Source organism: Sciscionella sediminilitoris, assembly GCF_000737195.2.
Taxonomy (GTDB): domain Bacteria; phylum Actinomycetota; class Actinomycetes; order Mycobacteriales; family Pseudonocardiaceae; genus Sciscionella; species Sciscionella sediminilitoris.
Genome location: NZ_JALM01000073.1, coordinates 1 through 55,915, shown reverse-complemented (window position 1 = coordinate 55,915; position 55,915 = coordinate 1). Strand labels below are relative to the sequence as shown.

Here is a 55,915-nt window from a genome sequence, read left to right as displayed (position 1 = left end):
CTGGTTGCCGCTCGCCTCCCCGGAACTGGGCAAGACCAACGTGGTTCCGGTGGACTACGTGGTGGATGCGATGGCCTATCTCATGCACCGCGAGGCACCGTCCGGGGCGACCTATCACCTCGCCTCCCCGCGTTCGCAGAGCCTGAACGAGATCGCGAGCGTGTTCAGCGCCGCGGCGGGCGGACCGCGCATCCGGGCCCGGGTGCCGATCGACATCTCCGGGCGGATGCGCAAGCTCGGCCGCGCGCTCAACGCGAACGAGAAACCCCGGCCCGTCAAGAAATCCCTCACCGGCGCGCTCACCGAGATCGGGATCCCGCCGCAGCTGCTCCCCGCGCTCAACGCCCCCGTGGATTTCGACACGGCGCAGACCGAGCACGCGCTGACCGGCAGCGGACTGGAGTGCCCTGCCTTCGCCGACTACGCCCCGGTCCTCTACCGGCACTGGGCGGCCGAACTCGATCCGGATCGCGCGCGCAGGCAACGGATGAACGCGCGGACCGTGCTCGTCACCGGCGCTTCCTCGGGTATCGGGCGAGCCACCGCGCTGCAACTGGCCGAGCGCGGGGCGAACGTGGTGCTCGTGGCCCGGCGCGCGGAGGAACTGGACGCCGTGCGCGACCAGATCCGTGCCGCGGGCGGGAAAGCGGCCAGCTATCCCTGCGATCTCACCGATGACGAGGCCGTGGACGCGCTCGTCAAACAGGTGCTCGCCGAGCAGGGCACGGTGGACATGCTGGTGAACAACGCGGGCCGGTCCATCCGCCGCCCGGTCGCCGCGTCCACCGAACGGATGCACGACTACGAGCGAACCATGGCGCTGAACTACTTCGCCCCGCTGCGGCTTTCCCTCGCGCTGATCCCGAGCATGGCCGCGCAACGGTTCGGGCACATCGTGAACGTCACCACCCAGGGCATTCAGGTGCACGCGCCGCGATTCTCCGCCTACCTCGCCTCCAAGGCCGCGCTCGACGAGTTCGGCGCGGTGGCCGGACGCGAGCTGCTCGCCGAGGGAGTCACGTTCAGCTCGGTACGGGTGCCGCTGGTGCGCACGCAGATGAGCAAACCAGGGGCCAGCGCGTACCGGATGCTGCCCAGCATGGCCCCCGAGCAGGCCGCCGCGCTGGTCGTACGCGCGCTCACCCACCGGGCGCCCGCGGTGAACACCGCCTTCGGCAGCCTCGCCGGTCTCGCCGACACCCTGATGCCGCGGATGGGCAGGCTCGCCACGCATCTCGCCGAATTCCAGGCCCGCCCGGAGACCGCGCCGGACAGCATGCATCTGCATCCGCGCCGTCATCCGCTCGTCGCCGTGGTCAGCACCGCGACCCGGCTCGCCTGGCGACCGCGCCCCAAGGGTTGACCTCAACTTAGCTTGAGGTTGCATGCTCGGGGTATGACAACGAAAAGCAACTTCGAAGCGGCTTACGAGAACGGCACCGCCGGCTGGGTCATCGACCAGCCCCAGCCCGCCGTGCTGGAACTCGATCGCGCCGGACTCATCCGCGGCGCCGTGCTCGAGCCCGGTGCGGGAACCGGAGAGCACACGATCGCGCTCACCGAACGCGGTCACGACATCCTCGGTATCGACTTCGCCGATTCCGCCATCACCCGCGCCCGGGAAAACGCCGCCGCGCACGGGGTTCCGGCCCGGTTCGAGGTCGCCGACGCGCTCGCGCTCACCGGCCCCGCACGGTACGAGACCGTGCTCGACAGCGCCCTGTTCCATGTCTTCGACGGCGAGAGCGGGCGCGCCTACGCCGAGGCGCTGCATCGCGTCTGCCTGCCGGGCGCGCTCGTGCACATCCTCGCCCTCGCCGAGGCCGAACCCAGGGTGGGGCCGCAGATCAGCCAGGGCACCATCCGGGCGGCATTCGGGGCGGACTGGAAGATCGAGTCCATCGAGCAGAGTTCCTATCGTGTCTCGGTGAGCGAGAAACACTGGGCGGAAACCGGTTTGCCGGTCGGAATCCTGGACCGGCCGGCCTGGCTCGCCTGCATCCGTCACCTGGGCTGATCCACGCGCCCACCCGGAACGGGGGATGCGCTTGGTCCCTTTCTCGCATCCCTGTTCCGTCGCGTGGAACCCGGGCTCGCGTTCCGCGGGGCATTCTCCTTACGGTTGGGCGTCCTCGGTATGGAAAACCGAACGGAATTCATATCGAAACACCATCTCGTTTTTCGCTCGATCCATGCCGTGTTTTTCGCGCGAAGACGCCCATTCTCGGGAGAGGAGACAGGATGCCGGAAACGGGCGAGCCGGACTCGGCGCCGTTGCTGCGCCTGGCACTGGGATTCGGCGGGTTCAAGACGATGGCGGCCGCGCTCGACCTCGGCCTCTTCCAGCTGCTCGCCGAGCGGCCGGACCAGACCCGCGAGGAGATCGCGGTGGAGCTCGAACTCGCGGAACGCCCCGCCGATGTGCTGCTTTCCACCTGTGTCTCGCTCGAACTGCTCCTCAAGAACGGCGAACTGTACCGCTGCTCGGATATCGCCGCGGAATTCCTCACCGCGGGGAAACCACGCTACTCCGGCGGCCTGATCCGGTTTTTCGATCGCCGGAGCTATCCGGAATGGCAGCACGTCGGGACCGCGCTGCGCGAGAACCGTCCGACCACAATGGACACCGAACACCGGAACGGCAGGCGCACGGTCGAGGACGAACAGCGGATCGCCCTGTTCTGGGAGGCGATGCGGGCGATGTCCGGCTCGGTCGGCCGGGTGCTCACCGAACTCGTGGACCTCGCCGAACACCACAAGGTGCTCGACCTCGGTGGCGGTTCCGGATCGTGCGCGATCGAACTGTGCCGCGGCCACCCGCAGCTGAGCGCGACCGTGTTCGAGCTGCCGCACATCTGTCCGGTCGCCGCGAACCAGATCCGCGCGGCCGGGCTCACCGGCACGATCGACACCCTCAGCGGGGACTTCCACGCCGATCCCGGACTGCCCACCGGTTACGACGTCATGCTGCTCAGCAACATCCTGCACGACTGGGACGAGGGCAGGGACCGGGAACTACTGCGCAAATGCCTCGCCGTGCTGCCGAGCGGCGGGCTGGTGATCATCAGCGAGATGCTGCTCAACCCGGAACGCACCGGGCCGCCCGAGGCCATGTTGCTGAGCATGCAGCGACTCATCGAAACCGAGCAGGGGCGCAACTATTCCGAGAGCGAGTACGCGGAATGGCTGGCGGACACCGGATTCACCGATATCGAGGTAATCCGCTTCACCGCCCTGGGGGCCAACGGAGCGGTGCTCGGCCGGGTGCCCTGACGATCCCTTCTTCAGCGGCGCAACCGCTCACTACCAAGCTGGCAGCTCGCACCGCGGCGGGTTCCGCCACCCGCGCCGCTACGCAAGCTGGATAAGGAAACTCCTTACACGAAGGTCATGCCGTCGAGTTTCCAGCTGCCGTCCTGACGGACGAGAGTCACCTGGGTGCGCCAGGGTTGCACGACCGGCTCCTTGTGCTGGGCGTTGGTGACGGTCTGGTTGGAGAGGAACACCAGATCGGCCTTGTCGCCCTGCACCCTGGTCACCCCGGAGGCCACGATGTCCATTGTGGACTTCGCCTTGAGCTCCTGCACCTTGCCGCGCAACTGGTTGACCAGGTTCTTGTACTGCGGCCGGAATCCGTCACTGGCGTCCGCGGTCACCGCCTCGATGTTCTTGTTGATGTCCTGGTAGTCGAAGTCGCCGAGGCTTTTCATGATCCGGTTGCCCGCCTGCAGTGCCTCGGTGCGATCGGATTCGGCGGAGTTGGCCTGGAAGTAGCCGACCGCGAAGAACACCGCGGCGGCGAGCACCACCAGAAAGGCCGCCCCCGGCACGAGAACCTTGGCGCGCAACCAGGACGCGGCGCGCTTCGGTTCCGTACTGGCGGGTTCCGTACTGGCGAGTTCCGTACCGGCGGGTTCCGTCTCGGCGGTCTCGGGCTCGGCGGGCTCGGCTTCAGCGACCCCGGGGGCCGGTGCCTCAGCGGTCCCGGGTTCCGGTGCTTCAGCGGTCCCGGGTTCCGGTGTCTCAGCGGTCCCGGGTTCCGGTGCTTCGGCAGCCTCGGTTTCGGTGTCCTCGATCTCGTCGGGCTCGGTCGCGGAATCCTCGGTCGCCGCGGCCTCGGCGGTGTCGTCCTCGACCCACCTGCGCTCGATCGCATCGGTGTCTTTGTCGTTCACGGTCGTCTCGCTCATCGTCGAATCCCTACTGTGTTCCTTGCATCATGACAGCGCTCCAGGACTGCGGTCCGGTCACCGGTGGCTTGCCGTCACCCAGCTTCAGTTTCGAACCGTCCTGCCTCGTCGCGATCCGCGTCTTCGGATCGTAGGTACCGATCTCGGGATTCGTCGGGGATCGCGGCGCGTTCACCGAGCCACGTTGCTGCAGGTACTGCTTGTCTCCCGGGCAGTTCCAGTTGGCCTCGACCGGCCGGGAACCGGTCTGCTGCGGGGTGCGCCGCTGGGTACCGTAGTAGCACACCGGACCGGGCGCCCCGGTGAGGTCGACCGCGGCATCGGTGACCCCGGGATGCTGCGGGCTCGGGAAGAACACACTGGAGAAGTCGTTGATGCCCTTCGGCCCGTCGGTCAGGGATCCGGCCACGGTCGGCAGGTTCAGCGAGAGCACCTGGGTGACATTGGCCAGGTTGGACACGATCAGCGCGATGGAGCGCTGATTGCGGTTCAGGATCGGCATGATCCGCCTGATCATCGCGTTCCCGTCGGTGAGCAGTGTGCCCGCTTTCGGGGTGAGCCCCAACATATCGTCGGTCATCCCGCGCACTTTCTTGGCGAGCGCGGGCAGCTGGTCGACGAGTCCCTGATTCTTCTGGATGGTCGCGGTTCCCCGGTTGGTCAGGTCGATCAGCTGCGGGGTGATCTGCTCGGTGGTCCCCATCAGTTGTTCGGAGTTCTGCAGCAGGGTGTGCAGCTGTGGTTCCATCCCGGACAGTGCGTCCTGCGCCTCGTCTCCCACCTTCGCCAGGTCCTTGGTGTCGATGGTGGCGAGCAGATCGGTGCCGTTCTTGAGGAATCGGTCGAACGGGACGGGGAGCTTGGTGTCCCTGGCCGGGATCGCGTCCCCATCAGCGAGGTAGGGCCCGGAATCGGTGCGCGGCTGCAGGTCCACGTGTTCGATCGCGATCGGCACATCCATGCTCACCGCGGCCTTGGTGTCCTTGGGGACCCGGTAACCGGACTTGATCGCCAGCTCGAGGGTGATGCCCCTGCCACCGGGATCGATGGTGACCGAGTCGACCGAGCCGATCGGGGTGCCGCGATAGGTCACCTGGGAGTTCTGCACGATTCCCCCGGTTTCCGGCAGGTGCATGCTCACCCGGTAGGTGCCCGAGAGCGCGTCCCGCCCCACGGTCTGGGCGACCACCAGGCCCGCGGCGAGGAAACCGACGACGATGAAGGCGATCAACCGGATGATCGGCATTCGCTGCTTCATTTCCCCACCGCCTTCTGCATCAGCTTGCCCGGGCCGCCGGTCTGCGGTCCCTTGTCCGGACGGTTGAGGCCGTTGGCCACCTGGCCGACGAGCTTGCCGATCAGCGGCGGCAGATCCACCCGCATATTCACGGTCAGGTAATCACCGGGAACCCCGGCGGTGAGGTTCGGGCCGACCTTGGAAATGCCCTTGGTGATGGTGCCGACCTGATCGCTGATCTTGGCCAGGCTGGACAGCGGGGCCTGGAATTTGTCGATGAATTCGACGATGTCGCGCTTGTTCTTCCCGACGACCCCTTCCACGGTCGCGGAAAGGTCGCCCACCTTGCCGATCAGTGAGTTCAGCTGGTCCTTCTGGGCGAGGATCGCCTTGATCCCGGGTTCGGTCTGGGTCAGGGCCCGGTCCAGCACCGCCTTGTTCTCGTTCGCGTAGCCGGTCAGCTGGTTCAGATTGTGCAGGGTCTTGTCGATGTTCCCGCTCTGTGAGTCCAAAGTGGACAACACGGTGTGCACCCTGGACAGCAGTTCGCGGATCTCGCCCTCGCGCCCGCCGACGATGGTGTTGGTCTCCCGCACAAGGGTCTTCACCTGGGCGATACCGCTGCCGCGCAGCAGGGTGCCGAGCGAGGCGAGCAGCTGCTCCGGATCCGGGCCACGGGAGGTGTCGGCGAGCGGGATGACATCCCCGCCGCGCAGTGGTGCCGCGCCGGTTCCCTGTGGGGGCAGCAGTTTCACGTACTCCTCGCCGAGCGGGGAGGGCAACTGCAACCGCGCCCCGGTGCCCTTGGGCAGGACGACACCGTTGTTGATGTTCGCGGTGATCCGCGCGACGTAGTCGTGCACGGTGACCTCGGCGACCCGGCCCACATCCGATTGCCCCACCCTGACCAGGCCGCCGACCGGCAGCTGCGCGGCATCGCTGACCTCGATGGTGATCGGATAGGTTTCCGCTGCGGAACCGGTGCCCATCGGGAAGTTCTGGAAGCTGAGCCCGCAACCGCTCAGCGCGAGGACGAGCAGCGCGCCGAGAACGAGAACGGTGAACCGGCGCATCATTTCGCACCCCGCGCCGGATCGAGGAACGCGAGCGGATCCCATTGCGGTGGCGGCGGACCCGGAATCGGGTTCACGATTCCCGCCCCGCTGCACAGCGGATTGGGCAGCGTCTTGCACAGTTCCTGAGTGGAGGCGAACTGCCGCAGATTTGTCGACACATCGATGCGCAGCCGGGCGCGCTTGTCCTTGATCGTCCGGGACAGGTTCTGCATCGCCAGCGGAAGGTATTTGATCCCGTCCACGATCTGGTAACGCAGATCCGAAAGAGTCTGCGTGGTGTCGGCGAAGCTCTTCACGGTCCCGTCGATACGGTTGCCGTACTTGTTGAGCAGATCCGAGGCCTGCCGCATCAGTCCGGTCAGCTTGCCGATGGTGTCGGTGATGATCTGCTGGTGTGACTGGTATTCCCCGGTGATCGCGTTGACCGTGCCGGAAAGGGAATCGATCGAGGACTGGTTCTCGTCCACCACGCTGACCAGTTGCTGCAGGCTGCTCAGCATGCGCTTGGCGTCCGGAGTGCCGGAGACGACCAGCGAGCTCGCGCTGCCGATGCTCTTGATCGCCTCGTTGACCTTCTTTCCGTTGCCGTCGAAGGCTTTCGCTGTATCCTTGAGCCCGCCGCCGAGCAGCCCCTGCGGATTGTCCTTGCTCGGTCCGAATGCCTTGGCGAGCGTGTCCAGGGTGTCCACGAGTTTGTCCCAGGGAACCGGGGCGTGGGTGCGCTCGACCGGGATGTGCGCCCCGTCGCGCAACAATGGTCCGCCGTGATAGGTCGGGGTGAGTTCGAGGTACTGGTCGCTGATCACGTCCGGATTCATCACATAGGCCTGTGCGTTCGCCGGGATCTTCGTGCTGCTCGGCACGGTGAACGTGACCGTGGCGGTTTTCCCGTGCGGCACGACGGACTCCACCTTGCCGATGGGCAGCCCGAGCTGGGTGACCTTGTTCCCGGCGAACAGGCTCGCGGTGGCGGTGAACTCCGCGCGCACGGTCAGGTGCGCGCTCGGCCGCAGGAAGGCGAACCAGCCGGCGAGCGCGACGAGGACCAGCACCACACCCAGGACGAGGAGTTTGCGCCAACTCTGCATCACTGACACCCCTTGACCAGGCCGAGCACGCAGTCGATGTTGTCCGGAAGCAGGATCCCGGGGACCGCGAAGTCGATCCACGGCCCGTTTCCGGTGGCGTTGGCCAGGTTCTTCGAGCCGTCGTGCAGGTTCTTCAGCGCCTCGCCGAGCAGCGACTGGTGCTTCTTCAGGCCGTCGGCGAGCGTGACCAGGTTGGTGAGCAGTGGATCGACCTTGGCCTCGTTGTCCTTGATGAGCTGGCTGACCTGGCCGATGAGTTTGTTCGTGACGGTGAGCAGGGTGGAGATCGCGTCCCGCTGCTGCACGAGGTACTCGGCGACCACCTTCGCGTTGCCGAGCAGTTCCTTGAGGTTCTTGCGCTGACCGACCAGCACATCGGTCACGGATTTGGCTCCACGCAACAGTTTCTGGAACTGGTCGTTGCGTTCGGCTACCATTTTGCTGACCCCGGTGACGCCGTTCAACGTGTCCCCGATCAGTTTCGGATCGGTCGGCAGATTGCCGCGCAGCGTGGTGATCGCGTCCTGCATCGCCTTGATGTCCAGGTTTCCCGCGGTACTCGATGCGGACCGGGCCAGCGAGCCGACGTCGAAGGGCACCGAGGTCCTGCTGGTAGGAATGGTGTCCCCGGACCGCATCGGAGTGTTCCCGGCCGGGCGCACCGCGATGTAGCGGCGGCCGAGCACGGTCTGGATCTTGATCTCCGCGGTGGTGCGGGTACCCAGCTGCTGATCGCGATCGAGCCGGAAACGCGCCGCGACGTGATCGCCCTCGATCTCCAGATCGGTCACCCGCCCGGAGGGCACCCCGGCCACGTACACCTGGGAACCGTTCTGCAGCCCCGATGCGTTCACGAAATCGGCGGTGTACTCGCGGGTGTTCGCGTTGAACGTCACCTTCGGCACGAACACCGCGGCGAGCAGCGCGGCCGCGATCAGCAGCACCCCGATGGAACCGGCGCGCAACGGATTGATCGAGCTGAGGTTCATCGGCACACCCCGCTGTGGATATTGGGCGGCAGGGCGGTGTCGATCGGGCCGAGCTTGAGGTTCACGCTGCACAGATAGACGTTCGCCCAGCTGCCGTAGGAGGTCAGGTTGCCGAGCTTGGCGAATCCCTTGCTTGCCGAGTCGAAGGCTCGCACCAGTTCCGGTCCGTGCTGGGAGAGCTGACCGGAAACCTGGTTGAGCAGCTTCAGGTTGTTGGTCAGTTTCGCCCCGGACTGTTCGGTGACCCCGGCGAGGGTGTTCGCCATCTGGGTGGTGGAGTCGAGTACATCGCTGATCTGCCCGCGTTCGTCCACGGCGAGCTGCATGAGTTTGTCGAGCGCGGAAACCAGCGAGGTGAACTGCTGCTTTTTGCCCAGCATGGAGCCGATCACCGAGTTCAGGTTGTCTAGCAGCTGCCCGATGAGCGGGTCGTCCTTGGTGATCTTCGAGGTGAGTGAGACCACGGTGTTCAGCACCTGTTCGATCGGTTCCTTCTCGCCCTGGAAAACCCGGACGAGAGAGCGTGCCAACTGGTTGGCCTGTTCGGGTTCGAGCGAGTCGAACAGCGGGCGGAATCCGTTGAGCAGGGTGGTCAGATCGACCGCGGGTGTGGTGCGGGACAACGGAATCACCGAACCGGGGTCCAGGCGCTGACCGAGCGAGACACCCCGCCCGACGGCCAGATACCGGCTGCCGAGCAGATCGGCGTAGCGCACCGCGACCGTGCTGTCCGGGCTGACCTTCTGCTTCGTGGCCACCTCGAAATCCACCTGCGCGACGCCGTCGTGCTGACTGACCCCGGTGACCCTGCCGACCCGGACCCCGGCCATGCGCACATCGCTTCCCGGGGTGACGCCTTCGGCATCGGTGAACCGGGCGCTGTAGTGATAAGTGGGATCGGCCATCGGTTGCACGAGCGTGTTCACCATGAGCACCGTGCTCAGCGAGGTCACCAGGAGGAAGACGCCGAGCTTGATGAGCACGCCGATGTCCTTCATTGGGTCACCACCGTGGATCCGCGCAGCGCGGTGCCGAGGTAGGTCTGCAGGATGCCGTCCATGGATTTCGGTGGCTGCTGAGCCGAACCGGTGATCCGCGGGAGCAGCGAACGCAGTTTCGCGGCCTCATCTTGCGGGGTCTCGGTCTGCGGGGTTTCGGTGCGTTGCTGCCCGCCGCCGAGCTGGTCGTCGCCCGGCGGGCGGCTCTGCTCGCCCTGCAACGGGAGGTCGGGCGGGGCGGGAACCGAGCAGTTCGGCCCGTCCAGCCCTGGATAGCGCGGGCAGTCCTTGGAGGTGTACGGCTTCGAGTTGTACAGATCGACCCGGTTGGCGTGGATGGTGGTCTTGTTGCTCACCCCGTCGGTGGAGTTGCCGAGATTGGCCAGCGCCTTGAACATGTCCGGCAGGCCCTCCGGATAGGTCGCGAAGGTGGAACCGACCGGATTTCCGGTGTGCAGCAACCGGATGATGTTGTCCTTGTTCTGCGCGAGCAGACCGGTGCCCTGGTCCGCCGCGGCGCCGCCACCGGCGAGCAGTGCGGCGATATCGCCCTGCCGGTGCGCCACGAACTGGGACAGGTCCACGGCATTGCGCAGTACCCCGTAGGCGTCGGGGGCGGCCTGCCGGAGTTTGCCGGACATGTTCGCGAAGGCTTCCACCGTCGGTTTGATCTTGCCGGTGAGTGGCATGAGTTTGCCCGAGGCGTTGTAGGCGCGGTCGATCAGTGAGCCGATTTCGTTGCCTTTGCCGTCGAGCAGGGTGGACAGTGCGGTGAGTACTTGGTTGATCTGCGCGGGCCGTAATCCGGTGATGAGGTTGTAGGCCTTTTCGTAGGAGTCGTAGAGGTCCACGGTCTGCTTGGAGCGGTCCGCGGCGATGCGGGCGCCCGCGGTGAGGGTGCTGGCGGCTCGTGGCCCGGCGTCGATGAGGTCGAGGAACTGGTCGCCGAACACGGTGCGGGGCAGGATGCGGACCTGGACCGAGGACGGGATCCGGTGCAGCTGTTCGGGTTGGATGCGCATTTCGATCCGGGATGTGGTGCGCCCGGTGGCCAGGGGCACCACGGTTTTGAGTTTGCCGACGACCACGCCGCGGTATTGCACGGGTGCGTTGACCGCGAGCGGGCTCCCGGAAACCTCCACCACCGAACTGATCACCGGAAGCGTGGTCAGCCCGCCCATACTGGCCAGCACCGCGAACACCCCGCCGACCAGCAGCACCACCCCGACCGCGAGCCCGCGCAGCGCCCGCACCCGCCGGGAGACCTGCCGCTTCGAGACGTCCATCAGCTGCCCACCCCGATTCCGGGCAGTTTGGGTGGGATGCCGTAGAACGCGAAGGCGAGGATCATGTCCAGGATGACGAGGGTGACCAGGCTGGTGCGCAGTGCGCGTCCCGCGGCGCGGCCGACTCCTTCAGGTCCGCCGTGCGCGGTGTAGCCGTAGTAGCAGTGCACCAGGGTCACGATGACCGCGAAGATCAACGCTTTGGCCACCGAGATGACCACGTCTTCCGGGGTGAGCATGAGCTGGAAGAAGTAGTCGTAGGTGCCCGAGGACTGTCCACCCAGGACCACGATGGACAGATACGTGGCCAGATAGGAGGCGAACAGGCCAAGCAGGTACAGCGGCAGCACCGAGATCAGCGCGGCGAGCATCCGGGTGGTGACCAGGAACGGCAGGGAGCGCACCGCCATGCTCTCCAGCGCGTCGACTTCTTCCGAGATCCGCATCGCGCCCAGCTGCGCGGTGAACCCGGTCCCCACCTTCGCGGCGAGCGCGATGCTGGCCACCAGCGGGGCGAGCTCACGGGTGTTGATCACCGAACCGAGCAACCCGGTCAGCGGGGTCAGCCCGATCAGCCCGAGCCCCCGCTGGCCTTCCAAACCCAGCTGCGCACTGGTGATGAAGGCCATCCCGAACACCACGCCGACCGTGCCGCCCGCCGCGATCATGCTCGCGGTACCGAAACTGATCTGCCCGATCAGCACCACGACCTGCTGCCAGTAGGAGCGGATCGCCTTGGGCACCGCGCCGAGGCTGCGCAGATAGAACACGAACTGATCGCCGAGCTCGGCGAGCGCGTCCACGAACCGCCGACCCTGCAACACCACGACCCGGCGCATGGGAAGTGCCATCTAGTACTCCCCCTTCCCCGGGATCAGTACCGGGTACAGCTCGGAGAGCACCACATTGATGACGAAGACCATGGTGAACGCGAGCACCACCGTCTCGTTCACCGCCTCCCCCACCCCACCCGGGCCACCCCGAGCGGTCAACCCCTTGTACGAAGCGATGATCGACGCCGCGACCGCGAACCCCGCCGCCTTGAACGCCGCCACGAAAAAATCCGCGGGCTGACTGAACTGAGTCAGCGTCTGCAGGAACCCGCCCGAAGAATTACCGAGCACGATCGTCTGCACGAACATGCTGGACCCGACCCCGACCACCATCACCAGGCTGTCCAGCAACACGGTCACCACGACCGCCGCGAGCACCCTCGGCACCACCAACCGATCGATACTCGGGATCCCCATCACCTCGAGCGCATCCACCTCCTCCCGGATCTTGCGCGCACCCAGATCCGCACAAATCGCCGAACCCCCCACCCCCGCGATCATCAACGCACAGATCAACGGCGCCACCTGACCGACGATCACGAACCCGACCACCGCACCCGTATAGTTCTGCGCACCCAACTGCCCGGCAAGCGAACCAACCAGGACCGCGATCAACACCCCGAGCGGGATCGTGACCAGCAGGGTGGGCAGCAGCGTCACCGAGGCCAGGAACCAGGTCTGCTGATAGGTCTCGCGCACGTTCAGCCTGCGGCCCGCGAGGACCTTCACCGCCGAGGCGCCGGTCACCACGGCGAACCCGACCATCGAGCCGATCTGCCAGACCGTTCTGGCGAGCGGCCCACGCTCGAGCGGGTGCACATCCAGCATGCGCCGCGACCTCCCGCCTGGTGAGTAGCGTCTCTATGACCGGGACCACAAGGTGTGCGAGAAGATACCTGCACGAGTGCATGAATGTCTAGGAGCTTGGCTGCTGACGTGGTTGTGTCTAAGGTGTCTCGTACCGTCAAACGAGCTGGCCGCGAGGAGGTTACTTCGCCCAGCACAGGGCGCACGAGCGCAGCGAAACTTACCGGCAGTGGTGATGGTAGATTTGCTATACGCCCCGGAGGAGGAGGTGTCGGGCTTGTCGAAACTCGCCCAGCAGCGGCCGCGCCGCACCCAGGCGGAGCGGCGCGCGGAGACCCGCCGCAAGCTGCTCGACGCCACGATCGACTGCCTCGTCGAGTACGGCTACGCGGGGATGACCACCGCGAAGGTCGTCGAACGCGCCGGGGTGACCAGGGGCGCGCAGGCACACTACTTCCAGACCAAGGCCAGCCTGGTCGTCGCCGCGATCCGGCACCTGGCCATGCGCCGCGCCGAGGAGGCCTTCGAGCGGATGGCCACCATCCGCAAGACCAACGATCCGCTGGACGCCGCGCTCGAACTGCTCTGGGAGACGCACAACGGCCCGGTCTTCATCGCCACCACCGAACTCTGGCTCGCCGCGCGCACCGATCCCGAACTGAGCGAGCAGATGAACGTGGTCGAGCCCATGGCGACCAGCGCGATCCTGAGCTTCACCCAGCGCTTCCCGCTCGGCAAACCCTGGCTGCGCGAGCTGCAGAATTTCCTCTACACCGCGATGGACACGGTGCGCGGACTGATGCTCGGCGGCTTCGGGCTCACCGAGGAGGAACAGCTCGCCCGCTGGCGCAGGGCCAAGGCCGATCTACGCGCGCTCGCCGAGGCCAAGATCGCGGCGAACGGGGTCACCCCCAAGGAGCTCAACGCCATCCTGGAGAACGCGGCCAAGTGAACGCCACTCAGGCGTAGAAGGACAGCACCGCCTCGGCGACCGCGGCCGGGTTCTCCAGGGTCGGGAAATGCGTCTGCCCGGGAATGTGCACCGGATCGAACCACGGGTGCTCGCGGGCGAACTCCTCCTGGAAGGCGCGGTATTCGGTGGAAAGCGGCTGCGAGTAGATGTGCCGTACGCGCAGCCGTCCGGACAGTTCGGCCATCCGGCGCAGTGGATCACCCCAGCGGGCGTAGGACTTCTCGATCTCCCGGCAGGCACGCATCCACATCGGTCCGCCGAACCAGGTCATCTCGCGGTTCACGTGATCGAGCACGTCGAGGCAGTCGGTGCCCTCGGTCCACTCGTCGAACAGGCTCTGCCGCGCGGCCACGTGCGTCTCCGGCTCGCAGCCCTCGCGGATCTGCTTGTGGAATCCGGGAAAGGGCTGCATCAGCCAGTCGATCACCACGGTACGGCCCAGGCTCGACGCGCCGAGGCGCTCGTGCACGTCGATGTTCACCCAGCAACCGTGCGAGGTGGAGAGCAGTCGCACATCCTCGAGGCCAAGGCGGTCGATCAGGACCAGGATGTCCGAGGCCAGATCCTCGGCCGTGAAGTCCCCGCGATCGGTCAGCCGCCCGTCGTGCCCGCGGAAATTGACCCGCAGTACCCGGTAGTGCTCGGCGAGCAGCGGTTCGAGGTGCCGGAACAGCCGGTGATCCTGGGCCCAGCCGTGCAGCATGATCAGCGCGGGTGCGGCCGGGTCACCGGATTCCACGTACTCGATCGGCCAGCCGTCGATGGTGACAGTGTTGAGCATGTTCCTGGGGTCCTTTCCGTCCCGAACGGGACCGGGCCGGGAGCACGGCAGGCACTCCCCGGAAATACGGAACAATGTCGTCGGCCGCGGCCACGGTATGTCGCATTGCTGGCGATCGTCAAGAATTCGTTAATCGCGCCCGCCGATCTGGTCCTCGATGATGCGGACGAGTTCGCCGAGCATGGCCACGACCTCGGGCCTGCGTTCCGGGGCGAACCGCTGCAGCGCATCCCGCTGGAATTCACGCAGCAGCGCGTGTTTTTCCTGCCACAGCCGCGCACCCTGCGTGGTGAGTTCGACGAGGACGACCCGGTCATCGCGCGCGCTCGGCACCCGCCGGACGATCTCCCGGTTCTCCAGCGTGTTGAGCATGCGGGTCACGGTCGGCTGCGCGAGCCCCGCCGACTGGGCGATCTCGCCGACCGGCAGCGGACCGGATTTGGCGACCGATTCGAGCATCGCCACCTGGGACTCGGTCAGGTTCACTCCCGCGCCATCGCGCCCGACGGTGCCCCGCCCGCGTTTGAGCACGCGGTAGATGCCGTTGCAGGCCTCGGCCCATTCGACGGCCATGGCGGGATCGATCGGGTCCTGTCCGGTTTGCTCCGCCACCGTCCGCTCCATCCGGTATCGGCATCCTGACCAGGGGAAACCTTAGCAAACCTGGTACATAGCTTGCTATATAACTCGACCGGTCGTATTCTGCTCGGCGTCGTCCCAGGTCACCCGATGCGACCTGGCGGAGGCGGTGCGCGTGGCCGGCAGGGCCGCCGCCCGGTTCCGGGCCGAATCCGTTCCCCCGTCGCGTCCGGGCGGGGCAGCACCTCCATGGACGACACATGCCCGCACACACCGGCCATGCCGAGATCGCCGGCGGCGGTATCGGCGGCCTCACCGCCGCGGCCGCGCTCGCCCGCCGCGGCTGGTCCGTCCGGCTGCACGAACGCGAGGAATCCTTGCGCGCCTTCGGTTCCGGGATCTACCTGTGGAGCAACGGACTCGCCGTGCTCGCCCAGCTCGGGGTCCTGGAACAAACCGTGGACGGCGCCCACCACGGCGGTTTCATCCAGACCCGCGACCACCGCGACCGGGTGCTCAGCCGGATCCCGATCAACCGGCCCGGCGGCGTCGAGGTGCTCACGGTGCTGCGCGAACGGCTCATCAACGCCCTGCTCGGCGCCGCGCGCACGGCCGGGGTGCGGATCGTGACCGGTTCGGCCGCGGTCCGCGCCGATCCCTCCGGGGTGCTCGAACTCGCCGACGGCACCCGGCATCACGCCGATCTCGTGGTGGCCGCGGACGGCGCCGGTTCCCGGTTGCGCGACGGGCTCGGCCTGCTGCGCGGCAGGCGGGCGCTCGGCCAGCGCTGCGCCCGCTTCCTGATCCCGCGCACCCCGGGACTGGTTCCCGAACAAGACGCCGAGGACTACATCGAATTCCTGTCCGGCAACCGCTTCCTGCTCTACACCCCCAGCAGCGCCACCGATCTGTACATCGCGCTGGTCTGCCCGGAAGACGATGCCGCGGCCATCGGGGATCCGGTACCGCAACAGCCGTGGATCTCCGCGTTCCCGCAGGCGGAACCGCTGCTGCGAGAACTGGGCGCCGCACCACGATGGGACGAGTTCGAATGCCTCGACCTGCGTTCCTGGTCCGCGGGCAGGGTGGCGATCCTCGGCGACGCCGCGCATGCCCAGCCGCCGTATCTGGGGCAGGGCGGTGGCTGCGCGATGCTGGCCGCGGCCGGGCTCGCCCATTCGGTCACCCACGGTGCGGGAACCCTGGAGAACCGGCTCCGCCAGTGGGAAACGCGGGAGCGCCCGCTCATTGCCCGCACCCAGCGGTTCTCCTATCGGGTCGGCCGGCTCAACGACCTCGCCGACCGGCCACGCGCCGCCCTGCTACGGGTACTCGGCCGATCGAGGAGGTTCGCCGATGCGCGGCTGCGTGCCGCACGCGCGATCCCGGCGGGCACCGATCAGATCAGGTAGAGCACCGCGAACACCGCGGCGGTGAGCACCGCGAGCCAGGCGACGGCCCGCGCGGCCTTCGCGCCCCGTTCCCCGAGCACATGGTGCGCGAGCCCGTTCAGCAGCACCGCGACCCCGCACAGCGCGACCACACCCGAGGACCAGACCGGATTCGCGATCACCAGGACGATGCCCATGATCAGCACGATCGCGCCGATCACCACATCCCTTCGCGCCGCGCGTAGGCAGCGGCCCCGGATCGTCGGCGCGACGGCTCGTTCCATGCCGCTCATTAGAACACGATCAAGCCGTCGCCGCGGCAACAAACCGGTTGCCATCCCGTGTCACGATCTCCGCATGGACGAGAACGGATTCCTGGAACGAATCGCCGGGCAACTGGCCGGGCTGCCCCTCGTGGAAGCGGTCACCCTCGGTGGTTCCCGGGCGCAGGGCACCCATCGCCCGGACAGCGACTGGGATCTGGCGATCTACTACCGGGGCGAGTTCGATCCGGAACACCTGCGCGCGCTCGGCTGGCCCGGCGAGGTCTCCGAACTCGGCGGCTGGGGCGGCGGCGTGTTCAACGGCGGCGCCTGGGTGCAACCCGAGGGACGCCAGGTGGATGTGCACTACCGCGATCTCGACGTGGTGGAGCGCGAACTGGGGAAAGCGGAAGCCGGACGGTTCCACATCGAACCGCTGCTGTTCCACCTCGCCGGGATCCCGTCCTATCTGGTCGTCGGCGAGCTCGCGATCAACAAGGTGCTGCGCGGTGAACTTCCGCGACCGGTCTACCCCGAACCGCTGCGGGAGAACGCGCCGAAGGTGTGGTGGGGCAGCGCGGATCTGCTGTTCACCTACGCCCGTTCCAACCACGCACCGTACGGCAGGCTCGCCCAGTGCCTCGGGCTGCTGGCACAGGCGGCGAGCCAGTCCGCGCACGCGGTGCTCGCCGCGCGCGGGGAATGGGTCACCAACGAGAAAACCCTGCTCACCAGGGCCGGACTGAGCGGGATCGACGAGCTGTGCGGCGCCGCGGTTCCGGGAAACCTGACCGAAACCGTGGACGCCGCGCGCGCACTCTGCGCGAAAGCGGCCGGGATCTAGCGCCGGTTGTATTTCGCGAGCGTGTCCAGGAGTTTGTCGTCCGGCAGCTCGTACGCGGTGGCACCACGGAATCCGGTCATCGTGCGCGCGGCGAGCATCGCGTTCAGGATGGCTTCCTCGGTGGCTTCCACGACCGCGTAGAACAGCGGATCGACCGCGGAGTTCGGCAACTGTTCCACGGTGTACGCGCTCGGGGGCCCGTCCAGCGAAGCCGGGATCCGGCCCGCCGCGGCGGTGGAGAACGCGAGCGTGCCGTCCCCGCTGCCGTTCTCCCCGGCGCCGCCGGTGCGCCCGATCCCGAGCGCGGTGCGTTGCGCGAGCCGATCGCACTGCTGCGCGGAAAGCGGCGCATTCGTCGCGACGAGGGTGATGATCGATCCCGCGCCCTGCTGCGCTTCTCCGGGCAGTGGAACGACATCCGCGCCGATGTGCTCGCCGACCGGAACCCCTTGCACGGTCAGCCGCGGGCGTTTGCCGTGATTGGCCTGCACGAGCACCCCGACCGTCCAGCCACCGTCCGCGCCGTCCAGCACCCGCGAGGAGGTGCCGATGCCGCCCTTGAAACCGTGACAGATCATCCCGGTCCCACCACCGACATTGCCCTCGGCGACCGGTCCCGATCGCGCGGAACGGTACGCGGCCCGCGCGTGCGCGGTCGTGACGTGCTGGCCGTCAGTGTCGTTGAGTTTGCCGTCCCAGGTTTCCGCGACCACGGGCAGCGACCAGCTCTGCTTTCCTTCCTCGGCCTGCAGCGCGTAGAGCGCATCGCGCACCACCCTGACGCTGCCGGTGTTGGTGATCCCGACCGGCGAGGACAGCAGCCCCGACTCCCGCAGCCACGCGGTTCCGGTCATCTCCCCGTTGCCGTTGAGCCAGTGGAACCCGGCCGGGATCACGTCCTCGAACGGATTTCCGTTGTGCGGCACCAGCATGGTGACCCCGGTGCGCACCGCCTCGTCCCCCTGTCCGGAGATCAGCGTGGTGTGCCCGACCCGGACCCCGTCCACATCGGTGATCGCGTTGTGCTTCCCGGTTTCCCGTGATCCGACCCGGATCCCCAGTTCCCGCGCCCGTGGGCGGGCCTTCGGCGGCGGTACCTCCTGGGCCGCGTTCGCGGTGGAGCTCACGGCGGCACCGGCCAGACCGGCCGCGGCCCCGGTGAGCATCGTCCTGCGGGTCAGATCCCTGCGCGTCACGTCACTGTGGCGTTGAGTCATGCCGGGAAACCATCCTCGCCCCGGTCACCCCACTCAACGGGCAATGTGCACAGAACACCCGCACAACACGAACATTCTGCCTATACTCAGGCGTCGATCTCCAGGTCGGAGAGCGGAATCGCCTGGCAGCTCAGGCAACTCCCCGGTTCGTTGTCCACAGTGGACAGATGGGCGAACTCGCCGCCACGCACCGTGATCCGGCAGGATTCACAGGCCCCGGTGCGGCATCCGCTCGGCAGCGCGATGCCGGCCGCCTCCGCGGCGTCCAGCAGGGTGCCGGATTCCTTGGTCCAGCGCAGTTCCCGGCCACTGCGGGTGAACCGGACCGTGGCGGGGACGAGCGTTTCCGGGATCTCCACCTCGGTGAAGAACTCCTCGCTGAAGATGTCGAACCGGTCCAGCCCGGCCGCGTGGAACTGCTCGGTGAGCTCGTTCATCATCGCCGCGGGCCCGCACAGGTAGACCACGGGCTTGCGCGCCAGGAACTCCGGTTCGAGCTCGGTGACACCGAACCGGGGATTCCCCGCGCCGGTGTGGTATTCGAGCACCCGCGCCTGTGGCACCCGGGCGGCGAGCTCGCGCAGGCGTTCGGCGATCGGCGCCGCGCCCTCCTCGTTCCTGCGGGTGTAGACCACGCGCACATCCGGTGGCGCGGCGGCCCCGGAGGCCAGCGATTCCAGGTAACCCAGGAACGGTGTCACCCCGATCCCGCCGCCGATGCACAGCACCGGCCGGTCCCCGCCGAACGGCAGGGTGAAGGTGCCCGAAGGTGCCTTGAGTTCGAGGATCTCCGGCGCGGATTCGTGCAGGTGCGCCGACATCCGGCCGCCGATGTGCTTGACCAGGATGCGCAGCGAGCCGGAGTCGTAGGCGTTGGTGAGCGAGTACGCCCGCTGCGTCCCGAGTTCCGGAGCGTGCACCTGGATGTGCTGGCCTGGGCGGAACTGCGGCACGGCACCGCCGTCGACCGGTTGCAGGGTCAGCGAAAGCGCACCCACCTCGGTGCGGACCCGCGCGGTGACCCGGAATTCGCGCCAGCCGGACCAGTTCCCCGCCGAGGTCTGGTCGTCGCGGCGGATATCGCAGGCGGCCGCGCGCAACGGGACCGATCCGCTGACCGGATCCCGGCGACGGTCCGAGAGCGCGGCGTTGATGTTGCTCGTCCGGTCCCCGAGCGCGGCCAGTCCCGGGCTCGCCGCCACCGGCCGATCGTCCCACCAGCCGTGTTCGGCGATGGCCACTCGCTCGTGCAAGTTCTCGTCGAACCGGACCCGCAGCCGCGCCTGTCCGTCCGGGGTGCGCACGATCGCCCAGTCCCCTTCGGCGAGCCCGCGCGCCGCGGCGAGTTCCGGGTGGATCTCCAGCGCGGGATCGGGCGAGCGCCGCCGCAGCGAGGCGAGCCTGCGCAACGAGGAATGCGTGTAGTGACCGTTCTTCGCGGTGGTGAGCACGAACGGGAATTCCGCATCCCCGGGAGCCACCTCGTCCGGCTCGGTGAAAGTGGGCAGCGCGGGCTGGCCGTGTTCACGCAGGATCGTGGCGTACAGCTCCACGCGGCGGGTGCGGGTGGCGAATCCGGTCACCGTCCCGTCCGCGGCCTCGGTGGCGTACTTGCGCTCGTGCTGCTCGATAGGGATCCGCACCCCCTCGGGTTGCGCGCGCAGCTGGTCGACGGTGAGCCCGAGCGGGGCGAGCTGGTGGTTCCAGCCCGCGTCCAGGTCCCCGTCGAAGAACTCCGCGCGCAACCCGAGCCGGTCCGCGAGGCCGAGCACGATCTCGTAGTCCGAACGCGATTCCCCGGCCGGTGGCACCATTCTGGGCCTCAGCTGCACGTGTTCCTCACCCGCGGCACTGTTGTCGAAACCGATCAGCAGGCCCTCGCGTTCCGGGGGCGCGCACACCGGCAACAGGATGTCCGCCGTCGCCGCGGTCGGGTTCACGAACATATCGCACTGCACCTGGAATTCCAGTGCCCGCAAGGCTTCCCGGTTCTCGTCCGCGTCACCCTGGGAGACCACCATGTTCGCGCCGAAACCGATCAGCGCGCGCACCGGGTACGGCTGCCCGGAAAGCGCGGCACGGCGGAAATCCCGCGCGGTCACATTGCCCTGCGCCGGCGGGCCGAGCGGCATCTCGGCCTTGCCGAGGGTTTTCTCCCGCTGCTCCGGCCCGAGGATGGAGAACGGCCCGAGCGGATTCTGCGCGAGTTTGTCGAACCACCGGATACCGCCGCTGCGGTCGTAGTTGCCGAGCAGCGCGTACAGCACGCCCATGGCGCGTTCGGTCTGGGTCGCGTTGGTGTGCTGGCCGACCCCGGTCCAGGTGTAGTAGGTGACCCGTTGATGTTTGGTCAGCAATGCGTAGAAATCCGCGATCTCGGCCGGTTCCAGCCAGGTGATCTCGGCGACCCGGTCCAGGTTCCATTCGCCCGCCTGCTCGGCGAGCAGCTCGAAGACCGGGCGCGCGGTCCGGCCGTCCGGCAGCCGGTACGTGCCGCGCAGGGCCACGTTCCGCGGTTCGGCGAGCGGATAGGCGGTGTCATAGCCGCGCGGGGAATCGGTCGTGGTGTCCCACACCAGGAATTCCCCGTCCGCGCCGAGGAGCTCGCCGTCCTCGTCCACCAGCATCGGCGCGTTGGTCCAGCCGCGCACGAATTCCTCGTCGTAGCCCTCGTGCTGGATCAGCTGGTTGATCACGCCGAGCGCGAGCGCCCCGTCGGTGCCCGGCCGGATCCGCATCCAGGTGTCCGCCTGCTGCCCGCTTCCGGCTCGTTTCGGGTCGATGACCACGACGGTGGCCCCGTCCTTGCGGGCCTCGGCGATCGCGCTCGCCTGCGCCAGCCAGGTGCGCGCCGGATTGTGCCCCCACAGCACGATCAGCTCGGCCTGCCGGTAGTCCGGGGTGCCGATTCCCTTGCCGAAGGTGAAGGCGTGCGCGAAATTCTTGTGCCAGCCGCAGATCTCCGTGGCATAGATGATGTTCGGGCTGCCGTAATAGCGCACCAGGCGGTTGACCCACTCGTGCCCGTCCACCATCGGGGTTCCGCTCGGGGTGGTCACCGCGAACGCGACCGACTCCGGTCCGGATTCCGCGGCGAACGCGGTGAGCCGCCCGGCGATCTCGTCCAGTGCCTCGTCCCAGCCGATCCGCACCCAGCCGGGATCCTCGGCGTCCTTGGGATTGGTGCGCCGCATCGGATGCAGCAGCCGCTCCGGGCTGGCCACCAGCTCCGGCATCGCCCTTCCCTTGGCGCACAGCGCGCCGCCGGTCGGGTGCCCGGAAAGCGGTTCCACGGCGAGCAGCCGATCCCCGTCCACCACGGAAACCGAACCACAGTGCGATTTACAGAGCGTACAGAACCCGGGAACCCGCTGAGCACTCATGTCATCCGAGCATACCGGCTCAATCGCTGATACGGAGCCCTGTTTCCGGGTCGAACACGTGCGCCTGATCCGCCGCATTCACTCCGATCCGCACCTTTTCCCCGAGCCGCGGCGGGGTGCGCCCGTCCACCCGCACCACGAGGCGCTGGTTGCTGTCCCCGGCCACGGTGCCATGCAGGTAGGCGTCCGCGCCCAGCTCTTCCACCAGTTCCACGGACAGTTCCGCGCCCGGCTCGTCCGCACCGACCAGGCGCAGCGATTCGGGCCGCAGGCCGAGGGTGACCTGAGCGCGCGCTCCGGTCTCCACTCCGCGCAGCAGCGGGATGTCGAGGCCGCCGAGGTGCGCACCGTCCGCGGAAACGCTTGCGGTGACCAGGTTCATACTCGGTGACCCGATGAAGCCGGCGACGAAGGCGTTCTCCGGGCGCTCGTAGAGCTCGCGGGGCGAGGCGCACTGTTGCAGCAGTCCGTCCTTGAGCACCGCGACCCGGTGCCCCATGGTCATCGCCTCGACCTGGTCGTGGGTGACGTAGATGGTCGTGGTGCCGAGCCGCTGCTGCAGCGCGGCGATGTTGGCCCGGGTCTCCACCCGCAGTTTGGCGTCCAAATTGGACAGTGGCTCGTCCATCAGGAAGACGCTCGGTTCGCGCACGATCGCGCGCCCCATCGCGACCCGCTGCCGCTGCCCGCCGGAGAGCGCCTTCGGTTTGCGGTCCAGGTAGGCGGTCAGGTCGAGCATCTCGGCGGCCTCGCGAACCTTCTCCGCGACCGTCGCCTTGGCCACCCGCTTGAGCCGCAGCGCGAAACCCATGTTCTCCGCGACGGTCATGTGCGGATAGAGCGCGTAGGACTGGAACACCATGGCGATGTCCCGGTCCTTGGGCTGCACCTTGGTGACATCCCGGCCACCGATGGTGATGCTGCCCTCGTTGACCTCCTCGAGCCCGGCGAGCATGCGCAGCGCGGTCGACTTCCCCGATCCGGAGGGGCCGACGAGCACGAGGAATTCGCCGTCGTTGATCTGCAGGCTCAGTTTGTCCACCGCGCGAACGGGCGGATTGCCGGGGTACACCCTGGACGCTTCGACGTATGCCACCTCTGCCATGCGCGCTTTCCTACCCGTGACCCACCGGATGCGCCAGGTTTTGTTCGTTCACCGAATGAACTAATCTGGCGCACATGGATTCCGGACGCGGCGCCGGCGGCTCGGCGTTACGCAGCCACAACATGGCGTTACTGCTCCGGTTGATCACCGATGAGCCCGGATGTTCGCGGGCCGCGCTCGCCGGGCGCACCGGGCTGACCAAGGCCACGGTCTCCACACTGACCGCCGAACTCATCGAGTCCGGGCTGGTGCACGAAACCGTGCGGAGCGGCACCGACCGCCCGGGGCGCCCCGCGACGAGTCTCGCCCCGGATCCGCTCGGCCCGGTGGGGATCGGGCTGAGCCTGCGCGCGGGCAAGGCCGTCGGTTACCTCGCCGATCTCGGCGGCCGGGTGCTGGCCAGGGAGACCAGGGGAATCGAGGGCAGCGAACCGCGACTGGCGCGCCCGGTGCTGCGCAAACTGTTCGACACGGCCACATCCGCGGGGCGTTCGGTGGCCGGGGTGACGCTGGCGGCTCCGCCCGGACGGCACGGTCCGGAACTCGACGCCCGGTTGCGCGCCGAACTCGCCGAACTCGGTGCCCCGGGCATCGAGGCGGCAAGCGGTGACGAACTCCGGTACGCCGCGCACGCGCAGGCGCGGGCGCACGGCAGCGAACGGTTGCTCTACCTCGGCGGCGAGACCGTGCTCGGCGCGGCCCTGCTCCCGGAGGGCAGCTCCGGGGACCTCACCCATGTCCCGGTGCGCCCGCGCGGGGAAACCTGCCCGTGCGGCGCCCGCGGCTGTCTCGGCCGTTATGTGGACCCGGCGAGCGTGCGCGAACGCGCCGGGCACGCGGTCGAGGCGCTGAGCATCGCCCTCGCCCCGATGCTCGCGCTCACCGGAGGCCCCCCGGTACTGCTCGGCGGCTGGCTGCGCGCGGTGCCCGCGAGCACCCTCGGCTGGCGACTCGGCGCACAGGTGCACACCGCCCGGCTCGGTACCGAGGCGAGCCTGCTCGGCGCCTGCACGGCAGCGCTGGCGCACATCCGCGCGGACCCGGCGAGCTGGCTGGCGCAGTGGAGCTAGCCGTACCACGGGAACGGGGCGCAGGGCGACGGCTTGACACCGATCACATCGGTTAGGCTCGCCCGCCTACCCGCCATCTCGAGCACGGAGGACCGATGAATCCAGCAGCCACCGATGCCGCGCGCACCGCGGTCGATGGGTCGGGGATCGACGGCTCCTGGTACGTGGACCTGACCAACTTCGCAAAGCAGACACCGTGGCTGCACGGTATCGCGAACGGGTTCACCGACTACGGTTTCGTCCTGTTCGCCGCGCTGATGGTGCTCGCCTGGTGGACCGCGCGGGTCCGTTCACCGAAGATCATGGCCGCCTCGCTGTGGTCCCCGATCGCGGTGCTGCTGGCCTACGCGATCAGCAAGTACCTCGTCAAACCCGCGGTGAGCGAACTGCGCCCGTGCCGCTCCATCCCGCACGTGTTCACCGTCGCGGTCTGTGATCCGCCGAGCGACTTCGCCTTCCCCAGTGATCACTCCGTGCTCGCGGCGGCCTTCGCGGTCTCGATCCTGCTGGTGCACCGCGGCATCGGCTCGGCGATGATCGTGCTCGGCCTGGTCATGGGCTTCTCCCGGGTGTACGTCGGCGCGCACTACCCGCACGACGTGCTCGGCGGCTACCTGCTCGGCGCGATCGTCGCGTGCAGCGGTTTCCTGGCGATCCGGCTGCTTTCCGGTCCCGTCGAACGACTACGCGAGAGCGGGCGGGGCACCTGGCTGCTCGGCGCTGCCCGGCGCAAACCGGCGCACGCCGCCGTGTAGTCACCGGGCCCGACACGAGCGGAGTCGAAACCCGCTCAGTGCGAGGACTGGGGCGCGGTGTCGCCGGGAACCTCGCCCGCGCCCTCGGCCTCGTCACCCTGCGGCGCGTGACTCGCGGTGATGTGGTCCGCGCGCCGGGAGAGCAGGCTGATCCCGCCGATGACCGCGGCGCCCGCGATGATCTCGCCGATCAGCGTCCCCGGGGTGACCGTGACCTTCTCGTCGAACCACTGCATCCCGAGCAGTACGCCGATGATCGGGTCCACCACGGTGATCACGGCGAGCGCGGGCGAGAGCAGTTTGCCGACCTGGAAGGTGTTCTGCGCGAGCAGGAAACCGACCGGGCCGAGCGCGCAGGCCAAGTAGAGCACCGGGTGGGCGAAGATCGCGCCGATCCCGTCCTGCAGCTGCGAGGTGATGACCTTCATCAGCGCCGCGGTCATCCCGTAGGCGAGCCCGGTGCACAGTGCGAGCAGCAGCACCTTGAACCGGCGGCCGACGTGGTTCGCGGTGAGCACCCCGGCACCGAGAACGAGCACCAGAACGATGGCCAACGGAACCGGGCCCCACACGTCCTTGGGAGCGGAGGTACCCGGTGTGGGCCGCGCGAGCAGCATGAACGCCGCGAGCCCACCGCAACATAACAAGGCTCCGACCATAATGATGCCGTCGATGCGCGTGTGCCCGAACCATGCGTAGAACACGGTGGCGAACAGCAGCGAGGTAATGATGATGGGCTGGACCAGGATCAACGGTCCGAAGTTCAGCGCGAGCAGCTGCAGCACCAGCCCGGCGATGGTGCAACCGACCCCGAGCAGCCACAGCGGCTTCTGCACGAGCCGCTTGAACAGGCGCGGGTCGAGTGTCCCTGTCGCCTCCACCTGTTTGGCCGCGCCCGCCTGGGCCGCGCTCGCGAGCCCGATGCACGCCGCGGCGAGCACGGCGAGTGGCGCGGCGACCACCAGTTCGGTATTCACCACGCGCTATTTTCCTCTCGATCCGACCGGTCCGCCACCGCAATTTCACGCGTCCGGTTACACTTCCTACGGCCAGCCCTACTCTGAACCCGGTAGTCGACCCGATTGGCAAGGTGGCTGAGCGCGTGCAGACCACTCATACGACGGTGCACCTCCCTCCGGTCGCCGCGCTGCTGCGGAAAGCGGCGGTGCCGCTCCTCGAGTCAACGCTCATCCCGCTCGGTTTGTTCTACCTGCTCTTCCGCCTCGTGGGACTGGACGGTGGCCTGTTCGCCGCACTCGGCTGGTCCCTGCTCGCGCTCGGGCGCCGGATCGTGCTCCGCAAGAAGGTTCCCGCCGTCCTGTGGTTGACGACCACGTTACTCGTCGTCCGAACGGTGATCGGGTTCTGTACCGGAAGCGTGTTCCTCTACTTCCTGCAGCCGACCGCGCAGAACTTCCTGATCACCTTCGCCCTGCTCGCGACGCTACCGCTGAAGCGCCCGCTGCTCTCCAAGCTCGCCGACGACTTCGGGGTGATCCCGGACACCCTCTCCGGGCACCCGCACCTGCAGCGCGTGCTCAAGCAGATCTCGCTGCTGTGGGCGCTGGTGTTCCTGGTCAACGGGGTCAGCACGCTGTTCGTGCTCGCCACCCAGACGGTCGGCAACTTCCTGATGGTCTCCACCGCGGGGTCATACAGCGTGGTCGGCGCGGCCATCCTGGTCTCGGTGCTGTGGATCCGCCGGTCGATGCGCAATCAGGGCATCGCACTGCGGCTGAAACTGCGCTGGACGGGCGCGCAAGCCGCGGCCTGACCCTCCTGCGGTACCCCTGCGGAGGGGTCTTCGCCGCTCCCGGTTCACAGTTCGTAGGCGAGCGGGGCACCTTCGAAGAGCTGGCCGAGCGAGGTGTTCAGCCTGCTGAGCAGTTCGGCGAGCTGTTCGCACTCGTCGTCGGTCCAGCTGCCGGTGATCGCGCGCAGCACCCCGCGGCGGCGCTTGCGCTCGGCCACGAACAGTTCCTTGCCGTGCGACTCCATGGTGATGACCCGGGCTCGCCGGTCGTTGGGATGGGCCGCACTGGACACCAGCCCGGCCGCGCACATCGTGGCGACCTGGCGGGTCACGGTGGACGCGGCGAGGCACAGCTCGGCGGCCAGCGTGGAGATGGTCGAGGGCCCCTTCTTGTCCAGGGTGCACAGCAACAGGTAGCTCGAGCGATCGAGCGGGGCCTCGCGGGTGTTCTCCTGGGCGAGCATCGCGGTGGTGCGGACGAGCAGGGTCAGCTGTCGCTCGGCCAGTTCGAGGCTGTCGGTTCCGGTCGCGTTCGGCCCGAGAAATGACGGAATGGGCTGTTGTTTCTTCGCCGCCTTGTTCGCCTTGTCAGCCCGGTTCGCCGCTTTCGCCCGCCGCCGCGCGACCTTGTTGTCGGCGCGCGCTTGTTTGCGCGCGAGCTTCCCGGGCGTCGTGTCCGCTCGGACCCGCTTGCGCGCCGGCGCCGCCTGTTGCTTGTGCGCGCGGGGCTTTCGTGGCTGTTTCCTCACCTATGCAGTCCCTGTCGGGTTGTAGCCGCCCGAGTGATGTCCCACAACTACCGTAAGCCGAGGGTGAAGAGTACGGTAGCAGCAAAAGTAGCTGTATGACACAACTAATCGCGAAATGTCCCGGACGACCTCGAACTCGGCGGTGGTCGGCAAGGCAGCCACAAGCGGCCGCGGCGACCGACGACGGCAGTAAAGGATGACCCGATTGGCCCTCCAGCGTCAGCGACCGGGCGCCGCGCAGGCGCACAGAGCACCGCATCCGGCGGTGTCCACCACCGAGCTCCGCAAGGTCGCGGGCACCGAGAATTTTCCGGTCGCACTGTGGTTTCTCCCGAAGAAGCACCGGCGCCATCTGATGGCGATCTACGTGTATGCCCGGTTCGTCGACTACATCGGCGATGAGGCGCCCGGAGATCGCGCCACCCTGTTGCGCAAGGTTTCCCGCGATCTCGACGAGTTGTTCGCCGGAAGCGAGCCGCGCGACGAAGTGATGCGGGTACTCGGGGAAACCGTGCGCGAGGTCGGTATCCCCCGCGAACCACTCGACGATCTGATCACCGCGAACCTCACCGATCAGCAGGTGCGCGAGTACCGGACCTACGAGCAGTTGCTCGACTACTGCTCCTATTCCGCGAACCCGGTCGGGAACCTGGTGCTGTACGTGTTCGGCGATCACACGCCGGCGAACGAGAAGCTCTCCGACAAGATCTGCACGGCACTGCAGATCCTCGAGCACCTGCAGGACATCGCCGAGGACGCCGGGAACGGCCGGATCTACCTGCCCGCCGAGGATCGCGAACGGTTCGGGGTGAGCACCGAGGAACTGACCAGGGCGCCCGCCTCGCGCGGGCTGCGCGCGCTGACCGCCTTCGAGGCCCAGCGCGCGGTACGGCTGCTGGACGAGGGCGAGCCGCTGCTCGGGGAACTGCGCGGGGCCGGGCGGATCGCGGTCTCCGGGTTCCTCGCGGGCGGGCGCGCGACGGCAGCGGCGATCGCGGCGGCGAACTTCGACACGATCGGTTCGCAGGTCAGCCCGAGCAAGGCACGCACCGCGGCGCTGGCGCTGCGCAGCCTCGTTGGAGGACGAGGGTGAATCTCGACGAGGCCTATCAGCGCTGCGAGCAGATCACCACCGAACAGGCTCGCAACTTCTCCTACGGCATCAAGCTGCTGCCCAAGCCCAAGCGTGCCGCGCTTTCCGCGGTGTACGCCTTCGCCAGGCGCATCGACGACATCGGGGACGGCGCGGACGACACCGAGACCAAACTCGCCGGGCTCGCCCTCGCCGAGCAGGCGTGCGCCGATCCCGCCGCCTTTCCAGAGGACCCGGTGCTGGTGGCGATCGCGGACACGCAGGCGCGTACCGGGATCCCGATGCGCGCCTTCGAGGAACTCATCGAGGGCTGCCGCGCGGATGTGCTCGGCACGAACTACCCGGACTTCGAGGGACTGCGGCACTACTGCCGGTGTGTCGCCGGATCGATCGGGCGGCTATCCCTCGCGGTGTTCGGCGCGGACCGGACCCCGGCCAACGACCGGCTCGCCGATTCACTCGGCATCGCACTGCAGCTGACCAACATCCTGCGCGACATCCGCGAGGACCGGATCAACGGGCGGATCTACCTGCCCGCCGAAGACCTCGAACGGTTCGGCTGCACCCTGGACATCGACCCGGACGGCACCCTGCTCGACGAGCAGGACGCGCTGCTCGCCCTCGTCGAGTTCGAGGCGGCGCGCGCCCAGGAGTGGTACGCGGAGGGAATGCGGCTGCTCGGCCGCCTGGACCGCAGGAGCAGGGCCTGTTGCGCGGCGATGGCCGGGATCTATCAGCGGCTGCTGACCAACATCTCGCTGCGTCCCTGGCAGGTGCTCGACCGGCGGGTCTCCCTGCCCGGCGCGGAGAAGGCGGGGGTCGCCGCGCGAGCCTTGGCCGGTGCGTTCTGATGCGCGCGATCGTGGTCGGTGGCGGGCTCGCCGGGCTGACGGCGGCCTGCTCACTGGTGGACCGCGGCTGGTCGGTCACCGTGCTCGAGGAGCGGGCCCGGCTCGGCGGGGCCACCTTCTCGTTCACCAGAGAAGGACTGGTGATCGACAACGGTCAGCACGTGCTGCTGCGCTGCTACACCGAATACCTCGGCTGGCTGCGCAGGCTCGGGGTGGAGCACGAGATCGAGATGCAGCCCCGGTTCCGCATCCCGGTGCAGCGCCCCGGCGGCAACCGGTACGTGCTCGAACGCACCCCGGGACTGCCCGCCCCGCTGCACCTCGGCCCCTCGCTGGCCCGCTACGGGCTGCTCGGCCTCGGTGACCGGCTCCGGGTGCTGCGCGGGGTGGACGAACTGCGCAAGCTCGAACTGGACAACCCGGCCCTGGACGAGCAGCGGTTCGGCACCTGGCTGCGCCGCGCGGGACAGAACGACCGCACCATCGAGGCGCTGTGGAACCTGATCACGGTGGCCGCGCTGAACACCGAGGCGGACAATGCCGCGCTTTCCTTGTGCGCCATGGTGTTCCGCACCGCGCTGCTGGAGAACGCGGACTCGGCCGATATCGGGATCCCCCGCGTTCCGCTGCAGCGGCTGCACGGGGAGGCCGCGGAGAAGTACCTGCGGGACCGGGGCGCGAGCGTGCGCACCGACACCCCGGCGCGCCGGATCGTCCCGGGCGCGGACGGGTTCACGGTGGAACTCGACGGGGAACGGCTCGAGGCGGACCGGGTCGTGCTCGCGGTTCCCGCGCGCAAGGCGGCCGAGCTCGCCCCGAAGGACTCGCTGCGCACGCCGTCCGGCTACCCCGAGGAGCTCGGCACCTCGCCGATCCTGAACCTGCACGTGGTCTACGACCGGGAAGTGCTCGACGAGCAGATGCTCGCCTTCGTCGACTCCCCCGTGCAGTGGGTGTTCGACCGCACCGCGATCGCCGGGCTCACCGAATCGAGCGACGACGCGCGAAAACCGAGTGGCGCCCAGTACCTCGCCGTGTCACTGTCTGCTGCGGAAGAACTCATCGACGAGCCGACCGCGAACCTGCGCAAGACTTTCCTCCCCGAGCTGAGCAGGGTGCTTCCCGCGGCCGCCGAGGCCAACGTCGAGTCGTTCTTCGTCACCCGGGAACGGCACGCGACCTTCCGCCAGGGCCCGGGGACCGCGGCGATGCGCGCGAAACCGGCGACCAAGGTGCCGGGGCTGGTGCTCGCGGGGGCGTGGACCGGTACCGGGTGGCCGGACACGATGGAGGGAGCGGTGCGCAGCGGGCTCGACGCCGCGCGCCTTGTCGGTGGACCGAGACTTCAGGAGGGCACATGACCGCGGTGATGCCGAGCGAACTCACCGAAGCGCGTGAGCTGGTTACCCCCGCGTTGCGTTCGGCCATCGACCGGCTCGACGGCCCGACCGCTCGTGTCTGCCGCTACCACTTCGGCTGGGAGGACACCGAGGGCAAGCCGAGCACGCCAGGGGGCAAGACCCTGCGGCCCGCGCTCGCGCTGCTTTCCGCGCAGGCGGCCGGATCCCGCTCCGAACTCGGGGTCCCCGCCGGTGCCGCCGTCGAACTGGTGCACAACTTCTCGCTGCTGCACGACGATGTGATGGACGGGGATGTCGAGCGCCGCCACCGCGCGACCGCCTGGCGGGTTTTCGGGGTTCCCGCGGCGATCCTTGCCGGGGACGCGATGCTCACCGTCGCCGTGGACACGGTGCGCGAGGCCTATCAGCCGGATCGCGCGGTGGCCGTCGAGGCCTGCCTGACCACCGCGGTGCGCAGGCTGATCGCCGGGCAGAGCGCCGATGTCAGCTTCGAGTCCCGCGCCGATGTGAGCGTCGAGGAATGCGTGCGCATGGAGCGGGACAAGACCTCCGCGCTGCTCGCCTGCGCCAGTTCCATCGGCGCCGTGGCCGCGGGGGCGGACGAGACGACCGTGCACGCGCTCGACGCGTTCGGCGAACACCTCGGGATCGCCTTCCAGATGGTCGACGACCTGCTCGGGATCTGGGGCGCGAGCGAGGTGACCGGCAAACCGGCGCTCTCCGACCTGACCTCGCGGAAGAAATCGGTCCCGGTGCTCGCCGCCATGGACTCCGGCACCAGCGCAGGCGACGAACTGCGCGAGCGGTACGGCAACGAACGGGAGACCGACGTGGCCCTGCTCGCCACGCTGATCGAGAAGGCGGGCGGACGGGAATGGACCAGCGTCCAGGCCGATGAGCACGTCCGGTCCGCGATCGCCTGCCTGGACGAGATCGACCTGTCCGAGAACACCAGGGCGGCCTTCGAACTGACCGCACGATTCGTAACGGAGCGTGACCTGTGAGCATCAGAGAGGGGAACCTGTAACCGTGAGTTATACGGTACTCGACAGCGAGCTGACCACCGATGAAGCCGAGGTGACCGAGGCGCTGTTGCGCGCCCGCGAGCACCTGCTCTCCCTGCAGAACGAGCAGGGCTGGTGGAAAGGCAAGCTGCGGACCAACGTCACGATGGACGCCGAGGATCTGTTCCTGCGTCAGTTCCTCGGGATCCGCACCGAGGAGCAGACCGAGCAGACCGCCCGCTGGATCCGCTCCCAGCAGGCCGAGGACGGCACCTGGGCGACCTTCCCCGGCGGTCCCGCCGAACTGTCCACCACGGTCGAGGCCTACATCGCGCTCCGCCTCGCCGGGGACGACCCGCAGGTACGGCACATGCGGCTGGCGCGGGACTACATCCTCTCCCAGGGCGGTATCCCGAAGACCCGGATCTTCACCCGGTTCTGGCTCGCGATGTTCGGTGAATGGTCCTGGGACGACCTCCCGGTGCTGCCGCCGGAGATGATCTTCCTGCCCTCCTGGTTCCCGCTGAACACCTACGACTGGGCCGCCTGGGCGCGCCAGACGGTCATGGCGCTCACCGTGGTCAGCGCGATGCGCCCGGTGCGCTCACTGGGCATCAGCATCACCGAGCTCTACATCGACAAGCCGAAGCGCTCGATCTTCGCGCTGCCCAAACTGCCCAAGCTCACCGAGCTCAACCCGATGCGGCTGGTGGATGCCCGGGACAAGCTGCGCGACGATTTCTTCAGCACCGCGTTCAACGGGCTGGACTGGCTGCTGCACCGGCACGAGGACTCCCCGGTCAAGCCGCTGCGCGAATCGGCGCTGCGCCAGGTCGGCGAGTGGATCATCGCCCGCCAGGAGGCCGACGGCGGCTGGGGCGGCATCCAGCCCCCGTGGGTGTACTCGATCATCGCGCTGACCCTGCTCGGCTACCAGATGGACCATCCGGTGCTGGACAAGGCGATCAACGGGCTCGACGGGTTCACCGTCTGGGAGGAGACCCCGGACGGCACGATGCGCTGGTTCGAGGCCTGCCAGTCCCCGGTGTGGGACACCGCGCTCGCGCTCAACGCCCTGCTCGACGCGGGCATCCCGGCGGACAACGAGTCCGTGGTCACCGCGACCGACTGGCTGCTCGCCGAGCAGATCACCGTGCCCGGTGACTGGACGGTGCAGCGGCCCGGCGTGGAATGCGGTGGATGGGCCTTCGAGTTTGCCAACGACATCTACCCGGACACCGACGACACCTCGGAGATCGTGCTCGCGCTCAACCGGGTCAAGCACCCGCAGCACCAGGGCGCGGTACGGGCCTCGATCGAGAAGGCGACCACCTGGCTCACCGCGATGCGGTCCAAGGACGGCGGCTGGGGCGCGTTCGACGCGGACAACACCCAGTGGTTGGTCAACTATGTGCCGTTCTGCGATTTCGGTGCGGTGATCGACCCGCCATCGGCCGATGTCACCGCGCACATCGTGGAGATGTACGCCGCGCTGGGCATGACGCACAGCCGGCCGGCCAGCGATGGACTGCGCTGGCTGCTCAACTCCCAGGAGGAGGACGGTTCCTGGTACGGCCGCTGGGGCGCGAACTACATCTACGGCACCGGGGCCGTGGTTCCCGCGCTGATCAAGTCCGGCATCTCCGCGGGGGACAACCGGATCCGGCGCGCGGTCGCCTGGCTGTACGAGAAGCAGAACCCGGACGGCGGCTGGGGTGAGGACCTCCGGTCCTATGTGGACACGACGTGGAGCGGTAAGGGAACCTCCACCCCCTCGCAGACCGCGTGGGCGCTGCTGGCCCTGCTGGCCGCCGGTGAGCGCGGTCCCAAGGTGGACGCCGGGATCCGCTGGCTGATGAGCAACCAGCGCGCCGACGGCGGCTGGGACGAGGAACAGTTCACCGGGACCGGGTTCCCCGGCGACTTCTACATCAGCTACGAGCTCTACCGGCTGGTCTTCCCGATCAACGCGATCGGCCGTTACCTCGGAACGGATCAGCCTGCATGACTGTCACCGTGCTCGCCCCGCTGCGCATCGAAGCCCTTTCGGTGCGCGGCGCGGGCGCGCACGTACTGCGCACCGGAATGGGCAGGGCGCGCTCGCTGCGTGCCGCGCCCGCCACCGCTGAACCGGTCGTCGTTGCCGGATTCGGCGGTGCTCTCGACGGTGCCGTGTCGGCGGGCGACCTCGTCGTCGGCACCTGCGTACGCACCGAGGACGGGGCCGGATTCGCGCTCACCGAACCCGAACGCCTCGCCGCGCTGCTGCGCCAATCAGGACTCACCGTGCACCTCGGACCGGTCGTCACCACGGCCGCGATCGTGCACGGCGCGCGGCGATCCCAACTCGCCGCGACCGGTGCGCTCATCGCCGATATGGAATCCGCGCACCTGATGCACCGGGTGACCGGTCCCCGAGCGGTCATCAGGGCCGTCGTCGACACTCCGCGTTTCCCGCTTTCCCACCCGCGCACCGTGACCGCGGGCATCGCGGCGATTCGTACGCTGCGTAGAGTGGGACCAGGAATGCGCAAATGGGCCGAGGAAACGACGACCCTCAACACTCCCGCGGTAGATTTGGAGGTCTGAAACTCGCATGGCTGTACCAGTGCGACAGGCACTTCGTGTAGGTGCCTACATTTTCAAGAACAAAATCAAGGGCGTGAAGAAATTCCCGCTCGTCGTCGAACTGGAAACCCTGTTCGCGTGCAACCTCTCCTGCGCGGGATGCGGCAAGATCCAGCACCCTGCCGATGTGCTCAAGCGCAGGATGCCGGTCGAACAGGCAGTCGGCGCGATCGAGGAATCCGGTGCGCCCATGGTCGCCATCTCCGGCGGCGAACCACTGATGCACCCGCAGATCGACGTCATCGTCAACGAACTGGTCAAGCGCAAGAAGTTCGTCACCCTGTGCACGAACGCCATGCTGGTGCGCAAGCGGATCGACAAGTTCGATTTCAAGCCTTCGCCGTATTTCCAGTGGGCCATCCACATCGACGGCCTGCGGGACGCGCACGATGCCTCGGTGTGCAAGGAAGGCGTCTTCGACGAGGCGATGGAGGCGATCAAGGAGCTGCAGTCCCGCGGATTCCGCGTCACCAGTAACTCCACCTTCTTCTCCACGGACACCCCGCAGAGCATCATCGACACCTTCGACTACCTCAACGACGTGGTCAAGGTCGACGAGATGGAGTTCTCTCCCGCATACGCCTACGAGAAGGCTCCCGACCAGGACCACTTCCTCGGTGTGCAGGAAACCCGCGAACTGTTCAAGAAGGTGTTCGCGGACGGGCGCCGCAAGAAATGGCGGCTCAACCACTCGCCGCTGTTCCTCGATTTCCTCGAGGGCAAGGTCGATTTCCAGTGCACCGCGTGGGGAATTCCCTCGTATTCCCTTTTCGGGTGGCAGAAACCCTGCTACCTGATGTCCGATGGGTACGCCAAGACCTACAAGGAACTCATCGAGACGACCGACTGGGACAAATACGGCAGGGGCAAGGACCCCCGCTGCGACAACTGCATGGCGCACTGCGGCTACGAACCGACCGCCGTGCTGGCCACCATGGGCTCACTCAAGGAGTCCATCCGCGCGGCCATCGAGAAATAACGCGGAGACAGTGGATCCCCCGGACCGGGCGCGTGCGGCTCGGACCGGGGGATCACTCGTCCCGTGTCGAGCGCGCCGCCGCCTCCGGCATCGTGATCAGCTCGGTCAGCCAGTCACCCGTTTCCCGGGCCACATCGCGCACCGCGCCGGTGACGATCGTGGCGATATTGCCGATGTGCGCCGAGGCCGACTCGGTGAGCTCCTGGACGGTGTCCTTACCCGCCTCGAACCGGTCGATCATGGGCTTCTCCTCGTTCGCTGATTCCGTTCGCTGGTGTCACCGACCCCATCCTACGAGGTTCGGTCAATTGTGAAGCCACGATCGTCGGTACCGATCAAGCTCGGCCGCTGCGATGCTACGTGGCGCTTTTCCAAGAGTGCCTCTTTCGCAGAGCCGAGGAGATCAGATGTCCCGTAAGTCCTTCCTGGCCACCACCCTCGCCGCAGTCACCGGGTGCGCGCTCGCCGTCCCGTTCGCCGCCTCCGCGCAGACCACGGCGAGCGCGACCGCCGCCCCCTATGTCGACATGTCGAATTCCCAGGTGGACATGCTCCACCAGGCGATAACCGGGGCCGGCCTCAAGTCGTTCAGCGCCGCCTTCGTCACCGGGTCCGGATGCGACCAGATCTGGGGTGACACGCTGCCGATCGGCAAGGATCCGAAGGTCGACGGGGAGATCGAGAAGGCGCGGTCCGAGGGCGCGAGCCCGATCATCTCCACCGGTGGCGCCTCGGGCCTGCCACTCGCCTGGACCTGCACCGATCAGCAGGCCATCCAGAAGGGCTACCAGCAGATCATCGACACCTACAAGGTGAACCAGCTGGACTTCGACATCGAGGGCGCCGCGCAGAACGACACCGCGGCCGCCGCGCGGAACATGAAAGCGGTGAAAGCACTCAAATCGAGTAACCCGGACCTCAAGGTCTCGGTCACCCTGCCGGTGCTGCCGGACGGGCTCACCCAGGACGGGCTGAAACCCGTGCAGGCCGCGAAGGACGCCGGGGTGCGCATCGACATCGTCAACATCATGGCGATGGACTACAACCAGGGCAACCAGGACATGGGCAAGGCCGCGACCAGTGCCGCGCAGGCGACACTCAAACAGATCCAGGGCATCGATTCCGGCTACGGCAACGCCAATATCGGCATCACCCCGATGATCGGCACCAACGACGACAATTCCACGTTCACCATGGACAATGCGAAATCGGTCGCCGGATGGGCCAAATCGAATCAGGTGGGCCGGCTCTCCTTCTGGTCGCTGAACCGCGACAAGGCCTGTGATTCCGCCGCCCGCGCCTCCTCCACCTGCAGCGGAGTGGCGCAGAGCCCGCTCGATTTCACCAAGGCGTTCACCGGCTAGCCGACAGCGGCTATTCGAAGCGGCTCCGCAGGGCGCGCACCAGTCCCGGTGCGGCCCCGCCGAGCCGCGCCGGGAACCGCAGCCAGGCGGGCACGAACACCTCGGCCCTGCCGCGTTCGATGGCGGCGATAGTGGCCCGCGCGACCCGTTGCGGCGCAACGGGTCGCGGGCGGGAGCGGTCATAGGCGGCGCCGCGCCGGTCGAAGAACGCGGTGTCCACGACCCCGGGAACCACGGTGCTGACCCGCACTCCCCTCGGCCGCGCGGCCAGCCGCACGCTTTCCGCGAAGGTGGCCATGCCCGCCTTCGCCCCGGAATACGCGGCCTCCTCGGCCACCGCCATGGCACCGGCGATGCTCGTGATGTAGGCGAGCGCGCCGTGCCCCCGGTCCAGCATCCCGGGCAGCAGCGCGCGGGTGAGCAGCATGTTCGCCGTCAGGTTCACGGTGATCAGTTCACCGATCTTTTCCGCTGGCATGGCGGCGAAATCCCCGGCGTACCCGATCCCGGCGTTGCCGATGAACACATCGACCTCGCCGGCCGCGGCGGCCAGTTCCGCGCAGGCACCCGGTTCGGCGAGATCGCCCGCGAAGTTCTCGTGCCCGTGCAGCGCGGATTCGGTGCGCCCGGCGGCGAGAACGTGCGCACCACGGCGGGCGAGCAGCCGGGCGAGTTCGGCGCCGATCCCGGAGGATGCCCCGGTGATCAGCACCCGCGCACCGGCCCAATTCATGCTCACGCGGTCCTCATCCGCAGCGCGGCGTACTCGGCCTCGATGCGCGCGCACAACCGCTCGGCGGTCTCCACTCCGTCCGGATCGGTGGCGATGCACACGGTGACCTCCTTGGCCCACAACATGAATCCCGCGGCGAACGCGGTGCCCTTGGCCAGCGGCAGGATCGGGTACACCGAACCGATCAGCGAACCGCGTACCTTGAGCACCCCGCGTGCGCCGGGCAGGATCGAGGCGATCATGTTGAACCAGTTGCCGGAGTTGAAGTTACCGGCGAGCACCCGGTGCAACGGGGCAGGCAAGCCGCCCATGGCGCGCACCACGAGCCGCGCGGCAGCGGGCGCCCCGGATTCCTCCTCGGCACGCAATGCCTCGGCGGTGCGTTTGATCCGCTCGGGCAGCTCCATCTCGGCGACCGGGAGATCGAGCCGGATCGCCCCGGTGTGGTTCCCCGCCGAACGGAAGGTCCGCACACTGCGGGTGGACTGCGGAACGGTGAGCCGGGCGCCGTTCTGCGTGTCCGGCACCTCGGCGCGCAGGGCCTCGGCGAGCAGGCCGAGCACCACATCCGGGACCGTGACGCCGAGTTCGGTCGCGATCTTGTTCAGTCCCGGCTGGTCCAGCCAGGCCCGCCGATAGCGGCGTTCCCGCGTGGTGACCGTGCGGTTGAGCGAATTCGGTTTCACCGCGCCGCCGCGGGCGAGCGTGTACAGCCCGCGCACCAGCTGCCGCGGGGTGACCTTCTCCGGCTCGTCGAACGGCGCGAGTTCCTGCGGCCACGGGTTTCCGCGCGAGGCGGACACCAGCGATCCGGTGACCGCCATCCCGTCGGCGAAGGAATGGTGTGAGCTCACCAGGAACGCCGCGCGTCCCCCTTCGAGACCGCTGACCAGCCGTGCTCGCCCGGCGTACTGATAGGGATCCAGCCGCGCGGAGAAGAACTCCCCGAGCGCGGCGTCCAGCGCCGCTTCCTCTCCCTGCTCGGCGACCTGCTCGGAAATGTCCACAAGGGACAGCCGGATGTCGCTGTCCCGGATCCGGTCGTCCACCAGCCGCGGATGCCGCAGCCAGCGGCGGCGCATCCGGTTGCGCCCACCGGGAAGCGCGCCGAACAGCACCTCGGCCTCCGCGCGCCCCGGCAGGGTGCCGTCCTCCTTGGGATGCAGGATCAGCACCGCGCCGAGCTGCTGGGGATGATTTTTCCCGTCCGCGTAAAGGAAAATCGAGTCCTGCGCGCGCACCCGGTGCGGGGCGGGCGCGGACCCGGCGAGGTCCACCAGTGCCTCGTCCAGACTGGGATGATCGCGCACGTGTTCGCGGGCCCGGCGCTCGATGGCGGCCAGCCGCGTCGGTTCGGCGAGCAGTTCGCGCACCGTCCTGGTCAGCGAACCACGATCCGGGCACAACAGGGCGAGCCCGGCATCGGCCATCAGACGCGCATTGGCCTTCCCGTGCGCGGCGATGGGCTGATACATCAGCACCGCGCGTTCACAGGCCAGCGCCTCAAGAGAGGTCGCCCCGCCCGCGTTGGTGACCAGCACATCGCAGGCGGCGAGCAGATCGGGAACCTCGTCGGTCCAGCCGTAGGCGATCAGCCGCGGATCCCCGGGACTGACCGCGTTCACCTTGGCGCGCAAGGCATCGTTGCGCCCGCACACCGCGAGTACGGTGACCGAATCGTCGGCGGTGAGCAGTTCGTGCACCGCGGCGGCCACCGAGCCGAAACCGAGCGATCCGCAGGAGACCACGGCCACGAACCCGTCCACCGGAAGACCGAGCCGCTTGCGCGCGGCGAGCCGGTCACCGGGCACGAACCGGCCGGTGACCGGGGGCCTGCTCACCGAGACCGGGGCCTTGGGCACGCACACCCGCGCCGGGCCGGTCGCGACATCGTGCATCACCACATTGCGGTCGATGCGGTCGTAGACCCAGAACGGGTGCGGGGCGAAATCCGAGATCCACGCACCGACCGGGGCGGAGAGCTCTCCCCTGCGGCGCAACCAGTTCAGGCCCGCGGTGCCGAGCGGATAGGTGGGCAGCACCAGATCCGGGCGGAACTCGCGCAGCACCCCGCGCAGCGAGCGGCCAGCCCATTCCGCCACGAACCGTTTCGCGGCGTGCGCGAACCAGGGCCGGTGCCACAACGAGTCGTAGAAGAACTCGTAGAGCCACGGCGTGGACTCCACATTGGTCACGTAGGTCCAGCGGAAGGCGGGCCCGACCGCCTTGCCCATCGCGTCCAGCGTGTCCACCCAGCGGACCTGCGCATCCGGCCACAGTGCGTGCACCCGTTCCTCGAGCGCGCGGCCGGTCGCGTTGTGCCCCTCACCCATGTTCGCGGAAACGATCAGCACTCGTTTCACCGAAGGCGCTTCTAACACGTCAGCACCCCACTCTGCTTTACTTCCAAGCGAAGAAACCTGTTCTGACGTGCACGTTACTGGACGGCCTCGATGACAAGATCGACTACGGTGGGCAAAAAGACTCCCGGGTCACACCGAATCACCCGTATCGGGCTGGGCTCACTCGGTGCGGTGGCCGTACTCGTGGTGTCCAGCGGGCACGTGCTCGGCACCTGGGCGGCCCTGCTCGCCGCGCTGCTGTTCGCCGCGGTCCTCGTGGTCCATCTGAGCCATATGCGCGGAGTCGGCTGGCCGCTCGCGGTGTGGCACGCCGGGCACGTGCTCATGGCCGCGGGCATGGTGCTGATGAACCTGCCGTGGCTGACGATCCCGCCGCTACTGGCCCAGGGGGGGTGTTCCTGGCCTGTGCGCTGGCCGGGCTCGTCCTCGCGGTCAGCGGGCGGATGCGCGGGCACGGGCTGACCGCGCTCACCCCGATGGGCGTCATCGACCTGCTCGGCATGGCCTTCATGTACGTGGTGCCGACTCCCGGCTTCGCCTGGCTGACCGTGGTGTTCGCGGCGTGGTTCCTGGCACAGGCCGCGTGGTGGGCGCGCGGACGGGTTCCCTCGGCGGGGGAACACAGCGCCTCCGTGCGGGTGAGCCTGATCGTGATGGGGCTCGGGATGGCCTCGATGCTGGTGGCCATGCAGTTCCTGATGCCCCCGATGCCCGGGATGTGAGCACTGCCCGGTACCCGCGCCGAGAATTCACCGGCTAATCGACCCACAGTAGGACGCGAGTGGGTATGTTGCTGCATGAGAATGGACGTAGGCGCAGGTTCGTTCCCGACAGGAGTGCTGACCATGACCCATCCGGCGAGCGGTGCCGGTTCCCCGCTGCACCTGAACCGGCCGAGGGGACGCGATGCCTGGCGGTTCGCGCGGCAGTTCTTCCGCTCCCCCATGACCACGGCCTCACTCGTACCCAGCTCCAGTTATCTCGCCGAGCGGATGGTCGCCCCCATTCCCCGTACCGGTGACCCCGCGGTGGTGGAACTCGGCGCGGGCACCGGGGCGTTCACCGCGGCCGCCCAGCGGGTGCTCGGCGGGCGCGGCACCCATGTCGCGATCGAGTGCAACCGGGAATGGGCCCGGCTGCTCGCCTCCCGCTATCCCGGCGTGGACGTGGTCTGCGCCGATGCTCACGACCTGCTCGACGTGCTCGCCGCGCGCGGGCTGCGGGCGGATGTGGTGATCAGCGGGCTGCCCTGGGCGGCGTACTGGCCCAAGGACAAGCAGCCGCTGGTGGAACTGGTCGCGGACTCGCTCGTGGAGCGTGGCTCGTTCACCCAGTTCTCCTACGCCTGGAGCCGCTGGGCCCCTCCCGCGCGCCGTCAGCACCGGGAGCTGCGGGACAACTTCGAGGAAACCGTGGTCTCGCGCACCGTGATGCGCAATTTCCCGCCCGCCTACGTGTACTTCGCCCGCCGTCCGCGGTGCTGAGGGGCCGCTAAGAACCACCGATCCCGACGCGGAAGGCATAGCGCACCGCCTCGGCGCGGGTGCGCACGCCGATCTTCGCGAACAGGTTGTTGATGTGCGTCTTCACCGTCGTCTCCCCGATGACCAGGCGTGCGGCGATGTCCGCGTTCGACAGGCCGTCGGCGATCAGGCCCAGTACCTCGGCCTCCCGCCCGGTCAGCCCCACGGGTTTGCCGGAGTTCTCCGGATTCGGCTGGCTCGCCGTACCGGACCAGGCCGCGAGCAAGCGGTCCGAGACGGCACGGTCGAAGGTGGCGTGTCCGGCTGCCGCCGAGCGCACCGCGGCCGCGATCTCCTCCCGTCCGGCGTCCTTGGTCAGATAGCCGCGCGCCCCGGCGCCGAGCGCCTCGCTGATCGACTCGTCATCGGCGTAGGTGGTCAGCACGAGCACCGCGGTCCCGGACCGGCGCGCCAGGATCTGCCGGGTCGCCTCGGCCCCGCCGAGCACCGGCATGCGCAGGTCCATCAGCACCACATCGGGCCGGTGTTCCGCGACGAACTCGACGGCGGCCTTCCCGTCCGCGGCCTCGCCAACGACCTCGATATCGGCGCACATCCCGAGCAGCGCGACCAGCCCCTCCCGCATGAGGTGCTGGTCGTCCACCACGAGCACGCTGATCACGGCTGCTCTCCCCGCTGATCCGGAACGCTGACCCGCACCGTCCATCCCGTCCCTTCCGCACCGTCCGCCGGACCCGCTTCGAGGCTGCCCCCGGCGAGGGCGAGCCGTTCGGCCATCCCGGTGAGCCCGTGCCCGCCGCCCGCCGCACCGACGGGTCCGCCCGCTCCGCTGTCGTGCACCGTGAGGCCGACCGTGTCCGTATCGAAGGCCAAGCGTACGGCCACCGGGGCGCCCGGAGCGTGCTTGGCGGCGTTGGTCAGCGCCTCCCGGGCGGCGCGCAACAGGGCGACGGTGACCGCGGCATCGAGCGGGCGCGGTGTCCCGGTGCAGGTGAAATCGGTCTCGGTCTGGTGATCCCGCCCGTGCGCCGCGGTGATCTCGGTCAGCGCCTCGGCGAGCGGGGGGACCTCACCGCGCAGCGCGGCCACCGCGGACCGGGCCTCGGTGAGCCCTTCGGCGGCGAGCCTGCGGGCCCGGGACACCCGCGCGGTGATCGCCTGCTGATCCCCGCCCTCGGTCAGCATGGCCTCGGCGACCTCGAGCTGCACGCCGAGCGCACCGAGCGAATGGGCGAGCACATCGTGCAGTTCGCGGGCGATCCGGGTGCGCTCGTCCAGTGCCGCGGCCCGGGCCTGCTCGGCCTGGGTGCGCCTGGTCTGTTCGAGCAGTTCCCTGGTGGCCATGGCCTGGGCGCGGTACTGGCGCAGGCCGAACCCCACGATGCCGAGTATGACCACGGTGAGCACGTGGTCGAACTGCAGCTCGCCGAACACCGCTTCACTGCCCGCGACGAGCGCGCCGGCCAGGAACGGCACGGCGAGGGCCACCGAGAAGCGCAGTGTGGGCAGCGAGGTCATCCTGGCGATGAACACCGCGACGAACAGCATCGCGGTCACATCCACGGCGAACCCGTCCACCACCGCGTTGACCAGGCTGCCGAGCGCGAGCGGGATCCAGGTGCGCGGGGATTCGTGGAAATCGAGCACCAGATAGACCGGCCAGAGCGCGACCGTGCAGCCGTAGACCGCCCACAGCCAGGGCTCGGTCTCCTGGGTCGCGGCGAGGTTAGCGATCACGATCACCGTGCCGAGCGCGTGGATGGCCACCCAGCTGAACACCGAGAGCCGCGGGGGTTCGGTCTGCTGAACCTCGGTCACAGGCCCTCCTCGCTGACGCTCGTCGGACCTGTGAGCGTCACTGTGTCTGATGGTGACCTCGCAAGCTCGGTCACAGGCCCGCCTCCCGTGCCCGGATCGCGGCCTGCACCCGGGAGCTGAGCCCGAGCTTGGTGAGCAGGCTGGACACGTGCGTTTTCACCGTGGCCTGGGCGACGTAGAGCTCGCGGGAGATCTGCGCGTTCGAGTAGCCCTTGCCGAGGCAGGAGAGCACATCCCGCTCCCGTTCGGTGAGCGCGTCCAGCCAGTCCGGGGTCTCCGGTGGCCCGCTCGCGGCGAACGCGCCGAGCAGCCGTTTGGTGATGGCGGGCTCGATGATCGCCTCCCCGGCGGCCACGGTACGCACCGCTTCGGCGAGCCGGGGCCCGTCCACGGATTTGAGCAGGAAGCCGCTCGCCCCGGCCCGCAGCGCCCCGTAGACGTAGGAGTCCAGGTCGAAGGTGGTCAGCATGAGTACCGCGGCATGTCCCTCGGCGAGGATCCGCGCGGTCGCCGCTATCCCGTCCAGCCCGGGCATCCGCACATCCATGAGCACCACATCGGGGCGCAGCCGCCCGGCGAGCTCCACCGCGGCGTTCCCGTCCCCCGCCTCGCCCACGACCTCGATCCCTTCCGCGGCACCGAGCATCAGCGCGAGGCCGGAACGGATCGCGGCGTGGTCGTCGGCCAGCAGCACCCTGATCATCGCGCTCATACTCCCAGTACGGCGCCGGTGAGCGGTAATTCGGCATGCACCAGCCACTGGTCACCGGACATCCCGATCCGCGTCGTGCCGCCCACATCCGAGGCGCGCTCGCGCATATTGGTCACCCCCATGCCGGTGCCCGGACGGCCACCGCTCGCGGTCAGGGCATTGCGCACCTCGAGCTCCAGCCGGTCCCCGTGCGCCCGCACCCGCAGGCGCACCTCGGCACCGGGAGCGTGCCGGGTGACGTTGGCCAGCGCCTCGGACAGGATGCGGTACCCGGCGAGGTCCACGGCCGCGGGAACGGCGGGAATGTCCAGTTCGGCGTGCACGCGGGAACCACTCGCGCGCACCGATTCGAGCAGTGGGGCCAGTTCGGCCAGTCCGCGCGGCGCCTGCCGGGAATCGGTCCCGCCCTCGGTTCCCGCGCGCAGCAGCCCGATCATCGCGCGCATCTCCTCGAGCGCGGTCAGGCTCTCGCCCCGGATCGCGGTCAGCGCCTCGTGCCGCGCCTGTGGTTCGGGCACCAGCAGCGCCGCTTCGGAGCGCACCGCGATCGCCGAGAGGTGCGCGGCGATCACATCGTGCAGATCGCGCGCCATCCTGGCCCGTTCCCCGTCCACCGCCGCCCGCCGGTCCAGTACCGCGCGTTCCCGTTCGGCGATGGCGATCTCGGCCTGGGAGCGCACGTTCAGCGCCCACCACATCGGCACCAGCGCGATCGCGAACACCTGGAGCCCGATCGGGAACAACAGCCGCCAGTTCCCTTGCAGCACCGCGAACAGCACACTCACCGCGATCCCGGCGAGCAGCACGACCGCGATCGCGATCCGGGAGGTCCGCCGCGAGGTGTAGAGCACCACGCTGAAGACCACATCGCCGACCACGAACACCATCGGCAGCGTCGGCCCGAGCAGCCCGTCGGCGAGTACACACGCCAGCGCGACCCCGATCGCGGCGAACGTGGACCACGAGCGCAGCAGCTGGGCCGCGCAGGCGACGCCGAACAACAGCACCCGCGACCAGTACGGCCCCTGGAGCGGGATCCCGGTGGTCGAGGCGACCCCGGCGAGATAGAACCCGATCCCGAGCGCGAAGGTCGTGAGGGCGGCAAGGAGGTCCCGGCGCACGGGAGTCGCGAACACCTCACGGAACCTGGTCAGCACGTCCCTATGACACCACAATGCCCGGGTACACCAGCTCCGTCGAAAGACTGAGGCGGGTCGCGACCGATGGCCGAGGTACCGGCGGGCCAGGACCGGCAGGCTGGTGCCCATGGGGAAGATTCTCGGGTTCTTCGGCGCCAATCCGGTGGCCGCGGTGATGCTCGGCGCGGAGACCGCGTTCTGGGTGCTGATCGCGCTGGGGCTGGTCTTCCGGTACCCGCTGCGGATGCGGCGCACCGGTGCCGGGCTGCTGCTGGGTGTGCCGATCGTGGACCTGGTGCTGCTCGTGGCGATCGGCTTCGACCTCTCCGGCGGGGCCAGCGCGACCGTCTGGCATGCGCTCGGCACCGCGTACCTCGGGTTCAGCATCGCGTTCGGGCATTCCATGGTGCGCTGGGCGGACGGCTGGTTCGCCTACCGGTTCGCCCGCGGACCGCGGCCGGTGAAGCCACCGCGCTACGGCGAGCCGGGGCGTGCGGCGAAGGAATGGCGCGAGTTCGGCAAATACGCGCTCGCCGTGGCGATCACCGCGGCGGCCATGGCGGCGCTGACCTTCGGGGTGAGTTCGCTCGCGGCCACCTCGGCGCTGTGGCAGGGGGTCATGCCGAAGCTGCTCATGGTGGGCCTGATCTGGTTCCTGGTCGGCCCGGTGTGGGCGAGCCTGAGCCGCGCGAAAGTCACCGTCTGAGCGCTTGCGCATCTAACTTACTAACAGTAGGTTCTGCTTCATGCGGAACGTGAATGGCAAGGTCGCCGTGATCACCGGGGCCGGTTCGGGAATCGGTGCCGCCCTCGCCCGTCAGCTCGCCGCCGCGAACGCCCGGCTGGCGATCTCGGATGTCAACGCCGATGGGCTCGCCGAGACCGCCGCGGCCTGCGAGCGCGCGGGCGCCCAGGTGCGCTCCTATGCCCTGGATGTGGCCGACCGGTCCGCGGTGCTCGAGCACGCCGATGCGGTGCGGGCCGATTTCGGCGCGGTGAACCTGGTGGTGAACAACGCGGGGGTGGCACTCGTCGGCGCACTCGAGGAGACCTCCTTCGAGGACCTGGACTGGATCCTGGGCATCAATTTCCACGGGGTCATCAACGGGAGCAAGGCGTTTCTGCCGCACCTCATCGAGTCCGGGGACGGGCACCTGGTCAATATCTCGAGCGTGTTCGGGCTGATCGGGGTTCCGACACAGAGCGCGTACTGTGCCGCCAAATTCGGGGTGCGCGGGTTCACCGAAAGCCTCCGCCAGGAAATGCGCATCGCGAAACATCCGGTCGGGGTCACCTGTGTGCACCCCGGCGGTATCCGCACCAACATCGCCCGCAGTGCCCGCCAGGCGGACGGTTACCGGCCCGCGGTCGGCCAGGACATGGGTGCGGCGTTCGACCGGATCGCGCGCACCACCCCGGACGCGGCGGCACGGCGCATTCTCGGTGCGGTGCGCAAGAATTCGGCGCGAGTGCTGATCGGGTTCGACGCGGTCGCGATCGACGGAATGCCGCGCGCCCTCGGTTCGCGGTATCAGCAGCTGGTCACGAGCGCGGTGCGGCTCGGCCTCCGGCGGCCTGGCCGCTGAGGGTGCGGCCGACGGTCCTCTGCCGTCGCGAGCGGGAGCCGGATCGGCGGTGCCCCTGCGGGACACCCGCGCCCGAGATCAGCAAGGCGGACGACAGCGCAGCGGCGCTGCGACGTCGAAAACCCGGCGAGAGGAAGACAACGCCGCGAGGCGCCGATATGGCATGCGGAGGCACTTCGCCGACGTTGCGGCGCAGCAGGCTATGGGATCGTCAGCCGTGCCCTGGTACTCAGCTGGGTCGCCAGCACCACGACGATGGCCGCGTCCACCGCGACGATCGCCATCAGCAGCGGACTGCCGTGCGCCGACCACAATGCCTCGAACACGGTAAGGAAACCGAAGACGAGCACCGCGGCCAGGTTCGCGAACCTCGCCCGCAGCAACACGAGCAGCGCGAGCACCAGCTTCACCGCCGCGACCGCGAACAGCCCGATGACCAGCCACATGTGCCCATCGGGGCGGACCCGTTCGCTCGCCGTCGCGATGTGGGCGGCGAACCGCCCGCCGGGGTCGCCCACCATGTCCCTGGTGACCAGGGTGTTCGGCGCGCCGGAGAGCACACTGCCCGGGATCAGCACGATCAGCGTGGCGAAGGCGAGCTGCACGAACGCGTCCAGGGCCTTCACCACAGCGGCCGGACCGACCAGGTGCAGGGCGCGCACCCGGGCCCCCAGAAGCGCCGTAACGCTGAGTGCCCGGTTGTGCATGATCCTCACCAAGGTCGACAAGTGCTCGCCTACGTACCGCTCGCCTCGCTGCGCGCTTGTTCGCAGGGTGCCTCACCTGCGAAGAATCCCAAAGTCCCGGCGTCATTACGCTGACCGTTTTGCACCGGACCGGGCGGATAAGCCGGGAAAATCCACCCCATTTGGAGTATACGACTCCAAGCGCGCTACTCACCGTAGTAGTCGATCTCGGCCACACAGTGATCGGTACTCGCCGGAGTAGCACAACAATTTCGGATGTTGCTCATCCGGCGGCCTGTTAAAACATGATCTTGTTTGGCACGCTTATTACGCGGGGGGTGCGGGCGCACACAGGGAGAAATCACGATGACAGCGGGGCACGGGAGTTATCAGAGCGAAATTTACGCGGCGGGGCTCGCCGATCAGGTTCCTCCGTTCACCACGAATGGTGCCGACCTGGAATCCAGTGCACGGGAAATCATGCCGAAAGAGGCCTTCGGCTATGTGGCGGGCGCGGCCGGAGCGGGCAAGACAGCCGAGGCGAATCGGGCGGCATTCGACAACTGGCGCATCGTGCCCCGCATGCTGCGGGACGCGACCGCGCGGCAGACGGCCACCGAGGTGCTCGGCACGATGATGCCCGCCCCGGTACTGCTCGCCCCGATCGGCGTGCAGTCCATCCTGCATCCGGAAGGGGAACTCGCCACCGCGCGTGCGGCGGCGGACCTGGGTGTGCCGATGGTGATGTCCACCGCGTCCTCGTACTCCATCGAGGATGTCGCCGAGGCCAACGGAGACGGATCACGCTGGTTCCAGCTCTACTGGCCGAACGATCCCGACGTGTGCGTGAGCATCCTGCAGCGCGCCGAGAAAGCCGATTTCACCACGCTCGTGGTCACCCTGGACACCTGGCAACTCGGCTGGCGGCCGAGCGACCTCGATTCGGCGTATCTGCCTTTCCTGCGCGGGATCGGCACCGAGGTCTACTTCTCCGATCCGGTGTTCCGCGCGGGACTGTCCGCGAGCCCCGAGGAAGATCTCGGCTCGGCGGTCGCACGCTGGCTGCCGATGTTCACCGGAACCGACCGGAATTGGGAGAATCTCCCGTTTCTGCGCGAACATTGGGGCGGACCCATTGTGCTCAAAGGGATCCAGCACATCGATGATGCGCGCCGGGCCGTCGAGGCCGGGATGGACGGGATCGTCGTGTCCAACCACGGCGGCCGCCAGGTGGATGGTGCGATCGCCTCGCTCGACGCACTGCCCGATATCGCCGAGGCCGTCGGGGACCGGATCGAGATCCTGTTCGACTCCGGGATCCGCACTGGAGCGGACGCCATCAAGGCACTGTCGCTCGGGGCGCGCGCCGTGCTGCTCGGCCGTCCCTACGCCTACGGGCTCGCACACGCCGGACAGGCCGGGGTGCGGCACGTGCTGCGTGGTTTCCTCGCCGAACTGGATCTGACGCTGAGCCTTTCCGGGAACCGGGAACTCGCCGACCTCGGCAGGCACACCCTCAGCCGGGCATGAGGCCGGGAATGCGGGCCGAGCGCGCGGCGGCGCCCGGGACCTAAACTGGGCGCATGGGCACGCAGGCGAACTCGGGACGGCAACGGCTGCTCGAGGCCGCGCACCGGCTGTTCTACGCGCACGGGGTGCACGGGGTCGGCATCGATACGGTGATCGAGGAGGCCGGGGTCGCCAAGATGACCCTCTACCGCAATTTCGGCTCGAAGGACGAATTGGTCGCCGCCTATCTCGCCGAACGCGATGAGTACTGGCGCGATCGCTGGCGGGCACGCACATCCCAAGCGGACCGCCGGGAGCGGGTGCGCGGATTCTTCGACGTGCTCGTGGAATGGGCGGCGGAGAAGGATTTCCGCGGCTGCGCCTTCGTGAACGCGCACGGGGAACACGATCAAGGCCCGGCAACGCTCGCCGCGATCACCGCGCACAAGGAATGGGTCCGCGCGCACCTGCGCGGGATCACCGGGGACGACGCACTCGCCGAACAGCTATTCGCCCTGATGGAGGGCGCCGCGGTGATCACCTCGATCACCGGAGGGAGCAGCACGGTGCACCAGGCCAGGATCGCCGCCCTGACCCTGCTCGACGCGCAACCCGAACGCGAGCACCAGTCCGCCGGCGGCTGAGGCGGTCAGCAGGTACCCGGCGAACGGGTAGGAACCGGTGGCCTGTACCAGAAATCCGGTCGCGGCCGGTCCGAGCGAGGCGCCGATTCCCACCGCCGTGTAGATCAGGCCGAGCCGGTTGGGCAGTTCGCGCGCCCCGTAGAGCTCGGCGAGCACCACCGGGGTGAGCGCGATGTAGCCGCCGTAGCCGAAGCCGAACACCGCGGCGAACACGAGCAGCTGCGGATACCCCTGCGCGCTCGCCCAGATCGGCAGGCTCAGCGCGACACACCCGTAGCAGCCGAGATACAGGGTCATGGTGCGCAATCGCGCCGAGGCGAGCCCGAGCAGCAGCCGCCCGGCGATGCTGGTCGCGCCGATCACCGAGACGAGCACGGCCGCCCGCACCGGGGAGAGCCCCAGCCGCATCGCCGCGGGCGAGAGGTGCACGTAGGGCACGTAGAGCGCGCAGTTGAGCAGCAGCGCGGAGACGTAGAGCCTGCCGAATCCGTTCGCCCGCCCGCGTCCGCGCACGGTTGCGGCCGGTTCGGGTGGCGGGGCGAGCAGCAGCAGGATCAGCAGCAGCGCCACGATCGCGACCACCGCGCAGATGCGGAACGCCGTGCGCCAGCCCGATTCGGCGACCAGCAGCGCGATCAGCGGCGGACCGGCGACCGTGCCGAGCCCGATCCCGCAGAACGCGATCCCGGTCGCCACCGAGCGGTAGCGGGCGAACCAGCGGCCGAGTGCACCGATCACCGGGACGTACATCGCCCCGATGCCGAGGCCGACACCGAGCCCGTAGCCCGCATAGGCCTGCCAGGGCGCGGTGGCGAACAGGCCGAGGGCGAACACCAGTGCCCCGGCCCCGAACACCACGCGGAGCCCGAACCGTTCGGCCAGCGGTGCGGTGACCACGCCGAGGCAGAAGAACAGCAGCGAGGTCAGCGAGAACAGCACCGAGGCCGCGCCCGTGCCGACCCCGAAGGCATGCGCCATCGGGGTGAGGAACTGCCCATAGCTGTACGCGATGCCGAACAGCACGAACAGCATCAGGGTGGCACCGGTGAGGACGGCCCAGGCGCGCCCGCGATCGAGTTGCTGCACCCGTCCAGAATGAGACAGACCTGTCTCCCCCGTCAATGGATGGTCAGTCCGTGGGCTTGGCCGCCCGTAGCGAGTAGACCTGGGGCACCGGCTGGCTGCCCGGCAGCCGGAAGTGACCGTGGCTGTGCTCGTGCAGGAACTCCAGGCGCAGCCCCGCAGCGGCGAGGGCGCTGACCACATCGCCGATGCCGTGCCGCCACTCGACGGTCACGGTGGCCTCGGTCTTCGCCGCCGGATCGGCGTAGCTGCCCGGCTCGTCCACCACGATGGGCGCGCGGTGGAAGTAGTCCTCCTCGACGGTTCGCCCGTCCTCGCCGAGGATGTCGGCATAGGGATGGAGCTCGAGCAGGTAGAGGAACCCGCCGGGGTTCAGCAGCTCGGCGACCGTGTGCGCCCACCGGGGAATGTCCGGAAGCCAGCACAGCGAGCCGAAACTGCTGTACACGATGTCGAACCGGTGCCCGTCGAGCGCCCGCCCCGCCGCGTACAGCTCGGCGGCCACGAACCGGGCATCGACCCCGATTTCGGCGGCGAGTTCACCGGCCACCCGCACGGCGGGCGCGGAGAAATCGAGACCGGTCACCACGGCCTCCCTGCGGGCCCAGGAAAGCGTGTCCAGCCCGATATGGCACTGCAGGTGCAACAGGGTCTTCCCGCGTACCGGACCGACCTCCGCGGGCTCGAACTCCTGTAGCGTGTCCCGGCCCGCGAGGAACCCGGGAAGGTCGTAGTACGTGCCCGAGACATGGATCGGGACCCGCTCGTCCCAGTTGGCACGGTTGACCGCGCGCCAGTCCCCGGCAGCCGAATTCGTGGTCATGGGGCCGAGGCTAGGGCCGGCGTCGAATCGTTTTCCGTACTCACCTGACGGCACCGCTCATTTGGCGTCGGCGTAGCAGTCCACCACGTTCGCCGGGAGCGGGAAGCGCACCTTCGTCTCGCCGAACACGAGGCGGCGGGCCTGTTCGGCGGCCCGCTCCACCAGTTCCGCGCAACGCGGCGCGTCCTGTGCTCGGCAGTGCACGATGATCTCGTCGTGCACGAAGAAGACCAGTTCGGCATCGGGCAGTTCGTCGAGCAGGTCGAGGCGCAGGGTGGCGAGCACGGTCAGCGCCCAGTCCGAAGCGCTGGACTGCACCACGAAGTTGCGGGTGAACCGGCCCCAGTCGCGCGCCGCGCGCAACGAGTCCAGTCCCGCCTCGCCCATCAGCGCCGCGGGCGGGGGCGAGGTCCGCCCCAGCACCGAGCGCACACTGCGGCCGTGTTCCCCGTGCCGCGCGGCCCGCTCGACGTACCCGATCGCCTCGGGGAACCGCTTGCGCAGCACGGCGAGCAGCGCGGCCGCATTGCCCGCGGTGCCGCCGTACATCGCGGAGAGCATGGCGATCTTGGCGTCGTGGCGCTGCCCGGAGAACGCGTCCTCGGCCAGGCTTTCGTACATATCGCCCGCGGTGGCCACCTCGGCGAGCCGGGCATCCTCGGAAAGCGCGGCGAGCACCCGCGGTTCCAGCTGGGCGGCATCGGCCACGACCAGCCGCCAACCCGGATCCGCGCGCACACAGGTGCGCAGCAGCTTCGGCAGCTGCAGCGCGGCACCGCCCCGGCTCGCCCAGCGCCCGGAGACCACCCCGCCGACGACGAACTCGGGACAGAACCGGCCCTCGTGCACCCATTCGTCCAGCCAGAACCAGCCGTGCGCGGCGTAGAGCCGGGACAGCTCCTTGTACCGGAGCAGCGGGGCGACCGCGGGATGCTCGATCTCGCGCAGCACGGCGGCCTTGGTGGAGGGCAGGTCGATCCCGGCGCGGGCGAAGGCGCGCTGCACGCTGCCGGGATGCTCCGGATTGACCGGTTTGCCGCCGAAGGCCTCACTGACCTCGGTGGCCAGGTCGGCGAGCACCTTCGGGCGGGCCCCGTTCGCCGGTCGCGGGCCGAACATCCCGGTGAGCAGTTCGGCGTGCACATCGGCGCGGTACGGCAGGCCGTTCGCCCGCATCTCGGCGGCCGCGAGGGCACCGGCCGACTCCGCGGCGACCAGCATCCGCAGCCGGGGCGCCCAGGCGCTGTCCTCGATGCGGCGCAACTGGTCGGCGAGCACCTCCGCGCAGGCGCGCGCGGGACTCGCCCCACCGGGCAACGGATCCGGTTCGGTCTCGAACAGCACCGGCTGCGCCGAGGGGCGCCGGGCACGCGCCTGCTCCTCCGGAACGGGTAACCCGGCAAGGCGAGCGTAGGCGGCGGCGAGCGTGGCCGGTTCGCCGTAGCGCCCCTCGAAGGACAGCAGGATCGACTCCACGAGGGCGAGGTCGTGACAGCGCCGCACCCGCACCCCGGCCGCGAGCAGGCTCGCGTATTCCTGTTCAGCGAACACCCAGCGCGGATGCTCGGCGCGTTCGATCGCGGTCACCGCGGCGACCAGATCCGGCACCGTCCGTGCCTCGAGGACGGCGCCCGATTCGGTGCAGCGCAGGACATCCCAGCCGTTCTCCGCGGCACCGGCGATCACATACACGGACCCATTATCTCCGGCACGTCCGACAGGTGAGCAGGCGCACATACCGTCGTTCAGGAATGTTTCTGGGTTACGGTGCGCCCGCTTGTCGGGTACGTTGCGAAATCAGCATCGACATCGTGGTCTTGGGAGGTGCCGTGGCTTCACTGCTCGGGAAGGTCCCCACGCTCGCCGGACGGATTCCCACCGTCGCGCGCGGGGTGGATGTGCTGCGCAAGGCGGGGCTGTTCAACCCGCTCCGGCTGGACGACGCACTGCGTTCCACCGTGACCATGCGCCGCTGGGGCCCGGTCACCGGTGCCGTGCGGGTCGCCGCGGGACACAATCCGGACGGGCTCGCCATCGTGGACGAGCGCACCGAGCACACCTTCGCCGAACTGGACCGCGAGTCGAACGCGCTGGCCAGGGCCTGGCGCGAGGCCGGGGTGCGGCAGGGAAGCACCATCGGCATCGTCTGCCGGGACCACTACGGGATGGTGCTGGCCATGGTCGCCGCCGGGAAGACCGGCGCGAAAGCCCTGCTGGGCAACACCGGCTTCTCCAAACCACAGCTGCACGACGTCGCCGAGCGCGAGGGCGTCACCATCGCCGTGTACGACGAGGAGTTCAGCGAGCTCATGTCCGCACTGCCGGACGGGGTCACCCGCTACCTCGCCTGGGTGGACGAGCCGGACGCGGAACACGAGGTGCCCACCCTCGCCGAGACCGTGGCCGCGAGCAGTGACGCCGAGGTCCCGGTACCGGACAAGGCGGGCGGCATCGTGCTGCTCACCTCGGGCACCACCGGAACCCCCAAGGGCGCCCAGCGCGAGGTCCGGTCCCCGCTCGCAGCGGCCGAGTTCCTGGACCGCATTCCGCTGCGCTCCGGGGAGACCACGCTCATCTGCGCGCCGATCTTCCACGGCACCGGGCTCTCCCAGTTCCTGATCACCCTGGCACTGGGCTCCACGACCGTGCTGCGCAGGCGGTTCGATCCGGAGGCCGCGCTCAACTCCATCCAGCGCTACCGGGCCAGCGCGCTCGTCGTGGTGCCGACCATGCTGCAGCGCATCCTCGACCTCGGTGAGCAGACCCTCGCCCGCTACGACACCTCCTCGCTGCGCATCGTGTTCACCGCGGGCTCCGCGCTCTCCCCCGAGCTCGGCAACCGCGCGACCGAAGTGTTCGGGCAGGTCATCCACAACCTCTACGGCTCCACCGAGGTCGCCGTGGCCAGCGTGGCCACCCCCGAGGACTGGCGCAGGGCACCGGGCACCGTCGGCCGCTGCCCCGTCGGCTGCGAGGTGCGCCTCTACGACACCGCGGGCAACCGGGTCACCGCGCCCAACAAACAGGGCAGGGTGTTCGTGCGCAGCGGGATCGCGTTCAGCGGCTACACCGGCGGCGGGAGCAAGGAAGAAATCGACGGGCTGCTCTCCTCCGGGGACGTCGGGCACTTCGACGCCGACGGGCTGCTGTTCATCGACGGCCGTGACGACGACATGATCGTCTCCGGTGGCGAGAACGTGTACCCCATCGAGATCGAGAACCTGCTCGTCGAGCACGCGCAAGTTTCCGATGCCGCCGTGATCGGAGTCCCGGACGACGAGTTCGGGCAGCGCCTCAAGGCCTTCGTGGTCACCGAGCCGGGCGCGAAGGTGGACGCCGAGGAGATCAAGGCCTACGTCAAGGCCAACCTGGCGCGGTACAAGGTGCCCCGGGATGTCACCTTCATCGAGGAGCTGCCGCGCAATCCGACGGGCAAGGTCCTGCGCAACAAACTCGCGCAGTCCTAGCCACCACACGACCCGCTGAATCGCCGTTCGTTCGGCGGACTCGAGCCCGCCTGTGATGTACACGACTACGTATGCAGAACCGTCGGCGGCTTCGTGACGTCTTGCCGGATGTGAGCAGGGCCCGGGCAAGGATCGAAACGGCAGACGAGGCCGAGCTCGTGCGCCTGGTCGCGCGGGGTGATCAGGGTGCGTTCGAGGTGCTGTACCGCAGGACCGCGCCCTGGCTGACGGTACGGCTGCGGCGGCGCTGTGCCGATGAGCAGATCGTCGCCGAGGTGCTGCAGGAGACCTTCGTCGCGGTGTGGCGGGCCGCCGGGAGCTTCGCCGGAGCCGCGGTCGAGGGCAGTGCGGTCGGCTGGTTGTGGACCATCGCGGCGCGCAGGCTGGTCGACGCGTTCCGGCGGCGTGCGCGCCAGCCGGTCCTGGCCGCCGCGCCCGCGCTCGGCGATCTCGCCCCGAAGGTCGCCACCATCGGGGAATCGGCTCGTTCCGGCTTGTTCGCCTTACCGGCCGGGGAACAAACACGCCGGGTCGCCGCCCTTCGGCAGGCCGGGCTGACCTGTCAGGGAAATCAGCTGGATATCCTCACTCGCGGCACTGCCGGATGAGATGGCTGGTGTTGTACGCACGCAGCCGCCGGTTCGTGATGTCCGTACTCGTGCTGCTGCTCGGCGCGCTAGTGCTGTACTGCGGCGCCAACTGGTGGTGGGACGGCCGGCTCTCCCTGCGGCCGCTTGCGGTACTCATGACGCTGGGGGCCGCATCGGCCGCCACCGGCTTGGTGGGGCCCGACCCGGGATTGGACCGCACCGCCGCACTGTCCTGGCCGCACCGACGGGCAGCGCATCTACTCGGGCTCGCCGGGCTCGTCCTCGCGGTTTCGCTGGGGTTGAGCCACGTTCTCGTCCCAGCCGTCCCGGGCCAGGTGATCATCCGGGACACGCTGGGGCTGACGGGGTTACTCGGGCTCGGCGCGACGCTGTTCGGCGGCCCGCTCAGCTGGTGCTTGCCCTTCGCCGCACTGATGCTGGCCTACGTGCCCGGCCTGCAACAGGTCCCTATCGCCGGATGGCTCGTGCAGCCGTGGGATCACCCATCGGCGATCGTGACCGCGGCCGCGGCGATGGTCCTCGGCATTGTCGGCTATTCGGTGTTCGGCGTCCGTGGATCCTGATTCTCCTGGTCGGCGGCAAACTTCGGAAATTTCCGGAAATCGAGAAC

54 protein-coding genes and 1 pseudogene (1 of these 55 cut by a window edge) are annotated in these 55,915 nt (G+C 68.6%); 27 read left to right on the top strand and 28 right to left on the bottom strand.

Annotated features, from left to right (window positions below; genetic code table 11):
* The 3 genes from AD72_RS25365 to AD72_RS25355 form a co-directional block, all read left to right on the top strand.
* A protein-coding gene (locus AD72_RS25365; RefSeq protein ID WP_031469093.1) for an SDR family oxidoreductase crosses the window boundary here: on the top strand, positions 1-1,363 show its 3' portion. Its footprint begins 623 nt before the window's first position; 1,363 of the gene's 1,986 nt are visible here — the last part of the coding sequence; its start codon lies beyond the left edge, outside the window; it ends in the stop codon at positions 1,361-1,363.
* Between the two features lie 33 nt (positions 1,364-1,396).
* On the top strand, positions 1,397-2,017 hold the full coding sequence (locus AD72_RS25360) for a class I SAM-dependent methyltransferase (RefSeq protein WP_031469092.1): 621 nt from the start codon (positions 1,397-1,399) through the stop codon (positions 2,015-2,017).
* A 224-nt stretch (positions 2,018-2,241) separates the two neighbouring features.
* Complete coding sequence (locus AD72_RS25355; RefSeq protein ID WP_031469091.1) at positions 2,242-3,273, top strand: methyltransferase; 1,032 nt, start codon at positions 2,242-2,244, stop codon at positions 3,271-3,273.
* Between the two features lie 104 nt (positions 3,274-3,377).
* On the opposite strand, the gene AD72_RS25350 is transcribed toward AD72_RS25355, so the two are convergent.
* The 9 genes from AD72_RS25350 to AD72_RS25310 are packed head-to-tail and all read right to left on the bottom strand — an operon-like array spanning position 3,378 to position 12,525.
* The gene (locus tag AD72_RS25350) at positions 3,378-4,190 is read right to left on the bottom strand and encodes a hypothetical protein (protein ID WP_031469090.1); all 813 of its coding nucleotides are present in this window, start codon (positions 4,188-4,190) and stop codon (positions 3,378-3,380) included.
* Positions 4,191-4,200: 10 nt separating this feature from the next.
* On the bottom strand, positions 4,201-5,448 hold the full coding sequence (locus AD72_RS25345) for an MlaD family protein (RefSeq protein ID WP_082469157.1): 1,248 nt from the start codon (positions 5,446-5,448) through the stop codon (positions 4,201-4,203).
* The gene (locus AD72_RS25340) at positions 5,445-6,500 is read right to left on the bottom strand and encodes an MCE family protein (protein ID WP_197285074.1); all 1,056 of its coding nucleotides are present in this window, start codon (positions 6,498-6,500) and stop codon (positions 5,445-5,447) included. Before AD72_RS25340 ends, AD72_RS25345 begins: the two co-directional genes overlap by 4 nt.
* Entirely contained in the window at positions 6,500-7,591 is a 1,092-nt protein-coding gene (locus AD72_RS25335; protein WP_037347280.1) for an MCE family protein, read from the bottom strand. Before AD72_RS25335 ends, AD72_RS25340 begins: the two co-directional genes overlap by 1 nt.
* The gene (locus AD72_RS25330; RefSeq protein ID WP_031469086.1) at positions 7,591-8,580 is read right to left on the bottom strand and encodes an MCE family protein; all 990 of its coding nucleotides are present in this window, start codon (positions 8,578-8,580) and stop codon (positions 7,591-7,593) included. Before AD72_RS25330 ends, AD72_RS25335 begins: the two co-directional genes overlap by 1 nt.
* On the bottom strand, positions 8,577-9,578 hold the full coding sequence (locus AD72_RS25325) for an MCE family protein (protein ID WP_031469085.1): 1,002 nt from the start codon (positions 9,576-9,578) through the stop codon (positions 8,577-8,579). The genes AD72_RS25330 and AD72_RS25325 overlap by 4 nt, the downstream gene beginning before the upstream one ends.
* The gene (locus AD72_RS25320) at positions 9,575-10,864 is read right to left on the bottom strand and encodes an MCE family protein (protein WP_031469084.1); all 1,290 of its coding nucleotides are present in this window, start codon (positions 10,862-10,864) and stop codon (positions 9,575-9,577) included. The genes AD72_RS25325 and AD72_RS25320 overlap by 4 nt, the downstream gene beginning before the upstream one ends.
* Positions 10,864-11,715: an MlaE family ABC transporter permease gene (locus AD72_RS25315; RefSeq protein WP_031469083.1), complete on the bottom strand. Its 852-nt coding sequence runs from the start codon at positions 11,713-11,715 to the stop codon at positions 10,864-10,866. The genes AD72_RS25320 and AD72_RS25315 overlap by 1 nt, the downstream gene beginning before the upstream one ends.
* Positions 11,716-12,525 carry an MlaE family ABC transporter permease gene (locus tag AD72_RS25310; protein ID WP_031469082.1) on the bottom strand — a complete coding sequence of 270 codons (810 nt, stop codon included), beginning with the start codon at positions 12,523-12,525 and terminating at the stop codon, positions 11,716-11,718. It abuts the gene before it with no gap.
* A 247-nt stretch (positions 12,526-12,772) separates the two neighbouring features.
* Here AD72_RS25310 and AD72_RS25305 point away from each other — a divergent pair, with 247 nt between their 5' ends.
* Positions 12,773-13,456, top strand: a complete 684-nt coding sequence (locus tag AD72_RS25305) for a TetR/AcrR family transcriptional regulator (RefSeq protein WP_026197181.1) — start codon at positions 12,773-12,775, stop codon at positions 13,454-13,456.
* A 7-nt stretch (positions 13,457-13,463) separates the two neighbouring features.
* Here the strand turns inward: AD72_RS25305 and AD72_RS25300 are convergent, their stop codons facing one another.
* Entirely contained in the window at positions 13,464-14,258 is a 795-nt protein-coding gene (locus AD72_RS25300; RefSeq protein WP_031469080.1) for an alpha/beta fold hydrolase, read from the bottom strand.
* A gap of 129 nt (positions 14,259-14,387) precedes the next feature.
* Positions 14,388-14,870 (bottom strand): MarR family winged helix-turn-helix transcriptional regulator, encoded by a 483-nt coding sequence (locus AD72_RS25295; RefSeq protein WP_197285073.1) that lies wholly within the window; start codon positions 14,868-14,870, stop codon positions 14,388-14,390.
* A 227-nt stretch (positions 14,871-15,097) separates the two neighbouring features.
* Between AD72_RS25295 and AD72_RS25290 the strand changes: the two genes are divergently transcribed.
* Positions 15,098-16,249 (top strand): FAD-dependent oxidoreductase, encoded by a 1,152-nt coding sequence (locus AD72_RS25290; protein ID WP_031469078.1) that lies wholly within the window; start codon positions 15,098-15,100, stop codon positions 16,247-16,249.
* Here the strand turns inward: AD72_RS25290 and AD72_RS25285 are convergent.
* Positions 16,237-16,512: a hypothetical protein gene (locus AD72_RS25285; RefSeq protein WP_156365373.1), complete on the bottom strand. Its 276-nt coding sequence runs from the start codon at positions 16,510-16,512 to the stop codon at positions 16,237-16,239. The two genes, AD72_RS25290 and AD72_RS25285, sit on opposite strands and share 13 nt — an antisense overlap.
* 73 nt (positions 16,513-16,585) lie before the next feature.
* Here AD72_RS25285 and AD72_RS25280 point away from each other — a divergent pair, with 73 nt between their 5' ends.
* On the top strand, positions 16,586-17,335 hold the full coding sequence (locus tag AD72_RS25280) for a nucleotidyltransferase domain-containing protein (RefSeq protein ID WP_031469076.1): 750 nt from the start codon (positions 16,586-16,588) through the stop codon (positions 17,333-17,335).
* Here the strand turns inward: AD72_RS25280 and AD72_RS25275 are convergent.
* From AD72_RS25275 to AD72_RS25265, 3 genes are all read right to left on the bottom strand, one after another.
* Complete coding sequence (locus AD72_RS25275) at positions 17,332-18,552, bottom strand: DmpA family aminopeptidase (RefSeq protein ID WP_231644959.1); 1,221 nt, start codon at positions 18,550-18,552, stop codon at positions 17,332-17,334. The two genes, AD72_RS25280 and AD72_RS25275, sit on opposite strands and share 4 nt — an antisense overlap.
* An 86-nt stretch (positions 18,553-18,638) precedes the next feature.
* On the bottom strand, positions 18,639-21,935 hold the full coding sequence (locus tag AD72_RS25270) for a molybdopterin-dependent oxidoreductase (RefSeq protein ID WP_031469074.1): 3,297 nt from the start codon (positions 21,933-21,935) through the stop codon (positions 18,639-18,641).
* A gap of 19 nt (positions 21,936-21,954) precedes the next feature.
* Entirely contained in the window at positions 21,955-23,040 is a 1,086-nt protein-coding gene (locus AD72_RS25265; protein ID WP_031469073.1) for an ABC transporter ATP-binding protein, read from the bottom strand.
* Between the two features lie 74 nt (positions 23,041-23,114).
* On the opposite strand from AD72_RS25265, the gene AD72_RS25260 reads away from it, so the two are divergent.
* Together AD72_RS25260 and AD72_RS25255 are read left to right on the top strand one after the other, a co-directional pair.
* Positions 23,115-24,110 carry an ROK family transcriptional regulator gene (locus tag AD72_RS25260; protein ID WP_031469072.1) on the top strand — a complete coding sequence of 332 codons (996 nt, stop codon included), beginning with the start codon at positions 23,115-23,117 and terminating at the stop codon, positions 24,108-24,110.
* A 95-nt stretch (positions 24,111-24,205) separates the two neighbouring features.
* On the top strand, positions 24,206-24,865 hold the full coding sequence (locus AD72_RS25255; RefSeq protein WP_031469071.1) for a phosphatase PAP2 family protein: 660 nt from the start codon (positions 24,206-24,208) through the stop codon (positions 24,863-24,865).
* Between the two features lie 35 nt (positions 24,866-24,900).
* Here the strand turns inward: AD72_RS25255 and AD72_RS25250 are convergent, their stop codons facing one another.
* Positions 24,901-25,845 (bottom strand): DMT family transporter, encoded by a 945-nt coding sequence (locus tag AD72_RS25250; RefSeq protein WP_037347278.1) that lies wholly within the window; start codon positions 25,843-25,845, stop codon positions 24,901-24,903.
* Positions 25,846-25,967: 122 nt separating this feature from the next.
* Here AD72_RS25250 and AD72_RS25245 point away from each other — a divergent pair, with 122 nt between their 5' ends.
* On the top strand, positions 25,968-26,639 hold the full coding sequence (locus AD72_RS25245) for a VC0807 family protein (RefSeq protein ID WP_231644958.1): 672 nt from the start codon (positions 25,968-25,970) through the stop codon (positions 26,637-26,639).
* A 44-nt stretch (positions 26,640-26,683) separates the two neighbouring features.
* On the opposite strand, the gene AD72_RS25240 is transcribed toward AD72_RS25245, so the two are convergent.
* Positions 26,684-27,367 carry a MarR family winged helix-turn-helix transcriptional regulator gene (locus AD72_RS25240; RefSeq protein WP_051898996.1) on the bottom strand — a complete coding sequence of 228 codons (684 nt, stop codon included), beginning with the start codon at positions 27,365-27,367 and terminating at the stop codon, positions 26,684-26,686.
* Between the two features lie 196 nt (positions 27,368-27,563).
* Here AD72_RS25240 and hpnC point away from each other — a divergent pair, with 196 nt between their 5' ends.
* From hpnC to hpnH, 7 genes are read left to right on the top strand one after another with little or no spacing between them, the layout of a single operon-like run.
* Positions 27,564-28,460 carry a squalene synthase HpnC gene (gene hpnC / locus AD72_RS25235; RefSeq protein WP_082469155.1) on the top strand — a complete coding sequence of 299 codons (897 nt, stop codon included), beginning with the start codon at positions 27,564-27,566 and terminating at the stop codon, positions 28,458-28,460.
* Entirely contained in the window at positions 28,457-29,311 is an 855-nt protein-coding gene (hpnD, locus tag AD72_RS25230; RefSeq protein WP_031469066.1) for a presqualene diphosphate synthase HpnD, read from the top strand. The genes hpnC and hpnD overlap by 4 nt, the downstream gene beginning before the upstream one ends.
* Complete coding sequence (gene hpnE, locus AD72_RS25225) at positions 29,311-30,672, top strand: hydroxysqualene dehydroxylase HpnE (RefSeq protein WP_031469065.1); 1,362 nt, start codon at positions 29,311-29,313, stop codon at positions 30,670-30,672. The genes hpnD and hpnE overlap by 1 nt, the downstream gene beginning before the upstream one ends.
* Entirely contained in the window at positions 30,669-31,676 is a 1,008-nt protein-coding gene (locus tag AD72_RS25220; RefSeq protein WP_031469064.1) for a polyprenyl synthetase family protein, read from the top strand. The genes hpnE and AD72_RS25220 overlap by 4 nt, the downstream gene beginning before the upstream one ends.
* Positions 31,677-31,701: 25 nt before the next feature.
* A complete protein-coding gene (gene shc, locus AD72_RS25215; protein WP_031469063.1) occupies positions 31,702-33,684 on the top strand; it encodes a squalene--hopene cyclase in 1,983 nt (660 codons plus the stop codon).
* Positions 33,681-34,265 (top strand): nucleoside phosphorylase-I family protein, encoded by a 585-nt coding sequence (locus AD72_RS25210; protein ID WP_031469062.1) that lies wholly within the window; start codon positions 33,681-33,683, stop codon positions 34,263-34,265. The genes shc and AD72_RS25210 overlap by 4 nt, the downstream gene beginning before the upstream one ends.
* Before the next feature lie 7 nt (positions 34,266-34,272).
* Complete coding sequence (hpnH, locus tag AD72_RS25205; protein ID WP_031469061.1) at positions 34,273-35,283, top strand: adenosyl-hopene transferase HpnH; 1,011 nt, start codon at positions 34,273-34,275, stop codon at positions 35,281-35,283.
* A gap of 52 nt (positions 35,284-35,335) precedes the next feature.
* On the opposite strand, the gene AD72_RS25200 is transcribed toward hpnH, so the two are convergent.
* Positions 35,336-35,524, bottom strand: coding sequence for a hypothetical protein (locus AD72_RS25200; protein WP_020497094.1), 189 nt, complete (start codon positions 35,522-35,524; stop codon positions 35,336-35,338).
* A gap of 166 nt (positions 35,525-35,690) precedes the next feature.
* Between AD72_RS25200 and AD72_RS25195 the strand changes: the two genes are divergently transcribed.
* Positions 35,691-36,647, top strand: coding sequence for a chitinase (locus tag AD72_RS25195; RefSeq protein WP_031469060.1), 957 nt, complete (start codon positions 35,691-35,693; stop codon positions 36,645-36,647).
* A gap of 10 nt (positions 36,648-36,657) precedes the next feature.
* Here AD72_RS25195 and AD72_RS25190 read toward each other — a convergent pair whose 3' ends face one another.
* Entirely contained in the window at positions 36,658-37,380 is a 723-nt protein-coding gene (locus tag AD72_RS25190; RefSeq protein ID WP_031469059.1) for an SDR family NAD(P)-dependent oxidoreductase, read from the bottom strand.
* 2 nt (positions 37,381-37,382) lie between these two features.
* Positions 37,383-39,743, bottom strand: a complete 2,361-nt coding sequence (locus AD72_RS25185) for an MGDG synthase family glycosyltransferase (RefSeq protein WP_197285072.1) — start codon at positions 39,741-39,743, stop codon at positions 37,383-37,385.
* A gap of 171 nt (positions 39,744-39,914) precedes the next feature.
* Here AD72_RS25185 and AD72_RS37255 point away from each other — a divergent pair, with 171 nt between their 5' ends.
* From AD72_RS37255 to AD72_RS25170, 3 genes are all read left to right on the top strand, one after another.
* Entirely contained in the window at positions 39,915-40,205 is a 291-nt protein-coding gene (locus tag AD72_RS37255) for a hypothetical protein (RefSeq protein WP_031469057.1), read from the top strand.
* Complete coding sequence (locus tag AD72_RS37250) at positions 40,187-40,465, top strand: DUF5134 domain-containing protein (RefSeq protein ID WP_031469056.1); 279 nt, start codon at positions 40,187-40,189, stop codon at positions 40,463-40,465. Before AD72_RS37255 ends, AD72_RS37250 begins: the two co-directional genes overlap by 19 nt.
* Positions 40,466-40,588: 123 nt before the next feature.
* On the top strand, positions 40,589-41,227 hold the full coding sequence (locus tag AD72_RS25170; protein ID WP_082469154.1) for a class I SAM-dependent methyltransferase: 639 nt from the start codon (positions 40,589-40,591) through the stop codon (positions 41,225-41,227).
* A gap of 7 nt (positions 41,228-41,234) precedes the next feature.
* Here the strand turns inward: AD72_RS25170 and AD72_RS25165 are convergent, their stop codons facing one another.
* The 4 genes from AD72_RS25165 to AD72_RS25150 form a co-directional block, all read right to left on the bottom strand.
* The gene (locus AD72_RS25165) at positions 41,235-41,888 is read right to left on the bottom strand and encodes a response regulator transcription factor (RefSeq protein WP_031469054.1); all 654 of its coding nucleotides are present in this window, start codon (positions 41,886-41,888) and stop codon (positions 41,235-41,237) included.
* Positions 41,885-43,045 carry a sensor histidine kinase gene (locus AD72_RS25160; RefSeq protein WP_051898993.1) on the bottom strand — a complete coding sequence of 387 codons (1,161 nt, stop codon included), beginning with the start codon at positions 43,043-43,045 and terminating at the stop codon, positions 41,885-41,887. The genes AD72_RS25165 and AD72_RS25160 overlap by 4 nt, the downstream gene beginning before the upstream one ends.
* Before the next feature lie 70 nt (positions 43,046-43,115).
* Entirely contained in the window at positions 43,116-43,757 is a 642-nt protein-coding gene (locus AD72_RS25155) for a response regulator (RefSeq protein ID WP_031469052.1), read from the bottom strand.
* On the bottom strand, positions 43,754-44,914 hold the full coding sequence (locus AD72_RS25150) for a sensor histidine kinase (protein WP_051898992.1): 1,161 nt from the start codon (positions 44,912-44,914) through the stop codon (positions 43,754-43,756). Before AD72_RS25150 ends, AD72_RS25155 begins: the two co-directional genes overlap by 4 nt.
* Before the next feature lie 109 nt (positions 44,915-45,023).
* Here AD72_RS25150 and AD72_RS25145 point away from each other — a divergent pair, with 109 nt between their 5' ends.
* Both AD72_RS25145 and AD72_RS25140 read left to right on the top strand, forming a co-directional pair.
* The gene (locus AD72_RS25145) at positions 45,024-45,602 is read left to right on the top strand and encodes a hypothetical protein (RefSeq protein WP_031469050.1); all 579 of its coding nucleotides are present in this window, start codon (positions 45,024-45,026) and stop codon (positions 45,600-45,602) included.
* 40 nt (positions 45,603-45,642) lie between these two features.
* On the top strand, positions 45,643-46,482 hold the full coding sequence (locus tag AD72_RS25140) for an SDR family NAD(P)-dependent oxidoreductase (RefSeq protein WP_031469049.1): 840 nt from the start codon (positions 45,643-45,645) through the stop codon (positions 46,480-46,482).
* A gap of 200 nt (positions 46,483-46,682) precedes the next feature.
* Here the strand turns inward: AD72_RS25140 and AD72_RS25135 are convergent, their stop codons facing one another.
* The gene (locus AD72_RS25135; protein WP_031469048.1) at positions 46,683-47,189 is read right to left on the bottom strand and encodes a DUF2127 domain-containing protein; all 507 of its coding nucleotides are present in this window, start codon (positions 47,187-47,189) and stop codon (positions 46,683-46,685) included.
* A 345-nt stretch (positions 47,190-47,534) separates the two neighbouring features.
* On the opposite strand from AD72_RS25135, the gene AD72_RS25130 reads away from it, so the two are divergent.
* Both AD72_RS25130 and AD72_RS35970 read left to right on the top strand, forming a co-directional pair.
* Positions 47,535-48,698 carry a lactate 2-monooxygenase gene (locus AD72_RS25130; protein WP_031469047.1) on the top strand — a complete coding sequence of 388 codons (1,164 nt, stop codon included), beginning with the start codon at positions 47,535-47,537 and terminating at the stop codon, positions 48,696-48,698.
* 53 nt (positions 48,699-48,751) lie between these two features.
* Complete coding sequence (locus AD72_RS35970) at positions 48,752-49,321, top strand: TetR/AcrR family transcriptional regulator (protein WP_156365370.1); 570 nt, start codon at positions 48,752-48,754, stop codon at positions 49,319-49,321.
* A 21-nt stretch (positions 49,322-49,342) separates the two neighbouring features.
* Here AD72_RS35970 and AD72_RS37725 read toward each other — a convergent pair.
* The 3 genes and pseudogenes from AD72_RS37725 to AD72_RS25115 form a co-directional block, all read right to left on the bottom strand.
* Positions 49,343-50,353 (bottom strand): annotated as a pseudogene (locus AD72_RS37725) (MFS transporter); the annotation flags it as partial.
* Between the two features lie 97 nt (positions 50,354-50,450).
* Positions 50,451-51,227 (bottom strand): class I SAM-dependent methyltransferase, encoded by a 777-nt coding sequence (locus AD72_RS25120; RefSeq protein ID WP_031469045.1) that lies wholly within the window; start codon positions 51,225-51,227, stop codon positions 50,451-50,453.
* Between the two features lie 57 nt (positions 51,228-51,284).
* Positions 51,285-52,919, bottom strand: coding sequence for a bifunctional 3'-5' exonuclease/DNA polymerase (locus tag AD72_RS25115; RefSeq protein ID WP_031469044.1), 1,635 nt, complete (start codon positions 52,917-52,919; stop codon positions 51,285-51,287).
* A gap of 137 nt (positions 52,920-53,056) precedes the next feature.
* On the opposite strand from AD72_RS25115, the gene AD72_RS25110 reads away from it, so the two are divergent.
* The 3 genes from AD72_RS25110 to AD72_RS25100 all read left to right on the top strand — a co-directional run bounded on the left by AD72_RS25110 (position 53,057) and on the right by AD72_RS25100 (position 55,868).
* Positions 53,057-54,694, top strand: coding sequence for an acyl-CoA synthetase (locus AD72_RS25110; RefSeq protein WP_031469043.1), 1,638 nt, complete (start codon positions 53,057-53,059; stop codon positions 54,692-54,694).
* Between the two features lie 71 nt (positions 54,695-54,765).
* Positions 54,766-55,302 (top strand): RNA polymerase sigma factor, encoded by a 537-nt coding sequence (locus AD72_RS35965; protein WP_082469152.1) that lies wholly within the window; start codon positions 54,766-54,768, stop codon positions 55,300-55,302.
* Positions 55,303-55,310: 8 nt separating this feature from the next.
* Complete coding sequence (locus AD72_RS25100; protein ID WP_156365369.1) at positions 55,311-55,868, top strand: hypothetical protein; 558 nt, start codon at positions 55,311-55,313, stop codon at positions 55,866-55,868.
* Positions 55,869-55,915: the final 47 nt, after the last annotated feature.

What these genes read in the sequence shown, in the direction of transcription:
- AD72_RS25360 (WP_031469092.1), top strand. Translation starts at nt 1,397, where the DNA reads ATGACAACGAAAAGCAACTTCGAAGCGGCTTACGAGAACGGCACCGCC.
- AD72_RS25355 (WP_031469091.1), top strand. Translation starts at nt 2,242, where the DNA reads ATGCCGGAAACGGGCGAGCCGGACTCGGCGCCGTTGCTGCGCCTGGCA.
- AD72_RS25350 (WP_031469090.1), bottom strand. Translation starts at nt 4,190, where the DNA reads ATGAGCGAGACGACCGTGAACGACAAAGACACCGATGCGATCGAGCGC.
- AD72_RS25345 (WP_082469157.1), bottom strand. Translation starts at nt 5,448, where the DNA reads ATGAAGCAGCGAATGCCGATCATCCGGTTGATCGCCTTCATCGTCGTC.
- AD72_RS25340 (WP_197285074.1), bottom strand. Translation starts at nt 6,500, where the DNA reads ATGCGCCGGTTCACCGTTCTCGTTCTCGGCGCGCTGCTCGTCCTCGCG.
- AD72_RS25335 (WP_037347280.1), bottom strand. Translation starts at nt 7,591, where the DNA reads ATGCAGAGTTGGCGCAAACTCCTCGTCCTGGGTGTGGTGCTGGTCCTC.
- AD72_RS25330 (WP_031469086.1), bottom strand. Translation starts at nt 8,580, where the DNA reads ATGAACCTCAGCTCGATCAATCCGTTGCGCGCCGGTTCCATCGGGGTG.
- AD72_RS25325 (WP_031469085.1), bottom strand. Translation starts at nt 9,578, where the DNA reads ATGAAGGACATCGGCGTGCTCATCAAGCTCGGCGTCTTCCTCCTGGTG.
- AD72_RS25320 (WP_031469084.1), bottom strand. Translation starts at nt 10,864, where the DNA reads ATGGACGTCTCGAAGCGGCAGGTCTCCCGGCGGGTGCGGGCGCTGCGC.
- AD72_RS25315 (WP_031469083.1), bottom strand. Translation starts at nt 11,715, where the DNA reads ATGGCACTTCCCATGCGCCGGGTCGTGGTGTTGCAGGGTCGGCGGTTC.
- AD72_RS25310 (WP_031469082.1), bottom strand. Translation starts at nt 12,525, where the DNA reads ATGCTGGATGTGCACCCGCTCGAGCGTGGGCCGCTCGCCAGAACGGTC.
- AD72_RS25300 (WP_031469080.1), bottom strand. Translation starts at nt 14,258, where the DNA reads ATGCTCAACACTGTCACCATCGACGGCTGGCCGATCGAGTACGTGGAA.
- AD72_RS25290 (WP_031469078.1), top strand. Translation starts at nt 15,098, where the DNA reads ATGCCCGCACACACCGGCCATGCCGAGATCGCCGGCGGCGGTATCGGC.
- AD72_RS25285 (WP_156365373.1), bottom strand. Translation starts at nt 16,512, where the DNA reads ATGGAACGAGCCGTCGCGCCGACGATCCGGGGCCGCTGCCTACGCGCG.
- AD72_RS25280 (WP_031469076.1), top strand. Translation starts at nt 16,586, where the DNA reads ATGGACGAGAACGGATTCCTGGAACGAATCGCCGGGCAACTGGCCGGG.
- AD72_RS25275 (WP_231644959.1), bottom strand. Translation starts at nt 18,552, where the DNA reads ATGACTCAACGCCACAGTGACGTGACGCGCAGGGATCTGACCCGCAGG.
- AD72_RS25270 (WP_031469074.1), bottom strand. Translation starts at nt 21,935, where the DNA reads ATGAGTGCTCAGCGGGTTCCCGGGTTCTGTACGCTCTGTAAATCGCAC.
- AD72_RS25265 (WP_031469073.1), bottom strand. Translation starts at nt 23,040, where the DNA reads ATGGCAGAGGTGGCATACGTCGAAGCGTCCAGGGTGTACCCCGGCAAT.
- AD72_RS25260 (WP_031469072.1), top strand. Translation starts at nt 23,115, where the DNA reads ATGGATTCCGGACGCGGCGCCGGCGGCTCGGCGTTACGCAGCCACAAC.
- AD72_RS25255 (WP_031469071.1), top strand. Translation starts at nt 24,206, where the DNA reads ATGAATCCAGCAGCCACCGATGCCGCGCGCACCGCGGTCGATGGGTCG.
- hpnC (WP_082469155.1), top strand. Translation starts at nt 27,564, where the DNA reads ATGACCCGATTGGCCCTCCAGCGTCAGCGACCGGGCGCCGCGCAGGCG.
- hpnE (WP_031469065.1), top strand. Translation starts at nt 29,311, where the DNA reads ATGCGCGCGATCGTGGTCGGTGGCGGGCTCGCCGGGCTGACGGCGGCC.
- AD72_RS25220 (WP_031469064.1), top strand. Translation starts at nt 30,669, where the DNA reads ATGACCGCGGTGATGCCGAGCGAACTCACCGAAGCGCGTGAGCTGGTT.
- AD72_RS25210 (WP_031469062.1), top strand. Translation starts at nt 33,681, where the DNA reads ATGACTGTCACCGTGCTCGCCCCGCTGCGCATCGAAGCCCTTTCGGTG.
- hpnH (WP_031469061.1), top strand. Translation starts at nt 34,273, where the DNA reads ATGGCTGTACCAGTGCGACAGGCACTTCGTGTAGGTGCCTACATTTTC.
- AD72_RS25200 (WP_020497094.1), bottom strand. Translation starts at nt 35,524, where the DNA reads ATGATCGACCGGTTCGAGGCGGGTAAGGACACCGTCCAGGAGCTCACC.
- AD72_RS25195 (WP_031469060.1), top strand. Translation starts at nt 35,691, where the DNA reads ATGTCCCGTAAGTCCTTCCTGGCCACCACCCTCGCCGCAGTCACCGGG.
- AD72_RS25190 (WP_031469059.1), bottom strand. Translation starts at nt 37,380, where the DNA reads ATGAATTGGGCCGGTGCGCGGGTGCTGATCACCGGGGCATCCTCCGGG.
- AD72_RS37250 (WP_031469056.1), top strand. Translation starts at nt 40,187, where the DNA reads ATGCGCGGGCACGGGCTGACCGCGCTCACCCCGATGGGCGTCATCGAC.
- AD72_RS25170 (WP_082469154.1), top strand. Translation starts at nt 40,589, where the DNA reads ATGACCCATCCGGCGAGCGGTGCCGGTTCCCCGCTGCACCTGAACCGG.
- AD72_RS25155 (WP_031469052.1), bottom strand. Translation starts at nt 43,757, where the DNA reads ATGAGCGCGATGATCAGGGTGCTGCTGGCCGACGACCACGCCGCGATC.
- AD72_RS25145 (WP_031469050.1), top strand. Translation starts at nt 45,024, where the DNA reads ATGGGGAAGATTCTCGGGTTCTTCGGCGCCAATCCGGTGGCCGCGGTG.
- AD72_RS25140 (WP_031469049.1), top strand. Translation starts at nt 45,643, where the DNA reads ATGCGGAACGTGAATGGCAAGGTCGCCGTGATCACCGGGGCCGGTTCG.
- AD72_RS25135 (WP_031469048.1), bottom strand. Translation starts at nt 47,189, where the DNA reads ATGCACAACCGGGCACTCAGCGTTACGGCGCTTCTGGGGGCCCGGGTG.
- AD72_RS25130 (WP_031469047.1), top strand. Translation starts at nt 47,535, where the DNA reads ATGACAGCGGGGCACGGGAGTTATCAGAGCGAAATTTACGCGGCGGGG.
- AD72_RS35970 (WP_156365370.1), top strand. Translation starts at nt 48,752, where the DNA reads ATGGGCACGCAGGCGAACTCGGGACGGCAACGGCTGCTCGAGGCCGCG.
- AD72_RS25120 (WP_031469045.1), bottom strand. Translation starts at nt 51,227, where the DNA reads ATGACCACGAATTCGGCTGCCGGGGACTGGCGCGCGGTCAACCGTGCC.
- AD72_RS35965 (WP_082469152.1), top strand. Translation starts at nt 54,766, where the DNA reads ATGCAGAACCGTCGGCGGCTTCGTGACGTCTTGCCGGATGTGAGCAGG.